This is a genomic window from Actinopolyspora xinjiangensis, assembly GCF_900104475.1.
GTDB lineage: Bacteria > Actinomycetota > Actinomycetes > Mycobacteriales > Pseudonocardiaceae > Actinopolyspora > Actinopolyspora xinjiangensis.
Map to the genome: position 1 here is coordinate 57672 of NZ_FNJR01000007.1, position 57275 is coordinate 114946.

Consider the following 57275-nt stretch of genomic DNA (forward strand, 5'->3'; position numbering starts at 1 on the left):
AGTCGTCCAACCCGGCCAGTTCCACCAGCGCCCGCACGGTGATCTTGCCGCCGAGCAGCGGTGAGGAACCGTCCTCGACCGACATGTAGGTGTCGGTGACCCGAACAGCGCTCCAGGCCTCGTCCAGCCGTTCCCGGTAGCTCGCTATCTCCTTGGCGCCCCGGTAGTCGTTCGCGGTGGCGGCCTGCACCGAACGAACCGCGGGTGAGTAGAAGTTGTCGACGTACTCGCGCACCATCCGGGAGGAGTGCACCTTCGGCCCCAGCGTCGCCAGGGTGTGCCGCACCATCGACATCCAGCGTCCCGGCAGCCCGTCGCTGTTGCGCTCGTAGAACATCGGGGCGACGTGCTCGGTGATCAACTCGTAGAGCGCGTTGGCCTCCAGGTCGTCCCGCCGTTCCGGGTCGCTGACCCCGTCGGCGTTGGGAATCGCCCAACCGTTGTGGCCGTCGTACATCTCGTCCCACCAGCCGTCACGGACCGAGAGGTTCAGGCCGCCGTTGAGGGCGGACTTCATGCCGGAGGTACCGCAGGCCTCCAGTGGGCGCACCGGGTTGTTCAGCCACACGTCGCAGCCGGCGTAGAGGTACCTGGCCAACGACATGTCGTAGTCCGGCAGGAAGACGATGCGGTGGCGCACCTCGGGGTCGTCGGCGAACCGCACGATCCGCTGGATCATGGCCTTGCCGCCCTCGTCGGCGGGATGCGACTTGCCCGCCACCACCACCTGCACCGGGCGTTCCGGGTCCAGCAACAGCGCGCGCAGCCGTTCGGGGTCCCGCAGCATGAGGGTCAGTCGTTTGTAGGTGGGCACCCTCCTGGCGAAGCCGATGGTCAGCACGTCGGGGTCGAAGACCGAGTCGCACCAACCGAGTTCCAGTTCGGAGGCACCGCGCCGCAGCCAGGCGTGCCGGAGCCTGCGCCGCACCTCCTCGACCAGCCTGCTGCGCAGCGAACTGCGCAACTCCCACAGCAGGGAGTCGCTGACCGGCTCGATACCGCGCAGCCCCGCTCCCTGGTCCATCTCCGACTCGCCGATCAGCTTGCCGAGTTCACGCGCCGACCAGGTGGGACCGTGCACGCCGTTGGTGACCGAGGAGATCGGGATCTCCTCGGTGTCGAATCCGGGCCACAGGCCGCTGAACATCCTGCGGCTGACACCACCGTGCAGTTCGGAGACACCGTTGGCGCGCTGCGCCAGCCGAAGCCCCATGTTGGCCATGTTGAAGGTCCCCGGTTTCTCCTCGACGCCGAGTTCCAGGACCTTGTCGGTGGGAACACCGGGCAGCAGGGACTGTGCGGAGCCGTCGCCGAAGTAGTGACGGACCAGGTGCGCGGGGAACCGGTCGATACCGGCCGGAACGGGGGTGTGGGTGGTGAACACGGTACCGGCGCGCACCGCGGCCACCGCCTCGTCGAAGCCGAGACCGGGATCGGCGAGCAGTTCCCTGATGCGCTCCAGCCCGAGGAAACCGGCGTGGCCCTCGTTGGTGTGAAACACCTCCGGGGCGGGCATCCCGGTCAGCTCGCAGTAGGCGCGAACCGCACGCACTCCCCCGATACCGGCGAGGATCTCCTGCCTGATCCGGTGACTGGCGTCGCCTCCGTAAAGGCGGTCGGTCACTCCCCGCAGGTCTTCCTCGTTGTCATCGACGTCGCTGTCCAGCAGCAACAGCGGAACACGCCCCACCTGGGCCTTCCAGATCCGGGCGCGCAGCAGCCTGCCCTCGGGAACGGCGACGTGCACCATCACCGGTTCTCCCGACGGACGGGTCAGCAGCTCCAGCGGCAGCCCCCTGGGGTCCAGCACCGGATACTGCTCCACCTGCCACCCCTCGGGGGAGAGCGACTGCCGGAAGTATCCGGAGCGGTAGAGCAAGCCCACTCCCACCAGCGGGAGCCCCAGATCGGAAGCGGACTTGAGGTGGTCCCCGGCCAGGACACCGAGCCCGCCGGAGTAGTTCGGCAACGCCTCGGTGAGGCCGAACTCCATGGAGAAGTAAGCGATCGAGGCCGGCAGCGGAGTTCCCTCGTCACGGCGCTGCTGGTACCAGCGCGGCACGGTGAGGTAGCGACGCAGGTCGTCGTCGACCGCACGGCACCGGGCCAGGAAGTTCTCGTCCGAGGCCAACCGGTCCAACCGCTCCGCGGGGACCTCTGCCAACAACCGCAGCGGATCGCCACCCACCTCCGCCCATACCTCGGGTTCGACGGAAGCGAACAGATCCTGGGTCGGTGGGTGCCAACTCCAGCGCAGGTTGATGGCCAACCGGCCGAGGGCCTGCAGCGAGTCGGGCAGGTGCGCGCTGACGGTGAAGCGACGAACGGCTCTCACGGACGCGCAGGGTATCGCGCGGTGGAACGTCTCCCGAGCGGCCCACGCGCGAAACGTGACATGCGAACCTGATGGACGTGCCCACGGGAGTCCCGCCCCACCGCGTTATCGGCGCCGGAAACACCGGGCCACCCCCGGACCGACCGTCGTCCCCGCGAGCGCGCGCGGCGGCGGTGCGACGCCGCGACCGACGGAGGTGTCGGCTCCGGCTGCTGGTGGCGCTGCTGCTCGTCCCGCTCGGTGGTTGCGGCCCGATCCGGGAGGGACCGACCACCGAAGGGGGCGTCGTCCGCCAGGGAGTCCCTTCCTCCTTCGTGTTCGGCACCGACTCCTCCGAGGTGGACGGGTTGGCGGCTACCGTGGTCACCGACGCCCAGGACTACTGGCGAGGCCAATTCCGGCGGTCGTTCGGGCGGAGTTGGCACGACCTGGACGGTGGCTTCCACTCGGTGGACACCACCGACGAGGACGCGCAGCCACCTCCGTGCGCCTCCGACATCACCGAACTGACGGGCAACGCCTACTACTGCGCGACGGTGGACGCGATCGCCTGGGACCGAGCCGCGCTGTTGCCGGTGCTGCGGGCCCACTACGGGGAGTCGGCGGTGGTGCTGGTGCTGGCCCACGAGATCGGACACGCGGTGGCGCACCGGCTCGGCTCCGACGACGCGGGGAGCCCGCCCCTGATGGTGGAGACCACGGCGGACTGCTACGCGGGCAGCTACGTCCGGTGGGTCGTCGACGGCGGCTCGGAACGGCTGCGCATGGACTCGGCCGGGCTGGACTCCGCACTGCGGGCGCTGATCAGCTTCGCTGATCCGGTCGAGCGGGAGGCCGACGCGCACGGCAGCGCCTACGACCGGGCGAGCGCGTTCCAGGACGGTTACACGAACGGTCCCCGGGTGTGCACCGAGGCGCGGGAGTTCAGTGGCGAGTGGGCGACCGGCGGCGGGCCGCGCGGAAACCGCGACGTGCCCACGCTGCTGGGCGAACGGGTGCCCGCCATACGCGGGTACTTCGGTGAACTGGTGCGGCAGCGCGGTGCCCGGTGGAATCCCCCGCGGGTGGTCGCCTCGGACACGGCGGGCTGCGACGGAGCGGGGATCATCACCCGCTGCGGCGGAAACGTGATCGCGGTGGACCGCGAGCGCCTGCGCCGTTCGACGTACGAGCTCGGTGACCAGGCCGCCGAGACACCGCTGATCGGCGCGTTCGCCACCACCGCGCTGGAGAGCATCGATCCCTCGACGCGGCGAGCACGGAGGTTCAGCGTCCCGTGCCTGACCGGCGCCTACACCGGTCATTTGGTGCGCGACACCGAGCGGGCCTCCGGTTCGGACCTGAACGAGGCAGTCCGGGCCGTACTGTCCGGCGACACCACCTCTCGGGAGCTGTTCGGCACGGACTCGGCGAGCGGGTTCGAGGAGTTCCGCGCGTTCCGGTCCGGAGTGGCCGGAACGGCCGAATCCTGCCTCTGAAACCGGTTCTCCCGTTCCCGCTCCCGCGCGGAGCCCGGTCGAGCCTGCCCACCCCGTGGGGCAGCCGTACGGATTCCCCGTGGAACCGGGGTGGGTTCGCCGGAGCCGGGCACGGTGCGGGGGCCGCGACAGCACACACCGGACGGGCGATCAACATCCGACCCCGATTCGTTACGCTGCGCGTGGCGCTCTGCCGAGCCGAGGTGGAGGAACCGGACCGAGCGACTTCGAGGATGGGGCACGTCAGTGGGACGAAGCTCGACGATGCGGCGCCTGCTGGCAGGCTCGGCCGCCGCCATGGCACTGTGCTTGGGGGTGACGGGGTGTTCTCGTCCGATCGACGGAATCCCCACGGCCAACGGCGCTCCGGAAGCCGACACGGTGGCCGGGCTTCCCGCCAGTGACGGTCCCAGCGGGCGCAAACCCGGTGCTCCGGAAACGGACCTGCGGGTGGTCGGTGGCACCGGCGGTGAGATCGACACCCTGGCCGCCGACACGGTCGCCGACGTGCGCGAGTACTGGAGCACGGCCTACCCGGAGACCTTCGACGGTTCCGCGTTCCGCCCGATCGGGCGGCTGGTCTCCTACGACTCCCGCGGCACCGCCAGGGAGGTCTGTGGACAGCGGCTGACCGGGATGGCGAACGCCTTCTACTGCCCGCGAAGCGACACGATCGCGTGGGACCGGGGCGAGCTGCTACCGAAGCTGCGGAACACCTTCGGTCTGATCGCGCCGGTCACGGTGCTGGCCCACGAGATCGGGCACGCGGTGCAGCACCGGGCGGGCCTCGTCGACACCGACACCTCGACGCTGGTCGCGGAACAGCAGGCGGACTGCTTCGCTGGCGCGTTCTTCCGGCACGCCGCCGAGGGATCGGCGCCGCACATCCGCGTGTCCACGGGCAACGGGCTCAACACGGTCCTGGGAGTGCTCAGCTACATCCGCGACACCCCCGGCCGAACCGGATTCAGCGATCCGCGGGCGCACGGCACCGCCTTCGACCGGGTCTCGGCGTTCCAGTACGGGTTCAGTGACGGTCCCGGGCGGTGTGCCGAGATGACCGAGGAGTCGGTGACACGACGCACCACCCAGTTCCACTTCTGGAAGAAAAAGCAGGAGTCCGATCTGCCGGTGGCGGCGGACAACATCCTCCTCGTCTCGCGGAGCCTCCGGGAGGTCTTCGCCGACACGGGGGTGGCACCACCGACCATCAGTATCGACTCACGTTCCTGCCCCGGCGCGGAGGGCACCGAGCCCGTCTCCTACTGCGCGGAGACCAACACCGTCTCGGTCGACATGGCCGGGCTGCGGAAACTGGCCGAACCGCCCACGCGCGGGGAGAACCCCTCGGGATACGGGGACTTCGCCGCCTACGCGCAGCTTGCCTCCCGTTATGTGCTGGCCGTGCAGCGGGCGGCCGGGTTGTCACTTCGCGGTGACGCGGCGGGCCTGCGTACGGCTTGCCTGGTGGGCGCGTGGAGCGGCCTGCTCGTGGAGGACCCGATCGGGCGGCGCAATCCGGTCGGCAAGCTGCGGATCGCCCCGGGCGACGTGGACGAAGGGGTGGCGGCCCTGCTCGGGGACGACAGCCTGATAGCCGCGGACGTGACGGGTGACCAGGTACCAGCGGGCTTCGCCCGGATCGAAGCGTTCCGCATCGGATTCCAGCAGGGCATGAGCCCGTGTGCGTCCGAGTACGGTGACTGATCGCACCCGCGAGCTCCCCCGCCCGCGCGTACCGGTCATCCGGTGGGGCGGCCGCCCCACCGGATGACCGGTACGAAGCGTCCGGTGCGGTGGTGCGGCCGGCTCAGAACAGTGCGCTGGCCAGTGCGCGCCGCGCCTTGGCGACCCGCTGGTCGCCTTCCGGGAACAGGCCGAACATCTCCAGCAGCTCCTCGCGGACGCGGTCGCGGTCCTGGCCCGAGGTGCGCCGGACCGTACCGATCAGCCGGTTGAAGGCGTCCTCCACGCGCTGCTGCGCCAGTTCGGCGTCGGCGGCGGCGAGCTGTGTGTCCACATCGTCGGGTGCCGACTCGGCCCGTTCGATCGCGCCGGGGTCCGCGTTCTCGGCCCGCGCGGTGAACCGGACCTGAGCCAACGCGGCCTTGGCCTGCTCATTGTCCGGTTCCTCATCGAGGATCCGCTGGTAGGCCTGTTCGGCCGCGGCGTACTCCCCGCGTTCCAGCGCCTGCTCGGCGGCGGTGAACCTGGGATCCTCCTGCTCACCTTCCGTCGCAGCCGCCCCCTGCTCGGCGGCGCGGATGCCGGGAAGCTGGTCGCGCTGGGAATCCAGGATCGAGTTGATCCACTGCCGGATCTGTTCCTCTGGCTGGGCGCCCTGGAACGCCTCGACCGGTTGTCCTCCCGCGATCGCGATCACGGTCGGAATCGACTGGACACCGAACAACTGCGCGATCCGCTGGTTCGAGTCCACGTCGATGGTGGCCAGTACCCAGGAGCCGCCGCCCTCGCGGGCCAACTTCTCCAGGACCGGGGAGAGCTGTTTGCACGGCTGGCACCAGGTCGCCCACAGATCGACCACGACCGGCACCTGCATCGACCGGTCGACCACCTCGGCCTGGAAATTGGCCTCGGTGACCTCGACGATCGCGGCACCGGCGTCACCGGTGCCCCCGGAGCCACCGGAGTCGGCGCCGGAGCCCGCTGACTTCGCCTGGGCGTCGGCCCGGTTCTTCAACGCCGAAAGGTCGACCGCCCCTGCCATCGGGACGGAGGACGCCGCGCGCTGCCCTGCATTGGAGTTCTGCCGTGGATCAGGCCGTGTCACACCCCCATCGTGCCACGTCGCCGACCGCGGGACGGTGTCCACCCCGTTACGGCGCCGTCGGCGGAACGTCACCACCGATATCGACCACGAAACGCATCCGGACGGCGGTTCCGATCGCTCTACCGAGCGAGCGTTGATCACTCGATCAGTGGGCTTTGACGAAAAGCCCTAATCTTCGAACGGCACCGGGTCGAAACCCACTCACGAGTCCGCGTCGCGGCGCCGCCGCACGGCGCCCGACGTAACTCCGTAGGGACTCGATCGGGATTCTTCCCTACCCACAAGTTCGACGAGAGGTACTGAATAGTGCGTATTGCAACCCGTGTTGCCGGTGCAGCAGGCGTCGCCGCGCTGGGCGCGATGACCATGGCCACGGCCGCGTCCGCCGACACCAAGGACAACGACGGCATCAACGCGGTGGACGACAACAACATCAGCGCGGTGCCGATCCAGGCCTGCGGCAACAACATCAGCGCCGTCATCGGTGTCACCCTCAACCTGCTGGCGGCCCAGAGCTCCGAGTGCGTCAACGCGCCGGTGGTGGACCACCCGAAGGCCAAGTGAGCTGACCGGCTCGACGGGCGGTGCCGGAAAGAGGTCCGGCACCGCCCTCCGGGGCCGCACTCCGGGGCCGTACTCCGGTGCTGTCGGACTCACATCTCCGTGCTCTCGCCGATTCCCGCCTCAGACGTCGCTTTCGAGCCGCTGTTCGACCCGCTCGACCTTCTTCCGGAGCTGATCGGTGTGACCGGGCCGGATGTCGGCCTTGAGTACCAGACTGGTGCGGGGTGCCCTCGCCGAGACCGCGTCGGTGGCACGCCGGACCACGTCCATCACCTCTTCCCACTCGCCTTCGACGGTGGTGAACATGGCGTTCGTCTCGTGCGGCAGTCCCGACTCGCGCACGATCCGCACCGCCTCCGCGACAGCGGCGCTCACACCGTCGGAGTCGCCTGCTCCGGAGGGGGCCACGCTGAATGCGACCAACATGTATCTCTCCTGACTACGAAGTCTCGTTCTCACCGGGCTTCGCGGACCGCCACCGCGGTGAGCCTATCGCCAGCGCGTCCCCCGAACGTTTCGACGCGCCGACCACGAACATCCCGAAGAAGCACCCCGCATCGCCCGTTCGCGCAACAGCACGCTGCTAGCGTCGAATGCCATGAGCCCCCGCCAACCGCTGCCATTCGATCCCATAGCTCGCGCGGCCGAGACCTGGTCGCAACGTGTCGGACCTTCGTCGACGATGGCCGCGGTGACCAGCATCATGCGGGTGCAGCAGATACTGCAGTCGGCGGTCGACTCGGCACTGCGGCCGCACAACCTCACCTTCGCCCGCTACGAAGCGCTCGTGCTGCTGACATTCTCCCGCCAGGGAAGCCTTCCGATGCGTGTCATGGGGGACCGACTGCAGCTACACCCCACCAGTGTCACCAACATCGTCGACAGGTTGGAAGCGGACGAACTGGTGCGTCGTGTCCCCCATCCGACCGATCGACGTACGACACTGGTGGAGATCACCGACCACGGTCGGACGGTGACGGACAAGGCGACGGAGTCGGTCACGGCCATCGATTTCGGCCTCTCCGGCATCACCGAACGGCAGACCCAGCAGCTCACCGAACTGCTGGGCAAGGTCAGGCAGGCATCCGGAGACTTCTGACACCGGACTCGTGAGACCTCGCCACGCCCCTTCCGCCCGCTCGGTGAGCGACGGGCGAACCGGCGCCGGGCGCGTCGCTTCAGTTCAACGCGCGCAGCGCCCCGACCAGCCTCGACCAGGAAGTGGGCCCCAACGGACTGGGGGTGGTGAGCAGTCCACGCCGCAGTGCCCACCGCTCGAACACCACCGAACCGAACGGCGGGACCGAAGCCAACAGGGCGAGCACCAGCACCCGGAAACTCCACCGCAACGGCCCGTACATCACCAGGGCGGCGAGCACGTAGGCGGTGAACACCAAACCGTGCACCCATCCCATGACGGTCACCGCCTCGGGAAACCCGAACCCGTACTTGAACACCATCGCGATCAACAGCCCGGCCCACGAGACCGCCTCGGCGACCGCGATCAGCCGGAACCAGCCGACACCAGTACTGAGCACGGACTCACCGTATCGTGGTGTCACCCGGTCCGGATGTCCGGTGTGCACGGGAACACCCGGAGGACAGCATCACCGGGCTGGCCGTTGTCGGTGGGGTCTCGTTCAATGGCGGTATGACTCGCTGGGTGCTGCACCTGGACATGGACGCCTTCTACGCGTCAGTGGAACAGCTCACCCGCCCCACCCTGCGCGACCGGCCCGTACTGGTCGGCGGAACCGGACCGCGCGGCACCGTCGCCGGCGCGAGCTACGCGGCCAGGAAGTACGGGGCGGCCTCGGCCATGCCCATGTCCGAAGCCCGACGCCGCTGTCGCAGCGCCGTGGTGCTGCCACCGCGTTTCCGGCTCTACCGCGAGGTCAGCGAGCGGGTCTTCACGATCGTCAGGCAGTTGTCCGAACGGTTCGAGCAGGTCTCGATCGACGAGGCGTTCCTGGAACCCGAGGAGCTGTTCGGGGCCGATCCGGGGACCGTGGCGGAGTTCGTGGAACGACTTCGCGGCCGAGTGGCAGGCGAGGTCGGTGTGCCCGCCTCCGTCGGGGCGGGGTCGGGCAAACAGCTGGCCAAGATCACCTCGGGCATGGCGAAGCCGAACGGCTCGGTGGTGGTCCGCCCGGAGGAGGAGAAATCCCTGCTCTCCGAACTGCCGGTGCGTCGCCTGTGGGGAATCGGCCCCATCGGCGAGGCGAAGCTGCGCCGCATCGGAGTGCAGACGATCGGCGAACTGGCCGCGCTGAAACTCGGCGACGTCACCTCGTTGCTGGGCCAGGCACACGGCACCGAGCTGCACGAGTTGGCACACGGCATCGACGAACGACCGGTGACCGAGCGAGCGGAGGCCAAGCAGGTCAGCGCCGAGACGACCTTCGACACCGACCGAACCGACCCCGCCGAGCTGACGTCGGAGATAGTCGGTATGGCCGAAGCGGCTCACCGGAGGCTGATCGCTTCCGAGCGCGCCGCGCGCACCATCACGCTGAAGGTCCGCGACTCCGACTTCAGCACGATCAGCCGCTCCGAGACGCTGTCCTCGGCCACCACCGAACGCGACGAGCTGGTGGCCGCGACCAGGCGGCTGGCCGCCACGGCCGTCAGTCCCGGAGTGCCCGTCCGGCTGGTCGGAGTCTCGTACTCCGGGCTTACCACCGCCGAGCAGGCCACGTTGTTCCAGATGCCGGGGAACGGGGAAGACGAGGGCGTCCCGCACTCCCCCGTCACGACTCGGGTCGCCGTGCTCACCACCAACTCCGGGCAGAGACGGTGGCGCCAGGGCGACGACGTGAGCCATCCCAGCTGGGGCCACGGCTGGGTGCAGGGGTGCGGTCACGGTCGCGTGAGCGTGCGGTTCGAAACCGCCGCCACCGGGCCGGGAAGAATGCGCACCTTCGACAGCGGGGATCACGAACTGGTGGCGGCGGACCCGCTCGACAGTCTCGGCACAGCGGGGGACTCGGACTGACCGACTGACCTCCGAGCGGCGCGGGCCGCTTACTGGTCCCGGATCATGGCATCGCCTCCGGTTTTCCGGGGAGTGCCCCTGAGGCGGTCGGAGACATCGTGCGGGCCGCTGCCCGGTGTACCCGGCACCCACCGCGAGCCCCGGCGGCACGCCGGCCGCCCCATCTCGCGCCCCGCGACCGCGAACCGCGCGGAGCGGGATCGCGATCAGGTCTCGGGAGCCGGCGGCCGCCTGCGGTAGTGCCCCACCCAGACTCGCGGGGCGGCGGCCTGGATCGCCTGTTCGAGCCGTTTGGGAAGCCTGCTCAGTGCCGGCAGGTAGAAGCGGTAGCGCACCGCTGGCAGTCCCCGCATCGGAGGTGGTTCCTCGATCCGCCAACGTTCCAGCTCGGGATGCCGCTCGGCGAACGCGGAGTCGGCGGGGAACAGCTCCAGGGCACGCCGCCGCTCGGGATGCACCAACCTGCGGTTCTCGACGGGACGCAGCGAACCGACCCCGACAGCGGTCACCTCCTCCCACGGCACCGCGAAGACCTCACCGCTGGTGCGAGGGCAGATGCCCCGATTGTCCACCAGGAAGCCACGGCCGCTCAACGAACCCTTGGCCGAGGCGATGGACCAGACGAAGCAGACACCGAAAACCAGCTGCCAGATCCACAGCCACACCCCACCTGGGGATTCGGCCAGCGCCGCCGCGCACAGCACGGTCAGGAAACCGCTGGCGCCACCACCCACCGCGAGGTTGCGGAAGGCGGCGGCGCTGACGTCGACGTCGCGGGCGTGTTCCCCGAGCAGCACGGCACCGCCGGAACGGGGCACGCCCGCGCTCTCCCGCGCACCGCCCGCGTGCTGCCGCACCCGGGTGGCCGGGTACGCGTCCTGCCGGGTGCTCCCCCGCCTCGGCGCGGTGGGCGGGGTGGAACCTCCCGGTGGGACGTTGCGACGCTCCACGACCGTCTCCTGCTGGGGGACCGTACGGCGCGGAGCCGTGGTTCCCTCCGGATCCACACGATCGGCACGTTGCCATCCCCCGGGTAGCCACTTCATGCCGACAGAATATCCGCACCGACGGTTGTCGGGTGTCACGGATCGCCACGAGAGGTTCGGGGTGGGAGCCCCGCGAGGTGCCCCGGGGCTCTACCCCGGTCAGCCGCGCGGCGCGTGCAACAGCAGGGCGTCGCCCTGCCCACCGCCGCCGCACAGCGCGGCGGCGCCGTCACCACCACCGCGCCTGTCGAGTTCGAGGGCCAGGTGCAGCGCGAGCCGGGCACCCGACATGCCGATCGGGTGTCCCAGCGCGATCGCGCCGCCGTTGACGTTGACCCTGTCCTCGTCGAGGCCGAGCGCTTCGGTGGAAACGATCCCCACGGCGGCGAACGCCTCGTTGATCTCGACCAGATCGAGGTCCGTCGCGGCCATCCCCGCCCGGTCGCAGGCCTTCCTGATCGCGTTGGAGGGCTGCTCGTGCAGGCTGGCGTCGGGACCGGAGACCACGCCGTGCCTGCCGATCTCGACGAGCCAGTCGAGCCCCAGTTCCTCGGCCTTGGACTTGCGCATCACCACCACGGCGGCCGCGCCGTCCGAGATCTGTGAAGCGGAACCGGCCGTGATGGTGCCCTCCGGGTCGAAGGCGGGGCGGAGCTTGCCGAGGCTTTCCGCCGTGGTGTCACCGCGTATTCCCTCGTCGCTGTCGACGATCAGCGGTTCGCCCTTGCGGCGCGGTACCGTCACCGGAGCGATCTCCTCGGCGAACACACCCCGCTCGGCCGCCGCGGCGGCTCGCTGGTGCGACCGCGCGGCGAACTCGTCCTGCCGTCGGCGGGTCAGCCCGTGGCGCTCGTTGTGCTTCTCGGTGGAGGCTCCCATGGCGACCTGGTCGAACGAGCAGAACAACCCGTCGTGGGCCATGTGGTCGAGCATCCGCACATCGCCGTACTTGAAGCCCTCCCGCGAGTTCCCCAGCAGGTGCGGGGCCTGCGTCATGGACTCCTGACCACCGGCGACGACGACGTCGAACTCACCGGCACGGATCTGCTGGTCGGCCAACGCGATCGCGTCCAGTCCGGAAAGGCACACCTTGTTGACGGTCAGCGCGGGAACGTCCATACCGATGCCCGCCGCCACGGCGGCCTGCCTGGCCGGGATCTGCCCCGCCCCCGCGGTGAGCACCTGACCCATGATCGTGTACTCGACCCGCTCGGGAGCGACCCCGGAGCGCCGCAGCGCCTCGGCTATGGCGATCCCGCCGAGTTGAGCACCGGAGAAGTCCTTCAGCGACCCCAACAGCCTGCCCATCGGGGTACGGGCCCCGGCTACGATCACGGAACTTTCCACGACTGCCTCCGATGCGGTAATGGAGCTGTTTCGGAACCCGGCGGGCGCCTCGGCGACGGTCGGCTCACCGCGCCTCGCCACCGGTCGGCCACCATGATGAACCGTGCCGACCCGGCGGAACCATACCGTCGGGAACCCGAAGACCTCGCTGTGACCCGACGCACACGGTGGTTACGTTTCCGCCGTCCCGCTACGGCGGGTTAGGCTGCGCGTCATGCGGGAGGAACTCGGCGGACTGGTTACCGCGGTCGACCACGTGGGGGTCGCCGTGGCCGACCTCGACGCGGCGATCGACTTCTACCGGCGGACCTTCGGTCTGGTGCCCACGCACCGGGAGACCAACCGGGAGCAAGGGGTGCACGAGGCGATGCTGGCCGCCCCGGACTCGGCCGAACCGGAGACGCGGGTCCAGTTGCTGGCCCCCGCCGACGAGGAGTCCACGATCGCGAAGTTCCTGGACAAAAACGGCCCGGGACTGCAGCAGCTCGCCTTCCGGGTGACCGACGTCGAGGCCGCGTGCGCGCGACTGCGCGACGGCGGCCTGCGGCTGCTGTTCGACTCCCCCAAGCGCGGGACCGCGGACAGCCGGGTGAACTTCGTCCACCCCAAGGACGCGGGTGGTGTGCTCGTGGAGCTGGTCCAGCCCGCCGAGTGATCGTGCCGCCCCACTTCTCCGGTGGCGGAGCACGTGAAACGGTGCCTCGGCATCGGCCCGCCGGGATTCAACCCTGCCCGAGGCGGGGACACCATCGTAGGCAACCGGGGAGTCAGGCGCCCCGCGGCCGGGGACGACCGTTCGATCCGGGATCCAGCGCACGGGCTATCAGGCCGATCTCGCCGTCCAGCCCCGAGCTGGTTCCCGGAAGTCTGGCCGTGGAGTGACTGTGGTTCACCGCCCTGGCCAGCAGCACGGCCGCGGTGTCGACGTCCTCACCGCGAACACGCGGCAGCACCGCTTCGATGACCCGGCGGATCTGCTCGACGATCGACTGGAAACGGCGGTGCAGCGCCCCTCTCACCACCTCGTGCGTATCGGCCTCCCGCCAGAGCAGGTGGCTGAGCACCAGTGAGGAGTGCAGTCGCCTGTCCAGTTCGCCCACGAGCCTGCGCAGGCTCTCGGCCAGGTCGTCACGTACCACCACTTCCTCGCAGGGCACGTTCTGCTCCGGCAACCGATCGACGAGAGCGACCAGGATGTCCTCCTTGCGGCGGAAGTAGTAGTGGATCAACCCCTTGGGCACTCCGGCTCGCTCGGCGATCCGGGACGTCGGTGTCGCGTCGTAGCCGGACTCCGCGAACAACGTGACGGCCGCGTCGAGGATGCGCTTCCGGGCCCCCGTCGAACCGGTGTCGTCGTTCTCCCCCTTCGGAGGGGATGGGTTACCGGCGGTCATCTCCGTGCTCTTTTCACCGCTGCTGGACGACCTCCGCGCCGTACTCGAACACTGGCGGGCGCAGCCGGCAGGTCCGGCCGCGCGAACTCCGGGAATCGGGTCGTCTCAGTGTTGTCCCGCCATCCCGGAACGGTGGACCGAGTTGGCCTCCGGCAGTGCCGCGACTCCCACGATCACCGCCAGCACGCCCACCACCCAGGAGGTCCAGGCCGCTCCGCCGAAGGCGGTGAAACCGAGCGCCCACGGCGAGATGACCAGCAGAATCCCGAGCAGCACATGTGCGTACTCGCTCGTGATCGATCCCGGCATCGCCAGCGACCACACTCCGGAGACACCGAGCAGCGCCCCGAGCACGATCATCGACGTCAGCGCCGCGGGACCGGTGAGGGTCCACAACGTGGCCAGGATCAGATAAACCCCCAACACCACGGCACCCCAGTCCTGCCAACGGGTCCAAGGTCGTGCCGTCGAGCCACCCGAGTCACGGGCCATCTCGATCACCTCCGCTCACGAGACCGCTCAGCACGTATCCTCCTACTTGGTTGGCCGACCGGTCAAGGTGTGAAACAGCTCGCACCAGGGGCCGGGTTCCCGGCGTGTTTCGGGCGCGGAGCGCGCACCGGACAACATCGACGACGGTTCAGAGGTAGCGTTGTGCCATGGGTCTTGCCGACGATCGTGATCTGCTACCGCTGGGATCGGGCTTCGACATCGTTCGTAAGGGTGGCTACGACAGAGCCCAGGTCGACGAGCATCTGGAACGTATCGACGCGGACCTACGTCTGCTCACCTCGGACCGCGACGCGGCCGTCTCGCAGTGCGGGGAACTGTCCAAGCAACTGGAGTCGGCACGCTCCGAGATCGAGAGCCTACGTGGACAGGTCGAGCGGCTGGGGCAGCCGCCGACCACGATGGAAGGACTCAGCGAACGCCTGCAGCGGATGCTGCGGCTCGCCCAGGAGGAAGCCGCTGAGATCCGTTCCAAAGCGGAGAGCGACGCCGCCGAGCGGCGGGAGCGCGCCGAGCAGGAGGCCTCCGACCTCCGCAAGCGTTACGAGCAGCTGATCTCCGATCTCGACTCGCGGCGCGAGGAGATGGAGGCGGAGCACCGTTCGGTCATGGAGACGGCCAGGGCCGAGGCGGAGCGCATCACGACCGAGGCCGAGGAGAACCGCAAGCGGGCCGACGAGGAGTCGGAAGCACGGCGTGCCCAAGTTGAGGAGGACTTCGAGATCGCGATGGCGGCTCGCCGCAGCGAGTCGATGCGGACCCTCGCCGACCAGGAAGCCAAGAGCAAGGCCGAGGCCGAACGTCGGGTCAGCGAGGCGGCCGAGGAGGCGGACCGCCGGTTGCGGGAAGCGACCAGCGAGGCCCAGCGGCGGGTTCTGGAAGCCACCGAGGAGGCCGAGCGCCTCACCAAGGAGAGCACCGAGGCCGCCGAGAAACGCGAGCGGGAGAGCAAGGAAGCCGCGGAGAAGCGCGAACGCGAAAGCGTCGAGGCCGCCGAGAAACGCGAGCGGGAGAGCAAGGAAGCGGCCGAGAAGCGCGAACGCGAAAGTATCGAGGCCGCCGAGAAACGCGAACGCGACAGCAAGCGGGAAGCCGAACGGCTGGTCGCGGAGGCGCGGGAACAGGCCCAGCTGAAAACGCAGCGTGCCACCGAGGAGGCGACCCGGATCCTGGAGGAGGCGACCACCGAGAGCAACCGGCTGCGCAGCAGGGCACGTGCGGACGCCGAGGAGCGGATCACAGCCACCACACGGGAGTGCGAACGGCGGCTGAGCACGGTGGACGAGCAGGTCGCCACTCTGACCGAGCTACGCGACACCGTGGCCGCGAAGCTGCGCGACGCTGCCGAGCTGATGGGGCGGACCACCCCACTGCTGGAGCGGCTCACCAGCGACGACGAAGCCGAGCAGCGACTCAGGGAATCGGCCGAGACCGCCCGCGAGACGGCCCGGTTGGAAACGATCGCCGCGCTGGACGAACCGGAGGAGGAGACCGGAGCGACCGCCGCTTCCGAGCGACGTCCGACGGGTGAGGGGGCCACCGAGACCGGACCGGCCCCTGCGGAGGACAGCGGCGACCCCGCGACGGTTCGGTTCGCCCTCGCCGACATCGGCACCGGCGCCGCGGCCCCGTCCGGAGGCGACGGCAACGGCCACTCCGACACGGCGACCAACGGCTCCGGTGCGAAGGGCGAAGCCCCTGCCGAGGGCACGGTGTCGTTGGACCCGGCGACGCGGAAGATCGACCGCGCGAGCCTGCCCCAGCCGGAAGCCGGTGCCACGGAGGGCGACGAGGCCCACGATCCGCCGACGAGGCGCATCCCCGTCCCCGGCCACGAGAACGGTGCCGCACGGACCGGCGGAAACGAATCCGACTCCGAACCGGGCCGGGATTCCGACCAACCCGCCCAGCAGCACTGAGCCGCCTCGGACTCCCGCACGGAAATTCGGTCCCGGCAGGGTCGCCCGGGGTCGGCCCAGCGGCACCGTCTCTCGGGGTGGGACCGAACTCAGCCCGATCCGTCCAGCCACCCCCGCACGGCGTCGGCGAAGGCTCGAGGGGTCTCCAGCGGCGAGAGGTGCCCGGCCTCCGGGAGGGTGACCAGTTCGCCGCGTGGCAGCAGCGCCGCCGTGCCACGAGCGGACTCCGGCGGCGAGAGGGCGTCCTCGTCCCCCACCACCACCAGAGCCGGTCCCTCGTAGGCGCGCAGCGTCCCGGAGCTGTCCGGGCGGGCCGCCATGGCGCGCTGCGCCCAGGCGACTCCGGCCGAGGGTTGTTGTTCGACGAGCGTCCGCGCCCGCTCGACCACGTTCTCCCGCCGGTGGCGCGTGGTCCTGCCGAGGAGTCCGGGGAGGGTGTCACCGGCCAACCAACCCGCCGTCCCCTCGCGCTCGGCGCGATCGGCGACCCGCAGCCGGTTGTCCCGCTGCTCGGCGGAGTCGGCCTCGGCCTTGGTGTCGGCGAGTATCAGACCCTCGATCCGCTCCGGCGCCCTGCGCGCCAGGGCCATGGCCACGTAGCCGCCCATGGAGCAGCCCGCCACGTACGCGCTCGGCAACCGGAGTTCGTCGAGCAGCGCCAGCACGTCCTCGGCCGCCGCGTCCGGGCTCGGTTCCCGCTCGGCCGGCCACGGCGACCCCTCGGAGGGGGATTCGGACACGGCGGACTCGTGCGGCGGGCTCTGCCCCATCCCTCGCTGGTCGGGGGCGAGGACTCTGAAGCGGTCCTCGAGTTCCGTCCGGACGCCTTCCCACATCCGCGCGTCCACCGGGAACGCGTGCAGCAGCACCAGCGGCGTCCCGGTTCCCGACTCGACGTAGTGCACACCTCCATGATGCCGCAACAGATCACTTCACGCGCGGTGCGGTGATCTTTCCCGACCGCGCACCCGCACCCCGGATGAGCGTCGGAAATCCGCTGGACGGCCCGCACCAAGCGGCAATAGGCTGCGCACCAGGAAGGCCGGGCGGTTCGTCCCTCGCACGGAGGTTTCGGACACTCGGCAGGACCCCCGTGGAGGAACGACGCGGACCGCATGGCGAACGAACGCACCACGGAACGACTCAGGCTGCGGCCCCCTCTCCTCTCCGACGAGGCCGCCGTGCTGGCACTGCACACCGACCCCAGAACCAACAGGCACCGCCCCGCCGGAGTTCCCACGCCGGAACGGGTGCGTTCCGACCTCACCGACTGGATACGGGACTGGAGCGACGCGGGAATCGGCTACTGGGTGGTGGAGTCGCTGACCGGCGGCGAACCGCTCGGGGTCGGTGGACTGCGGCGGACAGCTCTCGAGGACGAGCCGGTGCTCAATCTCTACTACCGGTTCCGCCCCGAGGCGTGGAACATGGGGTACGCCGCTGAAACGGCAACGGCCGCTCTGGAGTGGGCCGAGGAACACCGTCCGGGCCTGCCGGTCGTGATCCGGACCAGGCCGAGCAACGGGGCGGCGCTGCGCGTCGCCGGGAAGCTGGGATTCGAGTTCGCCGCCTCACGCGTCACCGAGGGCGCCGAGGAGTGGGTCTACCGCTGGTCCGGTCCGAGAACTTCCCGCTGAGGGCTCGCGCTCCCGCGAGGGCACACCGGAGACGTGGCGGTCCCCGCACGATACCGGTGGCCCCGCGAGAGCCCTGGGTTTCCATGACGCGGCCCCCGCCGAAACGGAGGGACGGTCAGGAGTCCACGATCGTCACCTGGTGGGTGTCGGTCTCCCCGTCCCAGTAGCGGGGCAGCGGTGTGGGGACATCCGGGGCGACCGCGCGAACGATCGCGTCGAGCGCCTGCTCCGCCTTGCCGACCCACAGGTGCTTGGTCTCGGGGAACCCGATCACCTCGGCCTGGGTCAACGGTGCGAACCGGCGGCGCGCCTCGTCGGGACGCAGGTAGTCGTCGAACTCCGGGACGAGCGCGTGCACCGGTTTGCCGGACTCGGCCCAGGCACGCAGGTGACGTTCCTCGCTCCAGCGCAGCGGCGGTGAGATGAGCACCGCGCCGGTCACGGACGGGTCCAGACCGTGCACCAGCGTCAGATCGGTGCCGAAGGACCATCCGAGCAACCAGACGTCGGGCAGGTCGTTGAACTCGGCGTACTCCAGCGCCGCGGCCACGTCGAAGCGTTCCGAGTCACCGTTGTCGAAGGCCCCCTCGCTGCGCCCCGCCTCGCTCGCGGTGCCGCGCGTGTTGAACCGCAGCACTGCCAGGTCGGCCAGCGCGGGCAACCGCCAGGCGGCCTTGCGCAGCAAGTGCGAGTCCATCATCCCGCCGTGGGTGGGCAACGGATGCAGGCACACCAGCGTGGCGCGGGGCGAACGGTCCTTCGGGAGGGCGAGCTCGCCCACCAGCTCCAGCCCGTCCGCGGTGTGCAGCGTGATCGGCTCACGGTGTCCCGGGAGCACGGTGTTGGCGCGGATTTCGGTGCTCATCGTCGTGATACTGCCACGAAAGGGTGAGTCCACGCCCTCGGCCCCGCCCAGGGGGTTCCCGGATCACTCATCGAGGTCGCGGGACGGTCACCTGCCCTCCCCGACGGCACTCGCCTGATCCCGGTCCGGGAGCGACGCCGGACGGCACGAACGCGGTCGGGCGCGGCGAGGTCGCCTTCTCAGCGGAGGCCGAACCCCTTGCCGCTGCGCTTGCGTCCGTTCCAGCAGCCGGTGTGCCAGTGGCGCCGATCCCGCACGGTGCCGTACTCGTCGGCGGGCCAGGCGACGACGTGGCTGACGCCCGCGCGTATCTCGTGGTCACAGCCCGGACAGCGGTACTCCTTCTGCGCCTGGGAAGCGGGCACGGTCCGCACCAACCAGTCGCCGTCCGGCGCCGTCTCGGTACGCGCGAAACCGAAACCGGAGCCGAGCGGACGTGGTGCGGCATCCGATCGACGAGGCCCCCTGGGGCGGTTGCGGCGAGGCACGTCCCAACGTTAACCGGCGGATTCGTGCCCGGAAAGCACCTCCCCTGCTCGCTCCCACCAACGGGGCCTCTCCGCACACTGTCCCGCTACCGGTGCCCAGCCCGGGTGGGCTCGCCGCGCCACCCGTACTCGGACGGCCCACCGGTGCCGCTGGCGCGAGGCGCCGGCTCACGTGCCGGCCGACCGGCCATCGGGGCGAGCAGTGTGGTGAATCCCGTGGTCACCTTCTCGGGAGTTCGGGCCAGGCCCGCTCGGCGAGCCCGCGTGCGAACTCACAGGCCCGCACCCCGTCGGCGTCCGGCAGGAAGACCACGAGCATCGCGACCTCGACCTCGCCGCCGTCGGAACCCCCGAACGGGATGTGAGCGGTTTCAGCGGAGCACAGCCCCACCTTCGGATCGTCACCGACGATGTCGACCACGGTGCGCCTACCGGCGATGCGCTCCACGACGGACGTGGCGTCCCGCCTGCTCGGCGGTTCGCCGGCGGTGAGCACGACCTCGACGCTCGGCACCCGGATGGTCTCACCGCCCCAGGTGCAGCGGTGCCCGGCGGGAGCGGCCCGTCGCCGAGCTCGCTCCAACCCGTCGATGCGGCGCACCACCCCGTCGGACAGCAGGGCGCACGGGTCCACCGTGGTCAACGAGTCCGGTGGGAAACGGCGGTGTTCGATCTCACCGGCGAGCACGCTCTCCGCGCTGCCCCGGGCTCCTCTCTCCGCCACGGCGCACAGTCCCACTTCCGGATCACCGGAGAGCAGATCGACGTCGACGTTCATGGCGAGCCCGTCGGAGAACAGCATCCGCCAGGTGCAGTGGTCCGGCACCGGTGGTTGCCGGACCAGCCTGATCCCGCCGACGTGGTGCACCGGATTGCTCGCGGTCAGCTTCGCGGCGTCCACGTCGTGCAGCCTCCCCACGGCCAGCTGCAGCAGCCCGCCCGACTCGGGCCTGACGTGGAACAGGCAGTAATCCAACGAGACCGTGGCGGCGCGCGCCACCTCACCGAACCGGTCGAGGCGCCGTGGGTCGAGCAACTCGCAGGGATCGAGCGTGGCCAGTTCCCCCAGCACATCGCTGGGGACACCACGCTCACCCCGGTGCCGCGAGGTGTCCGCCCCGGGAAGCACCGCGCAGCCCGCGAGCAGCACGAGCAGGAGCGGCAGGACGGACCACGGCGAACGGTGACGCGCGGGCACGCCCCCACCTCGGAGTATCGGACGGAACGGTTCGCGGGTGGAGCCGGACCGAGGTGTCGTGGAACTCACCCCTCGAAATCGCGCTCGGCCAGTTCGACGACCCGGCGCAACGCCTGCTCGGCGTCCGGACCGGCGGCGTACAGGTCGATCCGGTTACCCTTCCGCGCCCCCAGCCCCATGACCCCGAGCACGCTGCGGGCGTCGGCGGAGCTCTCCCCGGCTACCACGGTCACCTCGGCCTCCAGCCCCGTCAGCGCGCGGGCCAGCAGCGCGGCCGGTCTGGCGTGCAGTCCCACCTCGTTCTCCAGAACCAGTTCCCGGTGAACGCGGGGCGAGGTGACGGTGGACTCCCCGGAGTCCGCCACCGCGTCCTCGGTGGGGGGCTGTCCGACCTCCTCGACCGTGCCACCCGTCGCGCGTTCGGCCGCGTCGGCCACGGTCCTCAGGTCGTCACCGCCCTGGGCGGAAGCGGCGGCGGCGACGGCTCCCTCCACCAGCGGGGCCTCGGCCAGCACGGCGGTGTTGGGATCGGCCAGGGACTCGACGGCCAGTTCCGCCGTCATCCGCGCACTGCCCAGGTCGTACAGCAGTACCACCCCGGAACCGGTCTCGGCGTCGGCCAACGCGGCGGAGGTCGCTTCGAAGTCGGTTCCGAGTCCGCCTCCGGCCATTCCCCCGGCCGATTTCACCCTGACGTCGGGAGCGAGCTGTCCCAACAGTTCGACGACCCCTCGCGAGATGGCGTCGCTGTGCGAAACGATCACGAGTCCGACCGGCATCATTCGACTCCCGTCACGTCGGCGAAAGCGGCCAGCAGCAGGGCCACGGAGCGCGCGCCCGGATCGAGGTGTCCCGCACTGCGGTCCCCGAGGTAGGAGGCACGGCCCTTCCTCGCGATCAACGGTACGGTCGAGCGCGCCCCGGTGGTGGCGGCCTCGGCCGCCGCCGCCAGGACCTCCGCCGGATCAGCACCGCTGGTCGCCCTCTCCTCGGCGGCACGCACGGCCGGGAGCAGCGCGTCGATCATCGTCTTGTCCTCGGGTTCGGCCTTGCCCCGGGAGACGACCCCTTCCACGGCCGCCCGCAACGAGGCGGCGAGCGTCGCGCCGTCCAGCTCCTCGACCTCGCCCGCGCTGGAGGCCGCGCGCAGGAAGGCGGTGCCGAACAGCGGCCCGGAGGCGCCGCCCACCGAGGAGATCAGGCTGGTGGCCACGAGCTTGAGCACCGCCCCCGGCGTGGGCGGATCCGCGAGGTCCAGCTGGGCCACCACCGCGCGGAAACCCCGGTCCATGTTCTCGCCGTGGTCACCATCGCCGATGGCCCTGTCCAGTTCGACCAGTTCGTCCCGGTGCTCGGCCATCGCGTCGGCACCCCGACGCACCGCCGCCGCGGCATCTCGTGCCGTACAAGGCATGTGGCCCTCTTCCCTGTTCGTCAGGAGTCCTCACGCGAGACGCCCGAGGACTCACGCGGAAAACGGGCGGTGGCGAGCGGCGATCCGCACCGTGGGCACCGTCGCGGCTCGTCCTCCGACCGGATCACTTCCGGGCAGGCCGGTGCTCACCAGGTCAGCGCCGGAGTGCTCACGGGCGCGTCCCACAGCCGCCGCAGCTCGTCGTCCAGCTTGAGCAGTGTAAAGCTCAGGCCCCGCATCTCCAGACTCGTGATGTACGGCCCGACCAGTCTGCGGGTGACCCGAACGCCGCGTTCCGCGAGGAACCGTTCGGCGATGCCGTGAGCGAGGTACAGCTCCGTCTGCGGAGTGGCCCCCATCGAGTTGGTGAACAGCAACACCTCGTCGTCGCGCCGGAACGGCAGGTCGTCCAGCACCGGTTCGAGCAATCGCCACACGATCCCGTCGGCGGACTCCAGCTCGACCCGCTCCCTGCCCGGTTCGGCGTGAATGCCCACGCCGACCTCCATCTCGTAGTCGGCGAGCTCGAAACTCGGCTCGCCCACGTGGGGGACGGTGGGAGCGGTCAGGGCCATCCCCATCGAACGGACCCCGGCACTGACACGCTCCGCGATCTCGTGACAGCTCGCCAGGTCGTCGCCGCGCGCGGCGGCCGCGCCGACGATCTTCTCCAGCAGGACGGTACCTCCCACACCGCGGCGGCCCGCCGTGTTGGTGGAGTCCCGCACGGCCACGTCGTCCTGGACCACCACGGTTCGCACCCCGATGTTCTCCGCTTCGAGGAGTTCGGCGGCGGTCTCGAAATTGAGCACGTCGCCCGTGTAGTTCTTGACCACCAGCAGCGTCCCCGCGCCGCCGTCCACTTCCCCGACCGCGGCCCGCACGGCATCGGGGGTGGGAGAGGTGAACACCGCTCCGGGCACGGCCGCGTCGAGCATGCCGGAGCCCACGAAACCGACGTGCAGGGGTTCGTGGCCCGATCCTCCACCGGAGACGACGGCGACCTTGTCGGCCACCGGAGCATCGGCGCGAGCGACGAACGCCGGGTCGAACCGGACCCGCAGCCGCTCGGGGTGGGCGGCGGCCATGCCGCGCAGCGCGTCGGTCACGACATCGGTGGGAGCGTTGATGATCTTCTTCACTGGCGACCTCCTGGCAGACCGTGGCGCGCCCGGCCGAGCGACACCGCTGGATTCCGCGCACCGGACCGGGGACGGTTCCGCACCGACCGTGTCCCCGGAACGGGGCAGGGCGGTCGTGCGCGGGTCCGCTCCCCCAGGATCCTTCCGCCGCCCACAGTCCGACAACAGTCGAATACCGGCCAGTCGAAACCGGGAGGTGAACTCTCTTCGTCGTTGACGGCGCACCGGACTCGGAGGGCGAAGGCGTGCACGTGCGCCACGCCAGAAGCCGGGCCGCCGGGAACGGCGCCACCATGGGCTGGTCCCGCCGAGCCGGCCAGGCCGGTGGGACCGTGCGGCCACACCGGTGGCCGAACCGACCGGGTTTCGAAAGGCTACCGGCGTCCGCGAACCAGTCGCATCAACCGGACCAGGTTCCGGACGGCGCCCTTGGGGCGGCCGAAGCTCATCGGCTCGATCGGCATGCGGAACCGGGACCGGGTGATCGCCTGCGGCCTGGCGAACTCACGCAACCCGTCGGCACCGTGGATCCGACCGAAACCGGAGTCGCCGACCCCGCCGAACGGCAGGGCGGGCACCGCGGCGAACGCGATCACCGAGTTCACCGCGACCATCCCGCTGCGCAGCCGACGTGCCAGTTCCACTCCCTTGGAGCGCGAGAACACCGTGCCGCCGAGGCCGTACCGACCGGCGTTGGCGCGCTCGACACCCTCCTCGGCGGTGCGCACCCGATTGATCACCAGGGTGGGGCCGAAGGTCTCCTCCGTGACGGCGGCGGAGTCCTCCGGCACGTCCGTGAGCACGACCGGATCGACGTAGGGCGGACGAACCGAGTCCTCGCCACCGAGCAGGCTCCTCCCGCCGGAGCGGGTGGCGTCGGCGATGTGCTCGCGGATCACCTCGACCTGCGAGCCCATCGTGATGGGACCGAAGTCGGCTGTGGACTGTCCACCCGCTCGCAGTTTCTCCGCCCGCCCGAGAACCAGCTCGATGAACCGGTCGGCCACGGACTCGACCACGTAGACGCGCTCCACACCTATGCAGGTCTGTCCGGCGTTGGAGACCGCTCCCCACGCCGCCGCCTCGGCGGCGGCGCTCAGATCCGCGTCCGAGTCCACGATCAGCGCGTCCTTGCCGCCGCATTCCACCAACACCGGTGTCAGCGACTCGGAACACGTGGCCATCACCCGCTTACCGGTCTCGGTGGACCCGGTGAAGGCCACCTTGTCCGCGCCCGCGCGGCACAGCGCCGCCCCCGTGTCCCCGAATCCGGTGACCACCCGCAGCACAGGGTGTTCGGGAACGACTTCGGCGAGAGTTCGACACAACCACTCCCCGACTCCCGGGGTGAGCTCGCTGGGCTTGAACACCACCGAGTTGCCCGCGGCCAGTGCGTAGGCGATGGACCCCATGGGGGTGAAGGCGGGATAGTTCCACGGGCCGATGACCCCGACGACACCGAACGGGCGGTACTCCACGGTGGCCGCCTGATTCGCCATGAGGAGACCGGGGGAGACCCCGCGCCTGCCGAGAACCTTGCGGGCCTTGGCGGCCGCCCAGTGCAGGTGATCCACGACGAGCACCATCTCGAGCCGGGCGTCGTCCATCGGCTTGCCGGTCTCCGCGGCGATCAGCTCGGCGGCTTCGTCGAGCCGGGACACCAGCAACTCGCGCCAGGCGTCCAGCCTGCGCTTGCGCTGCTCGAACCCCAGCTCCTCCCACCAGCGCTGCGCGTCACGAGCGGTGCGGACGGCCTCGGAGACGTGCTCCTGGTCGTGGATCGGGTGTGTTCCGACCACTTCACCGGTACGTGGGTCGATCGATTCGAAGATCGGTTCGGACGAAGTCCCCGCCGTCCTGTCGACGGACGCTTCGACGCTGCCGCGCGCGGTCTGGGTCATGCTCGGCCTCCCCACCGGTTCGTGTTCACCGGCCGCGATGTCGCCGGTCCGCCTCGGTCCGCGGAACTCTACCCGGCGGCGACGCACGCGACCTCCGCGCGGGCACGTACGTGCCCGCGCGGAGGTTCAACGAGCCATCGGCTCGCGAGTTGCGCCGAGTCGCGGGAAAGCGGCTCCCGCTCAGGAGGACTCGGTGTCCGACTCCGTCGGAACGATGATCGGACGCAACCAGCCCCACAGGATGAAGGCCCCGGCGAACACCAGCATGCCGATACCGCTCCAGAGGTTGATATTGACGCCCGCGGCCTGCTCGATCTCCCGCGAACTGGTTCCGAACAGCCCCATCAGGGTGCAGACCAGGCCGTAGAGCACGAACAGCGCCGCGATCACCTGGCGGACGTCGAACACCCCGGCTCGTTGCCCGCCGCGGGAGCCGTTCTCGTTGGATGCGCTCATGCTTGCCTCCCGGTGTGGCAAACGCGGTTACCCGAAGATGATGTTGAGGACGACGACTATCACCAGCGCGATGCCCGCGAGCAGTGCGGGCCTGCGGTACCAGCCCGCGTCCTCTCCCGTGTTGGAGGCGGTGCGGTCCTCCTTCGGGGTGAGTCCGTAAACCAGTCCGACCAGCTCCGCGGCGGGCTTCGGCCTGGTGGCGAGGCTGACCACGACGCTGACGACGATGTCGACCACGAAGGCAGCACCGGCGCCGACGAAGCTGGCTCCCTGCCCCGGCAGCTCCAATACGCCCGTCTCTGCCATCAGGAAGACGCTCAACGAGGCGGCGGTGCCGAACACGAGGCCGGACCAGCCCGCGGCCGGGGTCATTCGCTTCCAGAACATACCGAGGATGAACGTCGCGAACAACGGCGCGTTGAACAGCGAGAACAGCTGCTGCAGGTAGTCCATCAGGTTCGAGTAGCCCGAAGCGATGAAGGCGGTACCGATCGCCACGACGGTGGAACCGACGGTGACCCAGCGCCCCATGCTGAGGTAGTAGCTGTCCGGACGGTTCCGGACGATGTAGGCCTGCCAGATGTCGTAGGTGAACACCGTGTTGAACGAGCTCAGGTTCGCGGCCATGCCGGCCATGAACGAGGCCAGCAGTCCGGCGAGCGCGATCCCCAGGATGCCGTTGGGCAGCAGGTCGCGCATAAGCAGCAGGAGGGCGTCGTTGTACTCGACGTTACTCTCACCCGTCTGCTTGAGCGCCATCATCTCCTGCACCGAGGCACCGGCGATCATACCCGGGATGATCACCAGGAACGGGATGAGCATCTTCGGGAAGGCACCGATGATCGGGGTACGCTGCGCGGCGGACATGCTCTTGGAGGCCATCGCGCGCTGGACCTCCACGAAGTTGGTGGTCCAGTAGCCGAAGGCCAGCACGAAGCCGAGGCCGAACACGATTCCCAGCACGGACAGGAAGTTGCTGCCGAACCCGGTCAGCTCGTTGCCGGGCCAGGCCGAGAGCTCGTTGGCGCCGTACTGAGCGCTGATCTTGTCGACCAGTCCCGACCAGCCACCGACCTTGATCATGCCGACGACGGTCAGCGGCAGCAGCGCGGCGACGATGACGAAGAACTGCAGCACCTCGTTGTAGATCGCCGCGGAGAGACCACCGAGGCCGGTGTAGCTGAGCACGATCAGGGCGGCGATGATCACCGAGACCCACAGCGGCCAGCCCAGCAGCACGTTGACGATGCTGGCCAGCAGGAACAGGTTCACACCGGCGATGAGCAACTGCGCTACCGCGAAGCTGATGGCGTTGACCAGGTGCGCTGCCTTGCCGAACCGGCGCAGCATGAACTCGGGGACGCTGCGCACCTTGGAGCCGTAGTAGAACGGCATCATCACGACACCGAGGAACAGCATCGCCGGGATCGCACCGACCCAGAAGTAGTGCATCGTCGGCATGCCGTACTGGGCGCCGTTCGCGGACATTCCGATGATCTCGACGGCACCGAGGTTGGCCGCTATGAAGGCCAGTCCGGTCACCCAGGCGGGCAGCGACCGCCCGGAGAGGAAGAAGTCGAGGCTGCTCGACACCGAGCGACGCGCCAGGAGCCCGATTCCGAGCACGAACGCGAAGTAGAGCGCGAGCAGCAGGTAATCGACCGGCCCGGCGTCCAGCCGAAGCTGCTCCTGGGCTAGCACATGCACGCTACCCCACCTCCAGAGTAAACAAGTTCAAACGGTAATCACCATTCACCAAAGCAGGTGAACAATACCCCACAGTGCGCCGAGTCACAGAGGGCCGATACCAATTCGTTGACCACTGAGGCTAAATCGATCAGGCGAGCCCCGCCAAGCACCTGATCGAAGAGAGCACCCGGGCCACACGGAGCAACACCGGCCGGAACACCAGGCCCGATTCCGTCACCACGACTCCCCCACCGAGAAACGGGAGCGGACAGCCGGGGAACGGAAACCAACAGGATCGCGACAGCGACGACACCCCCGAAAAACGGAGTCGGCGCGAACGAACCGCCGACACGAAGTGTCACCAGAAAGACGAAACCCTCTCGAACCACTGGAAAGGGCTCATCTTCGAACCGAGCGATCAGTCACGCAAAGTAAGAACGAGTCGCACGCAACCGCTGGACGGGCCACTTCCAGGGGCAGATGTTAACCCGACCAGTGCAGTGAGCTTCGAACCTCTACCACACGAAGACGGTCACGCATAGCATCAATACGACTACAGGAGGTGATTGAATGAGCATCGCCGCCGTACTGGCGCTGATGGCCGCGACGCTGGTGGTGGGGCCGTGGCTGCTGCTGCGCTGGCTGTCCGACACCCCACGACGAGGAACACCCCACGGATGACCCCGCCCCGTGGCGGAACGAGAAGTCCATCCGAATTGTCAACCGAGGAGGGTCTCCCGTGAGCGGGCGGAACTCACAGCCGGCCGTGTCGCTGACACGATGCCGGTGGATACTGGAAGAAGTGGCCCACTCTCTCGCGGCCGACCGGATGACAGCCACGGAGTGCCGGAACCCGGCCGAAGCGGTGGAGGCGCTGGCCAGCCCTCTCCGGGAACACGGCGACCACGCACCGGGCGGAAAAGCTCCCCTGACGAACGCCCATTCGGTGGGTTCATCGACACGAGAAGGGGAGATCGAACGGTGACGGCACCGGCCATTCCCGAAGCATCGCCGACCACCTCGCCGCGACGGTCCCCCCTGGCAGCGCGCCCGTGCCGCACCCACCGCTACGTGACCGCGTTCCGGGGCGAACTCTTTCGGCAACCCGCGGCGCGCACTGTCACCACCCCACCCTGTCAACCCCCGCAATTCCCCACACACGGCTGGCCCCCACCGGAAGTGAGCTCGCCCGACATGGACCTGCTGGCACGAGTGCTGGACGGGCTGCGACAGCTCTGAACGGATGAGCACGGCCCGGTTCGGGTGGTATCCAACGGCGTACCGTGCGGCGCCTCACCTCTGCGTGGGGTGCCCCGAGCAATGACTCGCGGGCTCGCGGGCACACCCCTGCCTCGCGAGAAAGTTCCACCCGAGGCCCCGCGGTGGGACCGCCGGTCAGAAGAGTCGGTACTCGTCCGGTGTGATCCCCCGCAGCCGCTCGTAGTCCAGGGTCACGCAGCGGATGCCCCGATCCTCGGCGAGCGTGCGAGCCTGGGGCTTGATCTGCTGGGCGGCGAAGACACCGTTGACGGGCGCCAACACGGGATCACGGTTGAGCAGGTCGAGGTACCGGGTCAACTGCTCGACCCCGTCGATCTCGCCACGCCGCTTGATCTCCACCGCGACGTTGCCGCCCTCGGCGTCCCGGCACATCAGATCGACCGGCCCTATCGGCGTCGGGTACTCCCGGCGAACCAACGTCCACCCGTCACCGAGCGTACTCACGTGTTCGGCCAACAGCTGCTGCAGGTGGGACTCGACACCGTCCTTGACCAGCCCCGGTTCCGCCCCCAACTCGTAGTTGGAGTCCTGCAGGATCTCCTTGATGTCGATGACGAGCTTCTCCCCGGCCTTGTTCTGCACGGTCCACACGTCGGGGTCCTCGATCAGCCAACACGGCGGACTCATCCAGTTCAACGGCTTGTAGGCTCGATCGTCGGAGTGCACCGAGACCGAACCATCGGCCTTGATCAACAACAGCCGTGTCGCCAACGGCAGGTGGGCGTTGAGCCTGCCGATGTAGTCGACCTTGCAGGAAGCGATTACCAAACGCACTCGACAGAGCGTAAAGGCAAGACCTCCAGCGACCGACGACCACCTACCGGTACCACTTCCACAAAGGACCGAGCGGATGAGAACCGAGAGCAGCAGACAAGTCTACGCCAACCCTTGGATGACCGTCCGCGAGGACGCCATCCGTCGGGCGGACGGTTCGAACGGGATCTACGGCGTGGTGGACAAACCGGACTACGCTCTGATCATCCCGCTGGAAACGGGCGAGATCAGCGGCGCCGACGGGGCGGGACGGGTGCAGCTGGTCGAGCAGTACCGCTATCCGCTCGGGACACGACGTTGGGAGTTTCCGCAGGGCACCGCCCCTGACCTCGCCGAACTGGACGGGCCGGAACTCGCCACTCGTGAACTGCGTGAGGAGACCGGGCTGCGTGCCGAACGTCTCGTCGAACTCGGTTCGTTGGACGTGGCTCCCGGACTGTCCAGTCAGCGGGGCCGCGCGTTCCTGGCCACCGGGCTCACCCTCGGCGAACACGAACGAGAGCACGAGGAGCAGGACATGCGCTCGGCCTGGTTCAGCCGGGAGGAGATCGAACGGATGATCCGCCGGGGCGAGATCGCCGACGCGCAGTCCGTCGCGGCCTACACGCTGTTGCTGCTGCACGAGCGGGCCGAGACGGAGGCGGATGATATCGGGGGCGAGTGAGCAGCGGAAGCGTTCCCCCGGAATCCGGCGACCAGCCGGTCGCGTGACTCGTAGGTTGGCGACGTGCCCGACCGACTGCTGCCCTTCCTGCTGCTCTCGACGCTGATCACGGTGACCGCTGGCCCGAACGGACACCGCGCCGACTCCCACCGGTGGTGACCAGGGCCGCGGCCGATCGGGCGACGAACGTCCGTCAGCCCCGCCGGAGGCGTCCCCTCAGCCCCGGGCTCCCAACACCAGCAGCGGGAGGGCCGCCAGTACCACCACGGCCTCCGCCACCCCGGCCAACAGCTGCGGAACGCCCGTGGCCACCTCCTCGGAACCGAACAGACCGATGGTGACGGCGACGAAGAACGCGGCCAGTGTGAGAACCCCGAACGCGACAGCCCCCAGCACGGGCAGCCAGTGCTTCCACCCCAGCAGCACCATCGCCAACACCAGTCCCGCAACCGCGTTGAGTAGGAAGAGCGGCCCTATCACCGCCACCTCGCGCACTCCTTGCGCCCACAGCTCGAGGTGAACCACGGCGGACAGGAGCAGTCCCGTCGCCACCAGTACCCGCAGCACCTCGGCGGTCACGCGTCCGGCTCGGTTCGAAGGGTTCATGGTAGTTCCCGCTCCGCCATCGCAGTGTCCGTCAACGACCTCGGCCGATGCGAGGCGGGCCCCTCCCGGAGCTCCGCCCCGCACTCGGCGACCGTGTCACTATGCCGGTATTGTGCGGCTCGACGCGAGTGACTGCTCGGAGGCGAGATGAGTTCCGAACGAGCGACCTCCCGGCGCCGACTGCTGGCCACCGGCGGAGCCTGCGCGGGCGCCGTGGCGCTGAGCGGCTGTGCGGACGGTTCCTACAGTGGTTCCTCGCTGACCGAGGAGGAGAGCGCCGCTCCCTCGGCGAGCGGGAAGCCCGGCGAGGGCACAGTGCTGGCCCGTGTGGACGAGGTTCCGGTGGGTGGTGCACTTGTCACCGAGGGCCCCGACGACGAGCGGATCGCTCTCGCCCAGCCGAGCGAGGGTGAGTTCACCGCGCACAGCGCCGTGTGCACCCACATGGGCTGCACCGTGCGCGCCGACGGGAACCGGCTGCGCTGTCCGTGCCACAACTCGGTGTTCGAGTCCGCCACCGGAGAAGTGGTCAGTGGTCCGGCGCGAACCCCGCTTCCCGGCATCGCGGTCCACGTGGCGGAGGAACGGATCGTCACCGGCGAGGGCTGAGCCCTCCGAACGCCCCCTCACGCCTCGGCGCGGGTGTCCCGGCGGCGAGCCCGGTGCCACAGCCAGGCGGGGATGGAACACTCGTGGGGCACGCCCCGAGCCGCCGAGACCTGTTCGTGACGAGTGATCGATCACGATCGTGGTCAGCTCGCAGGCGGTCCCGCATAGTCTGGCGTTCGGTGACGGTGCGCACGGTCGTCTCGTCCCCTACCGGAGAGCGGCACCGTGCCGACAGGGCAGTCGAACGCGAGGGGTGCCAATGTCGTCTCCCGCGACTCCGGTGTTCCTGGCCGGTTTCGGCAACTCCGAACCTGAACACTGGCAATCCAGGTGGTACGCGCGGACGGGCAACGGCGTGTGGGTGACGCACGAGTCCTGGACGAGTCCGGTTCGCGACGACTGGGTGGCCGACCTCGAAGCCACGCTCGTCGGTATCGCGGGCCCCAAGTTCCTCGTCGCGCACAGTCTGGGATGCACATTGGTGGCCGAGTGGGCCACCGAGCACCGGAACCCCGACATCACGGGAGCCTTTCTGGTGGCACCCCCGGACGTGCGAGGCGAGAACTTCCCCACCGAGGCCGTGGGGTTCGATGGCTCGGAAGACGTTCGCCTGCCCTTCCCAGCGCTGCTGGTCGCTTCCGAGAACGATCCCTACTCCTCGCTGGAACGTTCCCGGGAGCTCGCCGGGCGGTGGGGAGCGCGGCTGGCCAATGTGGGACGTCGCGGACACATCAACACGGCCTCCGGACTGGGTGACTGGGAGGAGGGCCGGTCCCTGCTCGACGAGTCGTTCACCCGCTGAATCGGCACTCGTCGAAGCCGAACGACCGCCTCGGGAGCTCGGCCCCCGTCGCACGACGCGGCTCGGACACGCCCGGATACGCGATCCGGGGAACCATTCGTGTGTCCCGGCCGGGCACCGGGACACCACATCAGTCGCCGGAGCCCGAACGAGTGGCGGGACCGGCATCGCGGAGTGTCAGACGCCGAACTCCCCGTTGCGAACGCCGGAGGCGAAGGCGACCATCTCGGCCCTGGTGAACTCGAGCACCGGACCGTCGGGCTCCCGGGAGTTCCTTATGCCGAAAGTGTCACCCGACCGGGCGACCTCTACGCACTCCGTTCCCTCGATGCTGGATGCCTCCGCCTTGTGGAAGGTCATCCGTGACCAGTCGACGCTCATACCAGCTCCTCTCGGATCGGCGACCCGGTACCCGGCACGTTCGGGGACGTGGCCGGCAGCGGGCCGCTCCTTCTAGTCGATCGGGAACTTCACAGCACCCATGGTCCTGAGGTCGCGCAGGATCTCCGAGGTGTGCGCGGTGACGGCGGCCGCCGCCCTGGTCTCGTCCGGTACCGGACCGATCCGCGAGTACAGTTTGTTGAACCTGCCCTCGTCCAGCATCTGGGTCACCTGCTCCCAGGGAGCGTTTCGATCCCGGGAGTCGTGGTCCCACGAACCACCACACCTCAGACAGTCGATCTGGAACACCCACTGGTCGAACGGGCCGGTGAAATCCCCGAGCCAGCGCACCCGCTCACGCGGGTGCGAGCACTCCGAGGGAGTCAGCCGGACGGTGTTCGCCTGGCCGAGATCGTACTGCGGACACTGCACTCCCTGTTCCATAGCTGTGCGAACTCCCCTGCGACGCTGCCGACAATCACGTCAAGATCATCGACAGCACACCCAAGGTAACTGATGAAATACCGAAAGTAACCACACATAAGTGTGTAGTTCCTCAGGCCCACGCCGGTCGGAGAAACCGCCTCTGCGGGGACACGGCCCGCCTCAGTCCGAGACGCGCTCGATGTCGGCTCCCAAGCCGCGCAACTGCTTCACGAAATCCGGGTAGCCGCGGTCGATGTGGAAGACATCCCACACCTCGGTGACCCCGTCGGCGCACAGTCCCGCCAGGACGAGCCCCACCCCAGCACGGATGTCGGAAGCCCAGACAGGAGCGCTGGAGAGCCGTTCCTGTCCCCGCACCACGGCGTGGTGCCCGTCGGTGCGAGCATCGGCGCCCATCCGGACCAGTTCCTCGATGAACCGGAACCTGGACTCGAACAGGTTCTCGGTGATCATCGAGGTGCCATCGGCGACAGCGGATAGCGCCAGCGCCATGGGCTGCAGATCGGTGGGAAAACCGGGGAACGGCAGCGTGACGTAGTCCACCGCACTGGGGCGCCGCTCCATCGCCACCCGGAAGCTCTCCTCCCCCGCCGAGATCTCGGCCCCGGCACCGCGCAGCTTCTCCAGCACGAGGTTGACGTTGTTCGGATCCACCCCGTGCACGGTCACGTCACCACGTGTGGCAGCGGCGGCGAAAGCCCACGTCGCGGCCACGATACGGTCCCCTATGACCTGGTGTCGGACCGGTTCGAGCCGGGCCACCCCGTGCACGGTCAACGTGGAGGTGCCCGCACCCTCGATCTTGGCGCCCATCTGCTGCAGCATCACGCAGAGATCCACGATCTCCGGTTCACGAGCGGCGTTGTCGATCACGGTGGTGCCGTCCGCGAGAACCGAGGCCATCAGGATGTTCTCGGTCGCCCCCACACTGGGGAAGTCGAGCCATACCTGCGCCCCGTGCAGGTTCTCCGCCTGGGCCACCACCGCGCCGTGCTCGATGTGGCTGGAGGCCCCCAGCTGGCGCAGGCCGTTCTGGTGCATGTCCAGCGGACGGGAACCGATCGCGTCACCCCCCGGCAGGGTGACCACCGCACGCCTGCAGCGGGCCACGAGCGGACCGAGCACGCACACCGAGGCGCGCAACCTGCTCATGTGCACCGAGACGGCTTCGTGACTGATCTCGGGAGGAGTTTCGATGGTGGTGGTGGAACCCTCGATCTCAACCGAACACCCCAGGCTGCGCAGCACGTCCGCCATGAGCGGGACGTCGAGGATCTCCGGGCAGTTCGTGATCGTCGTCGTCCCCTCGGCGAGCAGGGAGGCGGCCATCAGTTTCAGCACGCTGTTCTTCGCGCCGACCACGCCGACGTCACCGACGAGACGGGCGCCGCCGTGTACCCGGAAATGCTCACTCACGGACAGCCAGGTTACGGCGGCGGTACGGTCGGTACCCGAGTGGGTGGTACAACGATCGGCCGAACACCCCCCGGTCGCCGGGAACTCCTCCGAACCGACACGGCACGGGCGACGAAGCATAGGCTTGCACGCATGAGCGTGCACCTGACCAAGATCTACACTCGTACCGGTGATTCGGGGACCACTCGCCTCTCGGACAACTCGGTGGTCTCGAAGACCGATCCGCGTCTGGAGGCCTACGCGGACGTGGACGAGACGAACTCCGTGCTCGGAGTGGCGCTCGCGACGGCCGAGTTCGACGCCGACGTGCACGATGTGCTGCGCTCGGTGCAGAACGACCTGTTCGACGTGGGGGCGGATCTCGCCACCCCGGTGATGGAGGAACCGAAGTACCCGCCGCTTCGGGTCCGGGAGGGCTACGTGGAGCGGCTGGAGAACTGGTGCGACGAGTACAACGAGCGCCTGGGCAAGCTGGAGTCGTTCATACTCCCCGGCGGAACCCCGGGCGGTGCGCTGCTGCACCAGGCCCGCTGTGTGTCCCGGCGCGCCGAGCGTTCGGCCTGGCGGCTGCTCGACGCCGATCCGACCAACACCAACGAGACCCCGGCCAAGTACCTCAACAGGCTCTCCGACCTGCTGTTCATCCTCGCCCGGGTCGCCAACCCTTACGGGGACGTGCTCTGGCGTCCTGGTGGCAACGCGGAGCAGGAGTCGTGAGCCGAATCCGGATCGACTTCCCGCCGTCGGTATCGCGGTGAAGGCGGATCTATCGATCGGCGCAGCAGCGCCGAAGTCCCACCAACCCCGCGGCTCGCACCGCCGCGGGTTCTGCCGTGCGGCTCTCGCGAGGAAGGCCCGACGTTGTGTAGTGACTACCCGATGTCGGGCCTCCCGGAGCGAGAGCCGTGCGAGAGGTTCCGCCACGGACGCACCCACCAACCGAACCGTGGAATCCTCATCATTCAGTCGCGCGACGTGAGCAGGGTGCGGGACCCCGGTGCGTGAGTCGGATGCATTGCGAGGCCGGGCCGCTCGTCGCGTAGGACGCTACTCACCAGCCGGCCCAACGTCGCAAGGCGCCGACTCACGTGACGGCTACCCGACCACCGCGCCAGAGCACCTTTCCGAGGCCTAGTTGAGTTCTTTGGCGAAGCACCGGCTCTCGGGCTCCTCGCGGTACACTCCGAACCTGGGTATCTCGTGATAGCCGGACGACTGGTAGAGGCCGATCGCCTCGGGCTGCTGCAACCCGGTCTCGAGGACCATGCGCTTGCGGCCCGCCCGCACGGCGGTGTCCTCCAGCTCGGCGAGGATCTCCCGTGCGAGTCCGTAACCTCGCGCCTTTGGCACCACGTACATCCGCTTCATCTCGGCATCGCCGTCCCTGAACTCCGGGTCGTCGGAGTCCTGGGCGCGCCAGCCCCCGATCGCCACCGGCAGCCGCGCACTGTAGCCCACCAGGAACAGCCCTCGAGGCGGCAGGAAGTCCTCGGGCAGCAGCGGCGTGCTGTCCGGACCGCCATAGCGGTGGACGTACTCCTGCTGCACCTGGCGGATCAGCTCCGCCGCATCGGGATGATCATAACGACAGACCTCGATCAGCACTTCGCCATGCTAAGCAATGCGTACTGAAGTCCACCACGGAATTCCCCGGCAATCGCCGCGTCGGTGGAGCTACACGGCGGGGCGGACGCCAGTATCTCGCGGAAGCGTCGAATCATCGACGCGGGTAAACTCCCACCACTACCACAGGACGAACCTCGACCACGCCCGCAATCAGCACCGCCGCGGGTTCTCGCGTGCGGCTCTCGCGAGGACGCCGGAGACGTTGTGTGTCGCTACCCGATATCGCCGACCCCGCGACGAGAGCCGTGCGAGAGGTTCCGCCACAGCGACACCCCGGCAACCCGGAAGGAAAACCTCAATGCCCGGCCCAGGGGGCGACGCTGCTGGGGGGCGCCGACTCCATCCAGGACAGGAAACCGGTCAGCGCGTCGTTTCCCATCGCGATCTCGATGTCCTGCTGGGGGCGCCTCAGGTGGACCACCAACGACCCCGCCGGCATGGTGTAGGTCTCGGCGGTGCTCGGACTCCGCCTCGCGGAGATCTCCATGTCGCCCCGGTTGAGCACCCAGTCGGGGCCGGAACGCAGACTCAGCGCGCGATACCAGGCGAACTCCTCGCCCCGGTAGTGCGCCACCCCCAGGTGCCAACCCCGACCGGGTTCGCCGCGATGAACCCGCAGCGCGACCTCGATACCTCCGGCCCTGAGCTTGCCCAGTCGGCGACGCGCCAGCAGCAGGCCGCCGAGCACGGCCAGCACGACGACGACCGCCGAGCCGAGCGCTAGGGCCAGCAGCAGGATCGAGGCGCTCATTCGTCGCGGCCGTCAGACGGAGTAGCCCGCCACTCGCAGCCGTGACCTGGCCCGTATCCTGGTCTGCTCGTCCTCTCCCTCGGCATCGCGCCGGGCGGCGGCGACGTCGATCTCCTGAGCCAGCTCCGCCGACTCCGCGAGAACGCTGACGACGCCGTTGGAGGTCGAGAGGAAGCCACCGTGCACCGCGGCGGTGACGGTCTCGTGATCGGGGGTCGCGATCTTGACGACGCCGCCCTCGACCAGCTGACCGAGCATCGGCTCGTGTCCGGGCAGGATGCCGATTACACCTTCGGTCGTCTGGGCTACCACGCTGGTCGCCTTACCGGACCAGAGTCGGCGCTCCACGGCGACCAGCTCGACGGACATCTCGGCCACGCGTGTCTCCTTCGTCGGTGTGTCGTCGTAGTCTATCCGATGGATCGGACGGGTCCGAACGGCGGCATGGCCGGCATCCGGACCGCCGCGAACGCGGAGCGGGTGCCGGACTCCCCGGCACCCGCCGTCCGTCGAGGCAACGGGCGACTACCCGATCACTCCTGGTTGTACTTCTCGTAGGCCTGCTGCAGGTCCTCGAGCCCACCGATGGACAGGAACGCCTGCTCCGGGTAGTGGTCGAACTCGCCGTTGCAGAGCTTGTCGAACGCCTCGATGGTCTCCTTCAGCGGAACGAAGGAGCCCTCCTGGCCGGTGAACTGCTTCGCGACGAAGAAGTTCTGCGACAGGTAGCGCTCGATCCGGCGCGCCCGGTTGACGGTGACCTTGTCCTCCTCGGAGAGCTCGTCCATACCGAGGATCGCGATGATGTCCTGCAGCTCCTTGTACTTCTGCAGGATCTGCTTGACCTGCTGGGCCACCCGGTAGTGGTCGTCCCCGACGATGCCGGGGTCGAGGATGCTGGAGGTGGAGGTCAGCGGGTCCACCGCCGGGTAGATCCCCTTCTGGGTGATCGACCGGGACAGCTCGGTGGTCGCGTCCAGGTGGGCGAAGGTGGTCGCCGGCGCCGGGTCGGTGTAGTCGTCGGCGGGCACGTAGATCGCCTGCATGGAGGTGATGGAACGCCCCTGCGTGGAGGTGATCCGCTCCTGCAGCGCACCCATCTCGTCGGCCAGCGTGGGCTGGTAACCGACCGCCGAGGGCATCCGGCCCAGCAGGGTGGAGACCTCCTGCCCCGCCTGGGTGAACCGGAAGATGTTGTCGATGAACAGCAGCACGTCCTGGTTCTGCACGTCGCGGAAGTACTCCGCCATGGTCAGACCGGACAGCGCCACCCGCATACGGGTGCCCGGCGGCTCGTCCATCTGGCCGAACACGAGCGCGGTGTCGGCCAGCACGCCGGACTCCGACATCTCCACCCAGAGGTCGTTGCCCTCACGGGTGCGCTCACCGACACCGGCGAAGACCGAGGTACCGCCGAAGTTCTTGGCGACACGACGGATCATCTCCTGGATGAGCACCGTCTTGCCGACACCGGCACCGCCGAACAGACCGATCTTGCCGCCCTGCACGTAGGGGGTCAGCAGATCGATGACCTTGATGCCGGTCTCCAGCATCTGGGTCTTGCCCTCGAGCTTGTCGAAGGTCGGCGGATTGCGGTGGATGCTCCAGCGCTCGGCGTCGGAGGCATAACCGGGCTCGTCCAGGCAGCGGCCGAGGGCGTTGAACACGTGGCCCTTGACCACGTCACCGACCGGCACGGAGATCGGTGCTCCGCTGTCGGTGACCGGCGCACCACGCACGAGGCCCTGGGTGGGCTGCATCGAGATGGTGCGTACCACGTTGTCACCGAGGTGCTGGGCGACCTCGAGGGTGACGTCGTTCGACATGCCCGCCGCCGTGATCTCCACGGACAGCGCGTTGTTCAAGTCCGGCACGTGGTCGCGGGGGAACTCGACGTCCACCACCGGGCCGAGGACCCGGACGACGCGACCGGTGCCAGTAGCAGTGCTAGTGGCAGTTGCAGTCATGTCACTCACTTCCTGCAGACGAGAGCGCCTCGACACCACCGACGATCTCGCTGATTTCCTGGGTGATCTGGGCCTGGCGCGCCTGGTTTGCCTCACGGCTCAGGTTGCGCACGATCTCGTCCGCGTTGTCCGTGGCCGACTTCATGGCGGTACGGCGGGCGGCGTGCTCGGAGGCAGCCGAATCCAGCAACCCGGCGAACAGGCGGGTGTTGATGTACTTCGGAAGCAGCGCCCGGAACAGAGTCGAGGCGTCCGGCTCGAAGTCGTAGGCCGGCCGCAGCCCCTGCGACTCGGTGTACTCCACTTCCAGCGGAGCGACGCGCCGGATGATCGGCTTCTGCGTGAGCATCGAGACGAACTCGGTGTGCACCAGGTGGATCTCGTCCACCCCGAGCACGTCCTCGGAGGTCTCGTGGTGCTTGGCGTCCTCCGTGCCCTGCATGAAGGCACGCACCAACGTCTCACCGACGTCCGCGGCGTTGGCGTAGTCCGGCCGATCGGTGAAACCGCTCCAGCTCTTGGTGATCTCCCGGTTGCGGAACCGGTAGTACGCCTCGCCCTTGCGTCCGATCACGTACAACAGCGGGGTCTTGCCCTGCTGCCGCAGCGTGTTCTGCAGCTCCTCCGCGGCACGGATGACGTTGGCGTTGTAGGCGCCGCAGAATCCGCGATCACTGGTGACGACCAGCACGGCGGAGCGCCTGGAATTGTCCCGTTCGACCAACAGCGGGTGGTCGAGCGGGCTTGCATCGGCCAGCGCGGTCAGTACCCTGGTGATCTCCTCGGCGTAGGGCCTGGAGGCCTCGACCCGCGCCTGCGCACGCGTGATGCGCGAGGTCGCGATGAGCTCCTGCGCCTTGGTGATCTTCCGGGTCGACTGCACCGACCGGATGCGGTCTCGTAGTTCGCGAAGCTGAGCCATGGCTACCCGGTCACTTCTCGCTCTCCCCGGCTGGGCGGTTGACCTTCACCGTCTCCTGGGCGACCTCGTCGGCCTCCACGGTGCCGGTCTCCTCGTGCTGCGGAAGCGCAGCACCGCCTTCCGAGGTGGTGAACTGCTTCTTGAATTCCGTGACGGAGTCCTCGATGGCCCGGATGCCGTCGTCGGAGAGCTTCTTGCTCTCGACGATGTCCTTGAGCACGGTGTCCTGGTTGCGCCGCAGGTGCGCCAGGAACTCCGTCTCGAACCGGGACACGTCGGCGATCGGGACGTCGTCCAGGTGACCCTTGGTCCCCAGGTAGAGCGAGACGACCTCCTCTTCCACCGGGAACGGCGAGCCCTCGCCCTGCTTGAGGACCTCCATCAGGCGAGCACCGCGGTCGAGCTGCGCCTTGGAGGCGGCGTCCAGGTCCGAGGCGAACGCGGAGAACGCCTCGAGTTCACGGTACTGCGCCAGCTCGATCTTCAGCGAACCGGTGACCGTCTTCATCGCCTTGAGCTGCGCGGAACCACCGACACGCGACACCGAGATGCCGACGTCGATCGCGGGGCGCTGCCCGGAGTTGAACAGGTCCGACTGCAGGAAGCACTGCCCGTCGGTGATGGAGATGACGTTGGTCGGGATGTAGGCCGAGACGTCGTTGGCCTTGGTCTCGATGATCGGCAACCCCGTCATCGAGCCGCCGCCCAGATCGTCGTGCAGCTTGGCGCAACGCTCCAGCAGCCGGGAGTGCAGGTAGAACACGTCACCGGGGTAGGCCTCACGCCCCGGCGGACGCCGCAGCAGCAGCGAGATCGCGCGGTAGGCCTCCGCCTGCTTGGAGAGGTCGTCGAACACGATCAGGACGTGCTTGCCCTGGTACATCCAGTGCTGGCCGATGGCCGAACCCGCGTAGGGGGCCAGCCACTTCAGCCCCGGGGAGTCAGACGCGGGGGCGGCGACGATGGTGGTGTACTCCATCGCGCCCGCTTCCTCCAGCGAACGCTTGGCCGCGGCGATGGTCGAGCCCTTCTGGCCGATCGCCACGTACACGCAGCGGACCTGCTTCTCCGCGTCGCCGCTCTCCCAGTTGCTCTTCTGGTTGATGATGGTGTCGAGCGCGACCGTGGTCTTGCCGGTCTTGCGGTCACCGATGATCAGCTGGCGCTGGCCGCGGCCGATCGGGGTCATGGAGTCGATGGCCTTGATGCCGGTCTGCATCGGCTCGTTGACCTCTTGGCGCTGGACAACCGAGGCTGCCTGCAGCTCCAGGTCGCGGTTCTGCTCGGCCTCGATGTCACCGAGCCCGTCCATGGGCTCGCCGACCGCGTTGACCACGCGGCCGAGGAAGTTGTCGCCGACCGGGACCGACATCACCTTGCCGGTGCGCCTGACTTCCTGGCCCTCCTCGATCTGGTCGGCTTGACCCAGGATGACCGCACCGATCGACTGCGCCTCGAGGTTCATCGCGACGCCGTAGATGCCGCCGGGGAACTCCAGCAGTTCCTCGGTCATGACCGAAGGCAGACCCTCGACATGGGCGATGCCGTCACCGGTGTCCGTGACGACCCCGACCTCCTCGCGGCTGACCTCGGGTGAGTAGCTGGAGACGTACTTCTCGATCGCACTGCGGATCTCGTCCGACGAGATCGTCAGCTCCGCCATGTCTCGTTCCTGCTCTCGCTTCGTTCTGTGGAAAGGGGGTCCGGCCCCTTCCGACAGCGGACGCGGGAGTGCGCCCGTCAGTCGGAGAGGTCGCGCCGCAGTGCCTGCAGCCGTCCGGACGTGCTGCCGTCGATGATCTCCTCACCGACCCGGATGACCAGCCCACCTCCGATTTGCGGGTCCACCTCCAGGTGTACCGCAATCGGTCGCGCGTATATGCGCTGCAGCGTACTGGCCAACCGCTGCTGCTGCTCGTCGCTGAGCGGAATCGCCGAGCGAACGTGGGCGACCGAACGCTCCCGCCGCTTGGCGGACAGTTCGGCCAGCTCCTCGAGTCCTTCACTGAGGTGCTGCCCCGGCGACTGCTCGACCAACTGCCGAACCAGCCGCTCGGTCACGTCCTCGACCCTGCCGCCGACCAGCTGTTGGATGACGGCTCCCTTACCGGTGGCATCGGCCGTGGGATCCGACAGCAGCCGCTCCAGCTCGGATTGGCCGCCGATGATGCGGCCCAGCCGGAACAGCTCGTCCTCCACCGCGTCGAGCCTGCCCGCGCGCTCGGCCTGTACCAGCAGCGCGATACGGGCGAGCCGTTCGAGACCGTGCACCAGATCACTCGGGTACGACCAGCGAACTCCCACCGCCTCGGTGACCACCGGCAACGCCCGTGCCCCGAGGTGCTCGGTCAGCAGTTCGCGGACCAAACCTTGCCTGGACTCAGCGGGGGTGGCGGCATCGGCAAGAGCACGCCGCAGGGTGGACTCGCCGCGCAGCAGCGCGGCGACTCCGAACAACTCCTCGGCGAGCCCGGTGATCTCCGCGGGTCCTGCCCCGTCAGTGGCCTGCAACAGCTGCAGCTCGCTGGCTGCCAGGGCATCGCGACTCGCGGCGTTCACGAGGGTGCTCAACTCTGCACGCCTTTCTCTCCTGGGCCCATCACTCAAGTCCCTTCGACCTTCGACCGATCGGTCGGAACCGCTTCAGCTGTTGGCCGATGTCGACGGGGCGGAAGCGGCGTCCAGCTCGTCCAGGAACCGGTCCACCGTGCCGCGCCGCCGGGCCTCGTCCTCCAGGGACTCGCCGACGACCTTGCTCGCGAGATCCACGGCCTGCCTGCCGAGGTCCTCGCGCAGCTCCGCGATGACCTGCGAACGCTGCGCCGCGAGCTGTGCCTGCCCCTGGCTGATGATGCGGTCGCTCTCCTCCTGAGCCTGCGAACGCATCTCATCCAGGATCTGCTGCCCCTCGGCACGGGCGTCGTCGCGGATCCTGGCCGCCTCCGCACGCGCCTCGGCGAGCTGTGCCTTGTACTGCTCCAGGGTGCGCTGGGCCTCGGCCTGGGCCTCCTCGGCACGTGCGATGCCGCCCTCGATTCGATCGCTGCGCTCCTTGTAGAGCTTCTCGAAGCGCGGAACGGCGTACCTGTAGAGCACGAACAGCAGGGCGGCGAACGCGACGAAACCGACGATTATCTCGGCCGGGGCGGGCAGGATCGGGTTGTGGCCACCCTCAGCTGCCAGCACCATCTGGTTCTCCATCAGGACTTCTCCCTACCCGTCAAGCTGTCGGACTCAGGCGGCGGAAGCGATGAAGTAGACGACCAGACCGATCAGCGCCAGCACCTCGACGAGGACGAAGGAGATCCAGGCGATACCCATCAGCTGGCCCTGCGCCTCGGGCTGGCGAGCGGTGCCGTTGATGACGGAGGCCCAGATCAGACCGACGCCGATACCGGGGCCGATCGCGCCGACACCGTAGCCGATGGCGGCCAGACCGGGGTTGATGTTGCTGGCGGTCTCCGCAGCCTGTGCAAGAACGATGTTGCTCACTGTTACTACCTTTCAACTCGGTCCGCATGACACGCGGATCGGAGGTCTCGATCTGTCCTTCAGTGTTCCTGCGCGAGTGCGGCGCCGATGAAGTTGGCGCTGAGCACCGCGAAAATGTACGCCTGCAAGACCTGAATCAAGGCCTCGGCGAAGGTCAGAAGGATCGCGAAGGCGAAGCTGACGATGGAAACCGGCTTGAGCAGCGCACTCGCCTCGAGCAGCAGGTACTGCCCACCGAGGGTGAACACCAGCAGAATGAGGTGTCCGGCGAACATGGCCGCGAAGACTCGGATGGCCAGCGCCACCGGCTGGAACAAGAACTTCTGCAGGAACTCGATGGGAGCAAGCAGGATGTAGACCGGTTTGGGGACCCCGGGGGGGAACATCACGTGCTTGAAGTACCCCAGGAAGCCGTGACGTCGAAATCCGACGGTGTGGATGACGACGTAGACCATGATGAACAGCGCGATCGGGAAGCCGATCTTGGCCATCGTGGGGAACTGGATCAGCGGAATGATGCCGAACAGGTTGTTCACCAGGATGAAGGTGAACAGCCCGAAGATCAGCCCGATGAAGGGACGGAAGTGCTGCGCCCCGATCTGATCCCTGGCGATCGTGTTCCTGCTGAAGTCGTAGATGTACTCCGCCACGAACTGACCCTTGCCAGGCACCAACTTGAGGTTGCGGGTGGCAATCAAGAAGTACGCACCGACGATGACAGCCGAGAGCACTACGAGCACGATCGGCTTGGTGACTCCACCAAAGATCGGCGGGAGGAAAAAGCTATCGACACCGGGCGGCTCGAAAGTTCCGCCCTGGCTCAACACCAGCGCGCCCAACTGGGCTCCTTCCGGTTCTCCCGGCTGGAAGTAACTCCACCGGGGGAATCGTCACGATTTGCACTCAACGTACCTGATACACGATCGAGGACTTAGGGGCCCTCCCTTGGGCAGGTCCCGCCGGGGCAGGCCCCACGGGGTGAACCACGACTTCCGGAGGCGGACGACACGCTCGCACGCCGAACCGAGTTACCTGCTCAGCGGACCCTACCATTCAGTAACAAAACGGACGAAGAGGTGGTGGCCGATGAGCCGGAACTCCTCTTCAGGAACGGCCGGGGAGCACGATCGTGGGGGTCCTGGTCCTGCGGAAACCGTGCACTTCGGCGGCCGTCCACACCAGGACCGTGGCCAGTATCGTCAGCGCCACGGACCGGACGTCGACGAAGTCGAGCCCGCGCAGCAGGGTCACCACCACGAACAGCACGACCATCTTGCCGATGTAGCCGCCCAACGCGGCGACCATTACGAACATCGGATGAAAATCGGCCGTACTTCGCATCAACCACAGCGTTAGCAGCGAGGAGCCGAAAGCCACCGCACCACCGACCAGACCACCCACCAGCCCCGGTGTTCCGACCAGGAAAGCGGCGACGACCGTGCACAGCAGCACGGCCAGGGCACCAGGCAGGAGGGCGGCGCGAAGCATCGCCGCGGCCAACCTGCGAACCGTCCGGGCGTGCGGATTCGTCTCCTCGACCCCGGGCCGATCGGTGCTGTCGGGTGTTCCGGTGGCTTCCGTCATCACTCTCCCGCCGGGAAGTGCTACTTGGTCCTCATTCGGGGTATCGCGGACACGGTACCCGCCAGGAGCACGGCGAGGCCGACAGCCCATGCCACCAGGACCATGTCGTCGAACAGCGTGAGCGAGACGGCACCGAACGCGACGACCCCGGCCCAGAGATATATGAGCAGCACGGCACGCCGCTGTGAGTGCCCCAGTTCCAGCAGGCGGTGGTGCAAATGCATCTTGTCGGCGTGAAACGGGCTCTTGCCCGCCCTGGTTCTGCGCACCACGGCCAGGATCAGGTCGAGCAGCGGCACGAACAGCACGGCGGCCACCACCAGCAATGGTGCGAACAGCCCGAAGGCGTCGAGGCTGGTCGGGTCCATCTTGCCCGCGGCCGTGGTGCTCGCCGACGCCAGCATCAGGCCGATCAGCATGGAGCCGGAGTCGCCCATGAAGATGCGGGCGGGCTGGAAGTTGTGCGGCAGGAATCCCAGGCAGGCCCCGGCTATGGTCGCCGCGATGAGCGCGGGCGGGTAAGCGGTGACGTCACCCCCCTGGTCGCTGAGAAGCCCCAGACAGAACGCACAGGTGGCACTGGCGGCTATCAGACCTATGCCGGAGGCGAGACCGTCCAGCCCGTCCACGAAGTTCATCGCGTTGACCATGGCCACGGTCAACAGCACCGTCAGCAACTGTCCCTGATTGCCGCTGAGCACCAGCACCGAACCGGACTCGCCACCCTGCCCACCGGGCAGCATGTACCACTGCACTCCCATCAGGACCAGAATCCCGGCGGCGGTCACCTGCCCGGCCAGCTTGGTCCACGAGTCGAGCTCGAAGCGGTCGTCCAACGCCCCGACGAACGTGATCAGTCCTCCGGCGAAGATCACCGCGAGCGCGTCGTTGGAGTAGTCGAACCCGCGGGAGAGCGCGGGGAGGTTCCCGGCCAGGAACATGCCGCCGAGCACCCCGGCGTACATGGCGACCCCGCCCATCCTCGGGATCGGGGTCGAGTGCACGTCCCGGCGCCTGGGGTGCGCCACGGCTCGGCCTCGGATGGCGAACACCCGCACCAATCCGGTGAGCAGGAACGTCACGGCAGCGGAAGTGAGGCAGACCAGCAGGTACTCGCGTGCGGGCACTCCGACCGGTGCCCAGGAGGGGACGGTATCCATCACCACCGCCTCAGCCGCGCGTGGGAACGTGGCGCACGACACCGCTTCGGTCCCACGACAGCACAGTCACTGTTGGTTGCTCCTCGTCACTTCCGGGGCGAACACGAATAGCCGGGCGAACCGCGCCGACACGACGTCGCCGGCGACCGCGCGGCTTCTCGGGGCCGAGGACGGCATCCACGGGCCGCGCTCACTCGTTCACGCTACCGAGAAGCGGTGCGGCACTCCGCGCGGGTCCACACCGGTGATCCCCGGATGACATCGACACGTCGTTTCGGCAGGGCAAGAGGCCACACGGATCAGTTGCCCATCGCTCCCGGAGCGGTCGCCCCTCCCCCGGACGGGGGAGGGGTGAGTCGAGCGGAGAGAGCAGGGCGAATCCCGAAACGTTACTCCGCGGGCAGCTCGACTCCCAGCTCGGCAGCCAGCTCCTCGCGGCCGACCGCGCCCTCACGCAGAATCCGGGGCTGGTCACCGGTGAGATCCACGATGGTGGAAGCGACCGCCTCACCGGACGGACCACCGTCCAGGTATACCGGCACCGCCTCGCCGAGTTGTTCACGTGCCTGCTCGGCGGTGGTGGCGGGCGGGTTGCCGGTGGTGTTGGCGCTGGAAACCGCCATGGGCCCGACCTCACGCAACAGGTCCAGGGCCACGGGGTGCAGCGGCATCCTGAGGTTGACGGTGCCGCGGGTCTCCCCCAGGTCCCAGGAGAGCGAAGGTGCCTGCGGCAGGACCAACGACAGCCCACCCGGCCAGAAGGCCTCGATCAGTGCCCTCGCCTGTCTCGGCACGGAGAGGACCAGCCCGTCCACGGTGTTCCAGGAACCCACCAGCACCGGAACGGGCATGTCGGGGCCCCGCCCCTTCGCCGAGAGCAACGCGCGAACCGCCTCCGGGTCGAACGCGTCCGCACCGATTCCGTAAACCGTGTCGGTCGGCAGGACGACCAACCCACCGCCACGCAGCGAACTCGCAGCCCTGGCCAGACCGGTACTGCGACCGTCCGGGCTGCCGCAATCATAGACCGTGCTCACGGTGTCAAATCCTGGCACGCCCCCACAGCTCGGGGACGAGTGGTACCTCCCCCGAGGATCGGGCAACATGTTCACGGTGATCACCCACCGGGCGAGGTGCGCGAGCGGCAGGTCACGGATGCGCGCCGCCGTGTTGACGAACGGCGCGGTGCACCCGATACCGCCACCCCCGGACCACTCGCGCGATCGGCCGACGGGGCTTCGGGCCGGCGCTCCCGTCGGCCGGGCCCGGTACGGCGCGGTGACCTCTCGGCGCCGTGCTCCGCACCGGTACCGAGAAGTCCCTACTGAACGCACCTCCCGAGGGGGAGGACGGACAACCTCGATGAACTTCCCGACGCCCTTCCAGGAGGCCCCCATGACCACCCCGCCGGGTGTGGTGACCGAGCACGTGGAGTTCCCGGCCGGAACGATCCGCTACCACCGGGCCGGTTCGGCGGGACCTCCCGTCGTGCTGCTGCACGGTGGCGGCATCGACAACGCGATGATCAGCTGGCGGCACGCGATTCCCGCGCTGGCCGTGGACCACCGGGTCTTCCTTCCGGATCTGCCCCGCCACGGCGGGAGCGGGAACTGGAGGGGCAACGCCGGGCAACGGACCTTGGAAGAGGTGCTGCGCTGGCTGCTGGACCTGTGGGGGCTCGACAGAGCGGTGTTGGTGGGCCTGTCCACGGGAGGCAGTGTCGTGACGGGATTCACCCTCCGCCACCCGCAACGGGTCAACGGCCTCGTGCTCGTCGCTTCCGCTGGACTGCGGCACCGGATCGAGGGCCAGTCGGCGACCCACCTCATGCTGCGATCCCGTTTCAGCGGTCCCGCCATCGCCGCGCTCGCGGGCATGTCCCGTGGACTGTGCCGGCAGTACCTGAAGCGCGGTGTGCTGCACGATCCCGCGCGGATGGCCGACACCGAACAGCTACTCGACGAGGTCCTCACGGAGGCGCGCGAAAGTGGTTCGGTCTTCTCCGACTGGCAGTTCGAGGCGGTGGGTAGCAGGAGCATGCGGGTCAACCACCTGCCCTGTTTGGACCGTGTCCGCTGTCCGACCGTGTTCGTCCACGGCGAGTCCGACCGCCAGGTCCCGGTCGAGGCCTCCCGGACGGCGGCCCGTGCCGTCGCGGGTTCGGAACTGCGGGTGCTCACCGAAGCGGGCCACTGGTGCCAGCGTGAGAAACCCGACGAGTTCAACGCCGTGCTGCGGCAGTTCCTCAACGGCGACGGCCTCGGCTGATCCGCCGGAACCACCCTGCGGAACGGTCAACGCCCCGAGGCGCGAACGCTCCGCGTGGACGTGTCCGGCCCCGTCAATCGGCCCAGTCGTCGCGGCGGACCCGTGCGGCTGTCGCGAAGCGGGGACGTCCGGCCAGATCCCTGTGGTCACGCACCTCGGTCAACTCCCCGAAACCGCGCATGAGCGCGGGCAGCGCCTCGCCGTGCGTGTCATCGTGCTCGATCGCCACCATCCCTTCGGAACGCAGCAACCGGGTGGCACACCTGAGCACGTGCGGCATCAACTCCAGCCCGTCCCGGCCCGCGAACACGGCGGCGTGCGGATCGTACTCCCACACTTCCGGGGGCACCGGCGTGCCCTCCGGGACGTAGGGCGGATTGCAGACGAGCAGATCGACGAGCCCGTCGAACCCGGACAGCAGGGTCGGATCGGTGACGTCACCCGCCGAGACCTCCACCGGAGCACTCCGCGCACCACGGCACGATCCGGCGTTGTGGCGCGCCCACTCCAACGCCGCGGAATCGTTGTCCACGGCCAGTACCCGGGCGTCCGGCCGACGCTGGGCCACGGCCAGCGCGAGAGCCCCCGAGCCGCTGCACAGATCCACGACCAGGGGGGCGGGCACCTCTCGGACGCGCGTCAACGCCCATTCCAGCAGCTGCTCGGTCTCCGGACGCGGCACGAACACGCCGGGGCCGACCGACAGCGTCGTGTTCCCCAGCACGGCCGTGCCGGTCAGATGCTGCAGCGGCACACGTTCCGCGCGTCGCCGCACCAACTCGTGCAGCGAGTCGAGCACGGACTGGTCCACCCGTGAGACCGTGACGAGCCTGGTGCGCTCGACACCGAGCAGGTGCGCGGCCAGCGACTCGACGTCGACCCGCGGGCTCGGAATCCCGGCGGCCGCCAGCACGCGCTCGCCTTCCAGGATGGCCAACCGCAGCGGCTTTCGGTCCACGGAAGCAACGATCCTTTCACCATGACTCGCCGGGCCGAGACCTCGCGGCGGCCTCCGATGTCCGCGGGAGCACCGAACGGTTCCGAGAACGACTCGCACTGTCGAGCCGCGGCATTCCCGTGCGGAACGGGAGCGGGTCGGGTCGCCCCGGCGCACGCCAGCGCGCGGCTGCGCGGTACACCAGCCGGATCAGACCCCGGCCTCCATCCGTTCCCTGCGGTCGGCCTCGCGCAACGCGCCGAGGACGGAATCCAGCTCCCCCTCCAGCACGTGGTCGAGGTTGTAGGCCTTGAAGTTGATGCGGTGGTCGGAGATCCGGTTCTCCGGGAAGTTGTAGGTGCGCACCCGCTCCGAGCGGTCCACGGTACGGACCTGGCTTCGCCGCGTCTCGGCCACTTCCCGTTCCGCTTCCTCCTCGGCCATGGCCTGCAGTCGGGCACGCAGCACCTGAATGGCGCGCAGCTTGTTCTGCAGCTGCGACTTCTCGTTCTGGCAGGCGACCACGACGCCCGAGGGCAGATGGGTGATCCGTACCGCCGAGTCCGTGGTGTTCACGCTCTGTCCACCGGGCCCGGAGGAACGGTAGACGTCGACGCGCAGATCCTTCTCGTCGACCTCGACCTCGACCTCCTCCGGCTCCGGATAAACCAGCACACCTGCGGCGGAGGTGTGTACCCGTCCCTGCGACTCGGTGACGGGGACGCGCTGCACGCGGTGGACGCCGCCCTCGAACTTGAGCTTGGACCAAACTCCCTCGAGACCGGGTTCTCCCCGGGACTTGACCGTGGCGATGACGTCCTTGTAGCCGCCCAGCTCGGACTCGGTGGCTCCGAGCACCTCGGCCTGCCACCCCTGCCGCTCGGCGAACCGCAGGTACATCCGAAGCAGGTCACCCGCGAACAACGCCGACTCCTCGCCGCCCTCACCGGACTTGATCTCCAGCACGACGTCGGAGCCGTCCCGTTGGTCACGCGGTGCCAGCAGTTCGGCGAGCCTGTCCTCCAACTCCGGAACGCGCAGTTCGAGCTGCTCCGCCTCACTGGCCAGTCCCGGGTCCTCCTCGGCCAGCTCCCGCGCGGTGGACAGGTCGGAACGGACCTGTTCGAGCTCCCGTGCCGTCCGAACGATCGGGGTCAGCTCGGCGTGCCGCTTGCCGAGCTTGCGCGCCCGTGCCTGATCGGCGTGCACCTCCGGATCCGCGAGCCGCCCTTCGAGCTCGGTGTACTCGGCGAGCAACTCCTCGAGCCTCGACGTCTCCACGGTGCTCCCCACTTTCGCTACGAGTCCGACACGAGAACGGCGCCCGCCACGTCGACGAACCGGCGGGCGCCACGGACTCGGCTACTTCTTGGTACGAGCGTTCTGCGGACGACGACCGTAGCGAGCCTCGAACTTGGCCACGCGACCACCGGTGTCCAGGATCTTCTGCTTGCCCGTGTAGAACGGGTGACAGTTGGAGCAGACCTCGACGTTGATGTGGCCGTCGGTCCGGGTGCTGCGCGTGGTGAACGTGTTGCCGCAGTCGCAGGTGACCTGCGTCTCGACGTACTCGGGGTGGATGTCACTCTTCATGTCTCGTCCTCTCCTCGTGGCACCGGGTCCTCGCGGCGTCAACCGGAGGTGAACCGGCACCGGAACGGGTTCCGATTCTGCCAGACCGGGGGCCACTGCTCCGCAACGCCCGACCGGGGACGGGTATTCCGGCGGAGGTGCAGCCGGCCCACTGCCGCGCGCCGGGAACCGCGCGGTACTCCTGACGGCGGCTCACCGGTACCGGGTACTCGGCCGAGGTGTTCCGACGGCCTGCGTGACGGTTCGGCGCGTCACGCGGCAGCGGGGCACGTGGCGTAGTACCCGCCAGTGTGCCCCGCGGCGCTGTCCGAATCCCGATCACGCGGGCGGTGCCCGCTCAGGCAGCGGTCCTCGCAGCGGTCGCCTACTCGTCCTCCTTGCCCGGCGTGGTCTTGGCCACCTGGGTGAGGAACTCGATGTTGGTACGGGTCTTGCGCAACCGGTCCTGTACCAGTTCGAGCGCCTGCTGCGTGTCCAGCGCGGCCAGCACCCGACGCAGCTTGTGATGCACGGCCAGTTCGTCGGACGACATCAGCAGCTCGTCCTTGCGGGTGCTGGAGGCATCGACATCCACAGCCGGGAACAGCTGTTTGTTGGCGAGCTTGCGGTCGAGCTTGAGCTCGGCGTTGCCGGTCCCCTTGAACTCCTCGAAGATCACGGTGTCCATGGCGGAACCGGTCTCGACCAGCGCCGTGGCGAAGATGGTCAGCGACCCACCGTTCTCGATGTTGCGCGCCGCGCCCAGGAAGCGCTTGGGCGGGTACAGCGCCGTGGAGTCGACACCACCGGACAGAATCCGGCCGGATGCCGGGGCCGAGAGGTTGTAGGCACGGCCGAGGCGCGTGATCGAGTCCAACAGCACGACGACGTCGTGTCCCATCTCGACCAGCCGCTTGGCGCGCTCGATGGACAGCTCGGCGACGGTGGTGTGGTCCGACGGCGGACGGTCGAATGTGGAGGCGATCACCTCGCCCTTGACCGAACGCTGCATGTCGGTGACCTCTTCCGGCCGCTCGTCGGCGAGCACGACCATCAGATGGCACTCGGGGTTGTTCGTGGTGATGGAGTTGGCGATCGACTGCAGGACCATCGTCTTGCCCGCCTTCGGCGGGGAGACGATCAGCGCACGCTGCCCCTTGCCCACGGGCATGACCAGGTCGATGACCCGGCTGGTCATTCCCTGCGGGTCGGTTTCCAGCCGCAGCCGTTCGTTCGGGTAGAGCGGCGTGAGCTTGTGGAACTCCGAGCGCTTCTTGGCCGCCTCGGGCTCCAGGCCGTTGATGGCGTCGACGCGCACCAGCGGGTTGAACTTCTGCCGCTGCTGCTCACCCTCGCGCGGCTGCCGGACCACGCCCTTGATGGCGTCGCCGCGACGCAGCCCGTACTTGCGGACCAGCGAAAGCGAGACGTAGACGTCGTTGGGTCCGGCGAGATACCCGGAGGTGCGGACGAACGCGTAGTTCTCCAGCACGTCGAGGATGCCCGCCACCGGCAGCAGCACATCGTCGTCGCGCACCTCGGGCTCGTTGTCGCCGCGTCCGCGTCCGCGTCTGCGGTCCCGGAAACGACGGCTGCGCCTGTTGCCGCGCTCGTCGTCGTCCTGCCGGTTGTTGTCGTTGCGATTGTCCGGACGACCGTCCCTGCGGCCTTCCTGCCTGTCGCCGTTACCGCCGTCCTGACGGTCCTGTCGACTGTCGGTGCGCTCCGCGCGGCCGCTGTTGTCGGAGCCGCTGCCGCGTTCGTCGGAGCTCTGGTCCTGGTTGCCGGACTGGCGCTGCGAGGAGCGGCGGCGACGGTTGTTGCGACGTCCCTCGTCCCCGGAGCCGTCACCGCCGGAGCGGCGTGAACCGCCCCGGTTCGGCGCGGAACCGTTCGACCGCTTCTCGGTTCCCGTCGCGGTCTCGGCGGCCGAGTCGGTGGCATCGTCCTTATCGGAGGGCGAGGCGGTCGCCGTCGCGCCGGACGTCCTTCCGTCCGACCGGTTCTTGGCTCCCCGTCCCTTGCTCTCCTGGCTCTTGGTCTCCTGACCGCTGTCCTCAGGGGCCGCCTGCTGGTCGAGAGTCGGCTGCCGAGTGCCGGAGTCCGCCTGACGCGGCGCGGCGGCACCCCCCTGACGCTCCTTGATCGCGGCGATCAGGTCGCCCTTGCGCAGGCCCGTGGTGTCGATCCCCAATTCGCCGGCGAGCTGCCGCAATTCGGCGAGCACCATGCCCGAAAGGCCACCGCGGCGACGTGCGCCGCCGTTGGCCCCTGCTCCGGAGGCTGCCTGCTGCGACGACTCGGACTCCTGCCGGCCGGACGGAGAGACGCCGTTGGTCGTCTCGCTGCTCAACAGATCGGTGTTGCTCACGAATGTCCTTCCTGACCGGATCCGCGCCTCCTACGCGGCCCAGCGGATTCCCCGCCCGCTGCGAACGCGGGCGGCCTTGTAGTGCTACCGGCCCCTGTATCGAATGAACTCGACGAGGACACCCGGCGCGCGTGGTGTCGGCACCCACTCGAAATCCGGCAGCGCCGGGCAGCGGAGGCGCCCGACTCGCGCACCCATGGTGATATCACTCGTCCACAGCGGTACCACCACCTGCCGGAACAACCGTGACCGTGTTCGCTCACCATTCGCGGATGCATGCCTTGCTGCCCACTAGTTCCCGGACTCACCGAATCGACCGACGTCGACGGGGTCGGCGCTGTTCGCCCGGAGCGTGACCCGGCGCGGTTACCGAATACGGCGACCGAAGGCGGTGAAGCCTCCACTGTGGTCACCGAGCTGTTCGTGACTGCCGTGCGGAACCACAATCCGTAACGCCAGAGCTCCCAGTCCGACACCGGCTACTGCGTGAAGTTGGACTCGACGACGCGAACCCCATTGAGTTGACAACTCCTGCCTCGGCCACCGCGATCGGCCACTCGCCATCTTGAGCTTCACCCGGAAGGTGGAGTCGATTCACAGCGAGGGATGCGTCCCGGAACGAATCTTCCGGATAAGGCACCGGCGCCGATGCGCCCGGTGACTGATTGACCTTGAGGGTATACGCCGAGTCACTCCGGTGCAACAACCAAGAGCATGACACGCCCCCGCTGGAGCGCCCCTACTCGGTCACGATTCCGCCGGTCTCACCCGTCGAACCTCGAACCCGGCGCCAAAGCACGGGGTTCCACCAGCTCGGCCCTCGTGACCCCGGTTGTTCGCCGGACCGATGGTTCGACGACGGCGATGCCGACACCCCCTTTATACCACTCGCGGTGTCGAGCTCCGCCACCCCCGCCGGACGGAGCCGGAAGCCCCGGAAGCCACCGCTCGGGGAGGAGTGGCCGAGCGGCGACCGCCCCGACGGTACTCCGGTCGGTCAGTGGCTCTCCTCGATCCGCACACCCGCTCGGTCGACATCCAGCCGCACGAGCTCGAACCCCTCCGGCAGCCCGTCACGGGAAAGCTCTCCGCCGGGAGGCAGGGCGAGTACCGTGGGGCCCGCCCCCGAAACAGCGGCGGGCACACCGCCGTCCCGCAACCACCGGACGAGCTCCAGGGTCTCCGGCATGGCCGGCCTCCGGTACTCCTGGTGCAGCCGGTCCTCGGTGGCTTCGAGCAGCAGCTCCGGATCGGTGGTGAGGGCGTGCACGGCCAGCGCCGTGCGTCCCGCGGCGAAGGCCGCGTCAGCGTGCGGCACCTCCGACGGCAACAGCCCCCTCATCGTATGAGTGGCGGACTCGACACGGGGGATCAGGACCACCGGGGCCAGTTCCGAATGAGGTTCCAGACGAACGGATCGATAACGATTTTCCACACTCCACGCCACGACCAGCCCACCGAACAGGGTGGCCGCGACGTTGTCGGCGTGTCCCTCGTAGGAAGCGGCCAGCTGCAACGCCTCCGGACGGACCCGCTCGGAACGCACATCGAAACCCGCCAGCCGGTAACCGGCGGCCACACCGGCGACTATGGCGGCCGCGGACGATCCCAGTCCTCGCGCGTGCGGCACCGCGTTCGTGCAACGCAGCCGCAACGCCGGTGGTGACACGCCGAGCCGGTCCATGGTGGCGTGCAGCACCCGGACCACCAGGTGACTCTCGTCCTCGGGAACCTCCCCCGCCCCCGAACCGGTGATTTCGACCCGAGCGGTACCGGCAGCGGCCTCGACCGGGGTGACCTCCACGACGTCGTGCAGCGACAGCGCCATGGCCAACGCGTCGAAGCCGGAACCGAGATTCGCGGTGGAGGCGGGCACTGTCACCCGGAACGCGCCACTCGGCCGACCGCCGACCGCACCGGCCCCGTCAGCGGCGGCGGCATCCGGACTCAAGACAACTCCAGGGCCGTGGCGACGGCCTCCGGATCCACGGGCAGGGGCTCCACCTCCACCATGTCGGCCAACGCCGTGTCCGGGTCCTTGAGCCCGTGACCGGTGACCGTGCACACCACGGTGGAACCGGCGGGTAACCTGCCGTCCTCGGAAGTGGCCAGCAGGCCCGCGATGCTCGACGCCGAGGCCGGTTCCACGAACACACCCTCCCGGGAGGCCAACAGCCGGTAGGCGTCCAGAATCCGTTCGTCGGTCACCGCCTCGAACAGCCCGTTCGAGGCGTCCCTCGCGGCCACGGCGCCGGTCCAGGAAGCCGGGCTGCCCACGCGGATCGCGGTGGCCAGGGTCTCCGGGGAGGAGACCGGCTCACCGGAGACCAACGGCGCGGCCCCCGCCGCCTGGAAACCGAACATCGCGGGAGAGCGGTCGCTGCGACCGTCGGTGGCGTACTCGGTGTAACCGGCCCAGTAGGCGGTGATGTTGCCCGCGTTGCCGACCGGCAGGCAGTGGACGTCCGGAGCGGTGCCGAGCGCGTCGCAGATCTCGAAGGCCGCCGTCTTCTGCCCGGCCAACCGAACCGGGTTGACGGAGTTGACCAGCGTCACCGGGTAGGTCGCGGCCGTTTTGCGCGCCAGCTCCAGGCAGTCGTCGAAGCTGCCCCGCACCTGCAGGATGCGAGCACCGTGGACCACGGCCTGGGCCAGTTTGCCCATGGCGATCTTGCCCTCCGGCACGAGCACGGCCGAGGTCATCCCGGCCCGCGTCGCGTAAGCGGCCGCCGAGGCGGAGGTGTTGCCGGTGGAGGCGCAGATCACGGCGCGCATCCCCGCCGCCTTGGCGTGCGTCATCGCCACCGTCATCCCGCGGTCCTTGAACGAGCCCGTGGGGTTGGCCCCCTCGACCTTGACGAAGACCCGGCAACCGGTCAGTTCGGACAGGTAGGGGGCGGGCAGCAGCGGGGTGTTGCCCTCGTGCAGGGTCACCACCTCGGCACCGTCCGGAACACCGATCCGGTCACCGTAGGCTTCGATCACTCCCCGCCACACGGTGTCGGTCCCGGCCGCGAGTCTCGTTTCCGAGGTCAAGACGGTTCCCCCTCCACTCGCATAACACTGACGACCTCGTTGACCGAGGGCAACCGAGCTATCTGATCCACCGTGGCGCGCAGCGCCGAGTCCACGGCGGTGTGGGTCACCACCACGAGGCTGGCGTCGGCACCCCGCCCCTGCTGCCGAACCACCGAGATACTGACGTCGTGCTCGTTGAACGTGGCCGCCACCTGGGAGAGCACACCCGGCTTGTCGGCCACGTCCAGGCTGATGTGATACCTGGTGGGCGTCCAGTCCATGGAACGCGCCGGTAGTTGCGCGTGGGCGGACTCGCGTGGCCCCTTGCCGGAGACCACCACGTTGCGGGCGGCGGCGACGAGGTCGCCCAGCACGGCGCTGGCCGTGGGAGCGCCCCCCGCCCCCTGCCCGTAGAACATGAGTTGCCCGGCGGACTCCGCCTCGACGAAGACGGCGTTGAAAGCACCGCCCACCCCGGCCAGCGGGTGATCACGCGGGATCATGGCGGGGTGGACCCGCGCGGAGACAGACTCGGTGCCGTCCTCGTCGACCACCCGTTCGCAGATGGCCAGCAGTTTGACGGTGCGGTTGAGCGCCCGGGCCGCCTCGATGTCACCGGCGCCGACGGCGGAGATCCCCTCGCGGTGCACGTCTCCCGCCCCCACCCGAGTGTGGAAGGCGAGCGAGGCCAGGATCGCGGCCTTGGAGGCAGCGTCGAATCCGTCGACGTCGGCCGTCGGATCGGCCTCCGCGTAACCGAGCTGTCCGGCCTCCTCCAGGGTCTCCTCGTAACCCGCGCCGGTGGAGTCCATGGCGGACAGGATGTAGTTGCTGGTGCCGTTGACGATCCCCATCACCCGGGTGATGCGATCGCCCGCCAACGACTCGCGCAGCGGGCGCAGCAGCGGGATGGCACCGGCCACGGCCGCCTCGAAGTAGATGTCCACCCCGTTGGCATCGGCGGCCGCGTACAGCTCCGAACCGTGTTCGGCCAGCAGTGCCTTGTTGGCGGTGACCACCGACTTGCCGGCGCGCAGCGCCGACAGCAGCAGCGAACGCGCCGGTTCGATACCGCCGATCAGCTCCACCACCACGTCGGCCCCGCCCTCGACGAGAACGGTGGCGTCGGTGGTCAACAGCTGTTCGGGCACTTGGGGGTGTTTGTGCGGGCGGCGCACCGCCACTCCGGTGACGTGAACCGGCGCACCGGTTCGAGCGGCGTACTCGGTGGGGTACTCCCGAAGCAGACGCACCACCTCGGTGCCGACGGTGCCGCAGCCCAGCAGCGCCACCCTGATCGGTTCCCGATCCTCGATCACTCACACCTCCAGCCGGAGCAGGTCGTCCTCGGTCTCCCTGCGCAGCAACAATCGCGACCGGCCGTCGCGTACCGCGACGACGGCGGGTTTGGGGAGCCGGTTGTAATTGCTGGCCATCACGTAGCAGTACGCCCCGGTGGCGGCCACGGCCACCAGGTCCCCCGGTGCCACATCCTCGGGCATCCAGCTGTCGCGCACC

Annotated in this window: 57 protein-coding genes (2 of these 57 cut by a window edge); 13 read left to right on the forward strand and 44 right to left on the reverse strand. The window is 68.8% G+C overall.

All coding sequences use genetic code 11. From position 1 onward, the window contains the following. Positions 1-2335 carry the 5' portion of an alpha-glucan family phosphorylase gene (gene glgP / locus BLQ75_RS12025; protein WP_092601703.1) on the reverse strand. Its footprint begins 227 nt before the window's first position, so 2335 of the gene's 2562 nt are visible here — the first part of the coding sequence; it begins with the start codon at positions 2333-2335; the stop codon falls past the left edge of the window. 215 nt (positions 2336-2550) lie between these two features. On the opposite strand from glgP, the gene BLQ75_RS12030 reads away from it, so the two are divergent. Continuing rightward, positions 2551-3813: a neutral zinc metallopeptidase gene (locus BLQ75_RS12030; RefSeq protein WP_092601705.1), complete on the forward strand. Its 1263-nt coding sequence runs from the start codon at positions 2551-2553 to the stop codon at positions 3811-3813. Positions 3814-4059: 246 nt separating this feature from the next. Next, the gene (locus tag BLQ75_RS12035) at positions 4060-5520 is read left to right on the forward strand and encodes a neutral zinc metallopeptidase (protein ID WP_170837449.1); all 1461 of its coding nucleotides are present in this window, start codon (positions 4060-4062) and stop codon (positions 5518-5520) included. 103 nt (positions 5521-5623) lie between these two features. Here the strand turns inward: BLQ75_RS12035 and BLQ75_RS12040 are convergent, their stop codons facing one another. Continuing rightward, on the reverse strand, positions 5624-6604 hold the full coding sequence (locus BLQ75_RS12040; protein WP_244515474.1) for a tetratricopeptide repeat protein: 981 nt from the start codon (positions 6602-6604) through the stop codon (positions 5624-5626). Positions 6605-6910: 306 nt separating this feature from the next. Here BLQ75_RS12040 and BLQ75_RS12045 point away from each other — a divergent pair, with 306 nt between their 5' ends. Further along, the gene (locus tag BLQ75_RS12045; RefSeq protein ID WP_342028301.1) at positions 6911-7168 is read left to right on the forward strand and encodes a hypothetical protein; all 258 of its coding nucleotides are present in this window, start codon (positions 6911-6913) and stop codon (positions 7166-7168) included. 120 nt (positions 7169-7288) lie between these two features. Here BLQ75_RS12045 and BLQ75_RS12050 read toward each other — a convergent pair whose 3' ends face one another. Then, positions 7289-7594, reverse strand: coding sequence for an MTH1187 family thiamine-binding protein (locus tag BLQ75_RS12050; RefSeq protein ID WP_092601711.1), 306 nt, complete (start codon positions 7592-7594; stop codon positions 7289-7291). Positions 7595-7766: 172 nt separating this feature from the next. On the opposite strand from BLQ75_RS12050, the gene BLQ75_RS12055 reads away from it, so the two are divergent. Further along, on the forward strand, positions 7767-8267 hold the full coding sequence (locus tag BLQ75_RS12055) for a MarR family winged helix-turn-helix transcriptional regulator (protein WP_043577078.1): 501 nt from the start codon (positions 7767-7769) through the stop codon (positions 8265-8267). A gap of 79 nt (positions 8268-8346) precedes the next feature. Here BLQ75_RS12055 and BLQ75_RS12060 read toward each other — a convergent pair whose 3' ends face one another. After that, positions 8347-8706 carry a DUF3817 domain-containing protein gene (locus tag BLQ75_RS12060; RefSeq protein ID WP_170837450.1) on the reverse strand — a complete coding sequence of 120 codons (360 nt, stop codon included), beginning with the start codon at positions 8704-8706 and terminating at the stop codon, positions 8347-8349. Between the two features lie 113 nt (positions 8707-8819). Between BLQ75_RS12060 and BLQ75_RS12065 the strand changes: the two genes are divergently transcribed. Continuing rightward, positions 8820-10163, forward strand: coding sequence for a DNA polymerase IV (locus BLQ75_RS12065; RefSeq protein WP_092602003.1), 1344 nt, complete (start codon positions 8820-8822; stop codon positions 10161-10163). 206 nt (positions 10164-10369) lie between these two features. Here the strand turns inward: BLQ75_RS12065 and BLQ75_RS12070 are convergent, their stop codons facing one another. Together BLQ75_RS12070 and BLQ75_RS12075 are read right to left on the reverse strand one after the other, a co-directional pair. Beyond that, a complete protein-coding gene (locus BLQ75_RS12070; RefSeq protein ID WP_092601713.1) occupies positions 10370-11209 on the reverse strand; it encodes a hypothetical protein in 840 nt (279 codons plus the stop codon). A gap of 99 nt (positions 11210-11308) precedes the next feature. Next, complete coding sequence (locus BLQ75_RS12075) at positions 11309-12496, reverse strand: acetyl-CoA C-acetyltransferase (RefSeq protein WP_092601715.1); 1188 nt, start codon at positions 12494-12496, stop codon at positions 11309-11311. A gap of 214 nt (positions 12497-12710) precedes the next feature. Here BLQ75_RS12075 and mce point away from each other — a divergent pair, with 214 nt between their 5' ends. After that, a complete protein-coding gene (gene mce / locus BLQ75_RS12080; protein WP_092601717.1) occupies positions 12711-13151 on the forward strand; it encodes a methylmalonyl-CoA epimerase in 441 nt (146 codons plus the stop codon). 112 nt (positions 13152-13263) lie between these two features. Here the strand turns inward: mce and BLQ75_RS12085 are convergent, their stop codons facing one another. Then, complete coding sequence (locus BLQ75_RS12085) at positions 13264-13890, reverse strand: TetR/AcrR family transcriptional regulator (protein ID WP_092601719.1); 627 nt, start codon at positions 13888-13890, stop codon at positions 13264-13266. 105 nt (positions 13891-13995) lie between these two features. Beyond that, positions 13996-14382 carry an SPW repeat protein gene (locus BLQ75_RS12090; RefSeq protein ID WP_170837451.1) on the reverse strand — a complete coding sequence of 129 codons (387 nt, stop codon included), beginning with the start codon at positions 14380-14382 and terminating at the stop codon, positions 13996-13998. Positions 14383-14549: 167 nt separating this feature from the next. Here BLQ75_RS12090 and BLQ75_RS12095 point away from each other — a divergent pair, with 167 nt between their 5' ends. Further along, positions 14550-16319, forward strand: coding sequence for a coiled-coil domain-containing protein (locus tag BLQ75_RS12095; RefSeq protein ID WP_092601723.1), 1770 nt, complete (start codon positions 14550-14552; stop codon positions 16317-16319). 89 nt (positions 16320-16408) lie between these two features. On the opposite strand, the gene BLQ75_RS12100 is transcribed toward BLQ75_RS12095, so the two are convergent. Then, positions 16409-17224, reverse strand: a complete 816-nt coding sequence (locus BLQ75_RS12100; RefSeq protein WP_092601725.1) for an alpha/beta fold hydrolase — start codon at positions 17222-17224, stop codon at positions 16409-16411. 210 nt (positions 17225-17434) lie between these two features. On the opposite strand from BLQ75_RS12100, the gene BLQ75_RS12105 reads away from it, so the two are divergent. Beyond that, a complete protein-coding gene (locus BLQ75_RS12105) occupies positions 17435-17956 on the forward strand; it encodes a GNAT family N-acetyltransferase (protein WP_092601727.1) in 522 nt (173 codons plus the stop codon). A gap of 115 nt (positions 17957-18071) precedes the next feature. Here BLQ75_RS12105 and BLQ75_RS12110 read toward each other — a convergent pair whose 3' ends face one another. From BLQ75_RS12110 to nucS, 10 genes are all read right to left on the reverse strand, one after another. Then, the gene (locus BLQ75_RS12110) at positions 18072-18821 is read right to left on the reverse strand and encodes an alpha/beta hydrolase (protein ID WP_092601729.1); all 750 of its coding nucleotides are present in this window, start codon (positions 18819-18821) and stop codon (positions 18072-18074) included. A 179-nt stretch (positions 18822-19000) separates the two neighbouring features. Then, positions 19001-19309: a hypothetical protein gene (locus BLQ75_RS12115; RefSeq protein WP_092601731.1), complete on the reverse strand. Its 309-nt coding sequence runs from the start codon at positions 19307-19309 to the stop codon at positions 19001-19003. A gap of 220 nt (positions 19310-19529) precedes the next feature. After that, positions 19530-20507 carry a DUF3558 domain-containing protein gene (locus BLQ75_RS12120; protein WP_244515476.1) on the reverse strand — a complete coding sequence of 326 codons (978 nt, stop codon included), beginning with the start codon at positions 20505-20507 and terminating at the stop codon, positions 19530-19532. Positions 20508-20572: 65 nt separating this feature from the next. Then, complete coding sequence (dhaM, locus tag BLQ75_RS12125; RefSeq protein ID WP_092601733.1) at positions 20573-21286, reverse strand: dihydroxyacetone kinase phosphoryl donor subunit DhaM; 714 nt, start codon at positions 21284-21286, stop codon at positions 20573-20575. Further along, complete coding sequence (gene dhaL, locus BLQ75_RS12130) at positions 21286-21921, reverse strand: dihydroxyacetone kinase subunit DhaL (RefSeq protein WP_092601735.1); 636 nt, start codon at positions 21919-21921, stop codon at positions 21286-21288. The genes dhaM and dhaL overlap by 1 nt, the downstream gene beginning before the upstream one ends. A 146-nt stretch (positions 21922-22067) precedes the next feature. After that, positions 22068-23063, reverse strand: a complete 996-nt coding sequence (gene dhaK, locus BLQ75_RS12135) for a dihydroxyacetone kinase subunit DhaK (RefSeq protein WP_092601737.1) — start codon at positions 23061-23063, stop codon at positions 22068-22070. A gap of 374 nt (positions 23064-23437) precedes the next feature. Continuing rightward, complete coding sequence (locus BLQ75_RS12140) at positions 23438-24964, reverse strand: aldehyde dehydrogenase family protein (RefSeq protein WP_092602007.1); 1527 nt, start codon at positions 24962-24964, stop codon at positions 23438-23440. A gap of 180 nt (positions 24965-25144) precedes the next feature. Continuing rightward, the gene (locus BLQ75_RS12145; RefSeq protein WP_092601739.1) at positions 25145-25420 is read right to left on the reverse strand and encodes a hypothetical protein; all 276 of its coding nucleotides are present in this window, start codon (positions 25418-25420) and stop codon (positions 25145-25147) included. A 27-nt stretch (positions 25421-25447) separates the two neighbouring features. Next, positions 25448-27127, reverse strand: coding sequence for a sodium:solute symporter family protein (locus tag BLQ75_RS12150; RefSeq protein WP_092601741.1), 1680 nt, complete (start codon positions 27125-27127; stop codon positions 25448-25450). Between the two features lie 1377 nt (positions 27128-28504). Further along, on the reverse strand, positions 28505-29164 hold the full coding sequence (gene nucS / locus BLQ75_RS12160; protein WP_092601745.1) for an endonuclease NucS: 660 nt from the start codon (positions 29162-29164) through the stop codon (positions 28505-28507). A 76-nt stretch (positions 29165-29240) separates the two neighbouring features. Here nucS and BLQ75_RS12165 point away from each other — a divergent pair, with 76 nt between their 5' ends. Further along, positions 29241-29828, forward strand: a complete 588-nt coding sequence (locus BLQ75_RS12165) for an NUDIX domain-containing protein (RefSeq protein WP_092601747.1) — start codon at positions 29241-29243, stop codon at positions 29826-29828. Positions 29829-30044: 216 nt separating this feature from the next. Here BLQ75_RS12165 and BLQ75_RS12170 read toward each other — a convergent pair whose 3' ends face one another. Next, entirely contained in the window at positions 30045-30434 is a 390-nt protein-coding gene (locus tag BLQ75_RS12170; protein ID WP_092601749.1) for a hypothetical protein, read from the reverse strand. A 147-nt stretch (positions 30435-30581) separates the two neighbouring features. On the opposite strand from BLQ75_RS12170, the gene BLQ75_RS12175 reads away from it, so the two are divergent. Both BLQ75_RS12175 and BLQ75_RS12180 read left to right on the forward strand, forming a co-directional pair. Continuing rightward, positions 30582-31043, forward strand: coding sequence for a QcrA and Rieske domain-containing protein (locus BLQ75_RS12175; protein ID WP_092601751.1), 462 nt, complete (start codon positions 30582-30584; stop codon positions 31041-31043). 259 nt (positions 31044-31302) lie between these two features. Further along, positions 31303-31845, forward strand: coding sequence for an RBBP9/YdeN family alpha/beta hydrolase (locus BLQ75_RS12180; RefSeq protein WP_092601753.1), 543 nt, complete (start codon positions 31303-31305; stop codon positions 31843-31845). 177 nt (positions 31846-32022) lie between these two features. Here the strand turns inward: BLQ75_RS12180 and BLQ75_RS12185 are convergent, their stop codons facing one another. The 3 genes from BLQ75_RS12185 to murA all read right to left on the reverse strand — a co-directional run bounded on the left by BLQ75_RS12185 (position 32023) and on the right by murA (position 34089). Then, entirely contained in the window at positions 32023-32226 is a 204-nt protein-coding gene (locus BLQ75_RS12185; protein WP_092601755.1) for a DUF397 domain-containing protein, read from the reverse strand. Between the two features lie 72 nt (positions 32227-32298). Beyond that, positions 32299-32658, reverse strand: a complete 360-nt coding sequence (locus BLQ75_RS12190) for a hypothetical protein (RefSeq protein WP_139182966.1) — start codon at positions 32656-32658, stop codon at positions 32299-32301. A 174-nt stretch (positions 32659-32832) separates the two neighbouring features. Beyond that, entirely contained in the window at positions 32833-34089 is a 1257-nt protein-coding gene (gene murA, locus BLQ75_RS12195; RefSeq protein WP_092602009.1) for a UDP-N-acetylglucosamine 1-carboxyvinyltransferase, read from the reverse strand. Between the two features lie 132 nt (positions 34090-34221). Between murA and BLQ75_RS12200 the strand changes: the two genes are divergently transcribed. Next, positions 34222-34806, forward strand: coding sequence for a cob(I)yrinic acid a,c-diamide adenosyltransferase (locus BLQ75_RS12200; RefSeq protein ID WP_092601758.1), 585 nt, complete (start codon positions 34222-34224; stop codon positions 34804-34806). A 414-nt stretch (positions 34807-35220) separates the two neighbouring features. On the opposite strand, the gene BLQ75_RS12205 is transcribed toward BLQ75_RS12200, so the two are convergent. The 13 genes from BLQ75_RS12205 to BLQ75_RS12265 all read right to left on the reverse strand — a co-directional run bounded on the left by BLQ75_RS12205 (position 35221) and on the right by BLQ75_RS12265 (position 46628). After that, complete coding sequence (locus tag BLQ75_RS12205) at positions 35221-35694, reverse strand: GNAT family N-acetyltransferase (RefSeq protein ID WP_092601760.1); 474 nt, start codon at positions 35692-35694, stop codon at positions 35221-35223. A gap of 316 nt (positions 35695-36010) precedes the next feature. Continuing rightward, positions 36011-36466: a DUF2550 domain-containing protein gene (locus BLQ75_RS12210; RefSeq protein WP_092601762.1), complete on the reverse strand. Its 456-nt coding sequence runs from the start codon at positions 36464-36466 to the stop codon at positions 36011-36013. A gap of 12 nt (positions 36467-36478) precedes the next feature. Next, entirely contained in the window at positions 36479-36844 is a 366-nt protein-coding gene (locus tag BLQ75_RS12215) for a F0F1 ATP synthase subunit epsilon (protein ID WP_043577012.1), read from the reverse strand. A 155-nt stretch (positions 36845-36999) separates the two neighbouring features. Then, on the reverse strand, positions 37000-38433 hold the full coding sequence (gene atpD / locus BLQ75_RS12220; protein WP_092601764.1) for a F0F1 ATP synthase subunit beta: 1434 nt from the start codon (positions 38431-38433) through the stop codon (positions 37000-37002). A 1-nt stretch (position 38434) separates the two neighbouring features. Further along, entirely contained in the window at positions 38435-39355 is a 921-nt protein-coding gene (locus BLQ75_RS12225) for a F0F1 ATP synthase subunit gamma (protein WP_043577006.1), read from the reverse strand. A 10-nt stretch (positions 39356-39365) separates the two neighbouring features. Next, entirely contained in the window at positions 39366-41018 is a 1653-nt protein-coding gene (atpA, locus tag BLQ75_RS12230; protein ID WP_092601766.1) for a F0F1 ATP synthase subunit alpha, read from the reverse strand. Positions 41019-41095: 77 nt separating this feature from the next. Beyond that, positions 41096-41926, reverse strand: a complete 831-nt coding sequence (locus BLQ75_RS12235) for a F0F1 ATP synthase subunit delta (protein WP_092601768.1) — start codon at positions 41924-41926, stop codon at positions 41096-41098. Between the two features lie 72 nt (positions 41927-41998). Beyond that, the gene (locus BLQ75_RS12240) at positions 41999-42556 is read right to left on the reverse strand and encodes a F0F1 ATP synthase subunit B (RefSeq protein WP_092601770.1); all 558 of its coding nucleotides are present in this window, start codon (positions 42554-42556) and stop codon (positions 41999-42001) included. Positions 42557-42589: 33 nt separating this feature from the next. Continuing rightward, a complete protein-coding gene (locus tag BLQ75_RS12245; protein ID WP_043576998.1) occupies positions 42590-42847 on the reverse strand; it encodes an ATP synthase subunit c family protein in 258 nt (85 codons plus the stop codon). Positions 42848-42906: 59 nt separating this feature from the next. Further along, positions 42907-43686: a F0F1 ATP synthase subunit A gene (atpB, locus tag BLQ75_RS12250; protein ID WP_092601772.1), complete on the reverse strand. Its 780-nt coding sequence runs from the start codon at positions 43684-43686 to the stop codon at positions 42907-42909. Between the two features lie 265 nt (positions 43687-43951). Beyond that, positions 43952-44431 (reverse strand): Cg1360 family ATP-synthase-associated protein, encoded by a 480-nt coding sequence (locus BLQ75_RS12255; protein ID WP_092601774.1) that lies wholly within the window; start codon positions 44429-44431, stop codon positions 43952-43954. Between the two features lie 20 nt (positions 44432-44451). Then, the gene (locus tag BLQ75_RS12260) at positions 44452-45591 is read right to left on the reverse strand and encodes an MraY family glycosyltransferase (RefSeq protein WP_092602011.1); all 1140 of its coding nucleotides are present in this window, start codon (positions 45589-45591) and stop codon (positions 44452-44454) included. Positions 45592-45980: 389 nt separating this feature from the next. After that, the gene (locus BLQ75_RS12265) at positions 45981-46628 is read right to left on the reverse strand and encodes an L-threonylcarbamoyladenylate synthase (RefSeq protein ID WP_092601776.1); all 648 of its coding nucleotides are present in this window, start codon (positions 46626-46628) and stop codon (positions 45981-45983) included. Between the two features lie 358 nt (positions 46629-46986). On the opposite strand from BLQ75_RS12265, the gene BLQ75_RS12270 reads away from it, so the two are divergent. After that, a complete protein-coding gene (locus BLQ75_RS12270) occupies positions 46987-47859 on the forward strand; it encodes an alpha/beta fold hydrolase (RefSeq protein WP_092602013.1) in 873 nt (290 codons plus the stop codon). A gap of 73 nt (positions 47860-47932) precedes the next feature. Here BLQ75_RS12270 and prmC read toward each other — a convergent pair whose 3' ends face one another. The 8 genes from prmC to lysA form a co-directional block, all read right to left on the reverse strand. After that, positions 47933-48817, reverse strand: coding sequence for a peptide chain release factor N(5)-glutamine methyltransferase (gene prmC / locus BLQ75_RS12275; protein ID WP_092601778.1), 885 nt, complete (start codon positions 48815-48817; stop codon positions 47933-47935). A 189-nt stretch (positions 48818-49006) separates the two neighbouring features. After that, positions 49007-50077, reverse strand: coding sequence for a peptide chain release factor 1 (gene prfA, locus BLQ75_RS12280; RefSeq protein ID WP_092601780.1), 1071 nt, complete (start codon positions 50075-50077; stop codon positions 49007-49009). 81 nt (positions 50078-50158) lie between these two features. Continuing rightward, the gene (gene rpmE / locus BLQ75_RS12285) at positions 50159-50389 is read right to left on the reverse strand and encodes a 50S ribosomal protein L31 (protein WP_043576984.1); all 231 of its coding nucleotides are present in this window, start codon (positions 50387-50389) and stop codon (positions 50159-50161) included. A gap of 364 nt (positions 50390-50753) precedes the next feature. Continuing rightward, positions 50754-52739, reverse strand: coding sequence for a transcription termination factor Rho (gene rho / locus BLQ75_RS12290; protein ID WP_092601782.1), 1986 nt, complete (start codon positions 52737-52739; stop codon positions 50754-50756). A 997-nt stretch (positions 52740-53736) separates the two neighbouring features. Beyond that, positions 53737-54621, reverse strand: coding sequence for a homoserine kinase (gene thrB, locus BLQ75_RS12295; RefSeq protein WP_425286452.1), 885 nt, complete (start codon positions 54619-54621; stop codon positions 53737-53739). A gap of 65 nt (positions 54622-54686) precedes the next feature. Next, complete coding sequence (gene thrC / locus BLQ75_RS12300; RefSeq protein ID WP_170837452.1) at positions 54687-55775, reverse strand: threonine synthase; 1089 nt, start codon at positions 55773-55775, stop codon at positions 54687-54689. Beyond that, positions 55772-57076 (reverse strand): homoserine dehydrogenase, encoded by a 1305-nt coding sequence (locus BLQ75_RS12305; RefSeq protein WP_092601786.1) that lies wholly within the window; start codon positions 57074-57076, stop codon positions 55772-55774. Before BLQ75_RS12305 ends, thrC begins: the two co-directional genes overlap by 4 nt. After that, on the reverse strand, positions 57077-57275 hold the end of the coding sequence (gene lysA, locus BLQ75_RS12310; protein WP_092602017.1) for a diaminopimelate decarboxylase. It continues 1220 nt past the right edge of the window; 199 of the gene's 1419 nt are visible here — the last part of the coding sequence; its start codon lies beyond the right edge, outside the window — the gene reads right to left on this strand; it ends in the stop codon at positions 57077-57079. It abuts the gene before it with no gap.

Excerpts from the sequence above, each read along its gene's own strand:
- BLQ75_RS12050 (WP_092601711.1), bottom strand. The coding sequence starts at position 7,594 with ATGTTGGTCGCATTCAGCGTGGCCCCCTCCGGAGCAGGCGACTCCGAC.
- BLQ75_RS12055 (WP_043577078.1), top strand. The coding sequence starts at position 7,767 with ATGAGCCCCCGCCAACCGCTGCCATTCGATCCCATAGCTCGCGCGGCC.
- BLQ75_RS12065 (WP_092602003.1), top strand. The coding sequence starts at position 8,820 with ATGACTCGCTGGGTGCTGCACCTGGACATGGACGCCTTCTACGCGTCA.
- BLQ75_RS12070 (WP_092601713.1), bottom strand. The coding sequence starts at position 11,209 with ATGAAGTGGCTACCCGGGGGATGGCAACGTGCCGATCGTGTGGATCCG.
- mce (WP_092601717.1), top strand. The coding sequence starts at position 12,711 with ATGCGGGAGGAACTCGGCGGACTGGTTACCGCGGTCGACCACGTGGGG.
- BLQ75_RS12085 (WP_092601719.1), bottom strand. The coding sequence starts at position 13,890 with ATGACCGCCGGTAACCCATCCCCTCCGAAGGGGGAGAACGACGACACC.
- BLQ75_RS12090 (WP_170837451.1), bottom strand. The coding sequence starts at position 14,382 with ATGGCCCGTGACTCGGGTGGCTCGACGGCACGACCTTGGACCCGTTGG.
- BLQ75_RS12095 (WP_092601723.1), top strand. The coding sequence starts at position 14,550 with ATGGGTCTTGCCGACGATCGTGATCTGCTACCGCTGGGATCGGGCTTC.
- BLQ75_RS12105 (WP_092601727.1), top strand. The coding sequence starts at position 17,435 with ATGGCGAACGAACGCACCACGGAACGACTCAGGCTGCGGCCCCCTCTC.
- BLQ75_RS12110 (WP_092601729.1), bottom strand. The coding sequence starts at position 18,821 with ATGAGCACCGAAATCCGCGCCAACACCGTGCTCCCGGGACACCGTGAG.
- dhaM (WP_092601733.1), bottom strand. The coding sequence starts at position 21,286 with ATGCCGGTCGGACTCGTGATCGTTTCGCACAGCGACGCCATCTCGCGA.
- dhaL (WP_092601735.1), bottom strand. The coding sequence starts at position 21,921 with ATGCCTTGTACGGCACGAGATGCCGCGGCGGCGGTGCGTCGGGGTGCC.
- BLQ75_RS12140 (WP_092602007.1), bottom strand. The coding sequence starts at position 24,964 with ATGACCCAGACCGCGCGCGGCAGCGTCGAAGCGTCCGTCGACAGGACG.
- BLQ75_RS12145 (WP_092601739.1), bottom strand. The coding sequence starts at position 25,420 with ATGAGCGCATCCAACGAGAACGGCTCCCGCGGCGGGCAACGAGCCGGG.
- BLQ75_RS12165 (WP_092601747.1), top strand. The coding sequence starts at position 29,241 with ATGAGAACCGAGAGCAGCAGACAAGTCTACGCCAACCCTTGGATGACC.
- BLQ75_RS12170 (WP_092601749.1), bottom strand. The coding sequence starts at position 30,434 with ATGAACCCTTCGAACCGAGCCGGACGCGTGACCGCCGAGGTGCTGCGG.
- BLQ75_RS12175 (WP_092601751.1), top strand. The coding sequence starts at position 30,582 with ATGAGTTCCGAACGAGCGACCTCCCGGCGCCGACTGCTGGCCACCGGC.
- BLQ75_RS12180 (WP_092601753.1), top strand. The coding sequence starts at position 31,303 with ATGTCGTCTCCCGCGACTCCGGTGTTCCTGGCCGGTTTCGGCAACTCC.
- BLQ75_RS12185 (WP_092601755.1), bottom strand. The coding sequence starts at position 32,226 with ATGAGCGTCGACTGGTCACGGATGACCTTCCACAAGGCGGAGGCATCC.
- BLQ75_RS12200 (WP_092601758.1), top strand. The coding sequence starts at position 34,222 with ATGAGCGTGCACCTGACCAAGATCTACACTCGTACCGGTGATTCGGGG.
- BLQ75_RS12210 (WP_092601762.1), bottom strand. The coding sequence starts at position 36,466 with ATGAGCGCCTCGATCCTGCTGCTGGCCCTAGCGCTCGGCTCGGCGGTC.
- atpD (WP_092601764.1), bottom strand. The coding sequence starts at position 38,433 with ATGACTGCAACTGCCACTAGCACTGCTACTGGCACCGGTCGCGTCGTC.
- BLQ75_RS12225 (WP_043577006.1), bottom strand. The coding sequence starts at position 39,355 with ATGGCTCAGCTTCGCGAACTACGAGACCGCATCCGGTCGGTGCAGTCG.
- atpA (WP_092601766.1), bottom strand. The coding sequence starts at position 41,018 with ATGGCGGAGCTGACGATCTCGTCGGACGAGATCCGCAGTGCGATCGAG.
- BLQ75_RS12240 (WP_092601770.1), bottom strand. The coding sequence starts at position 42,556 with ATGGAGAACCAGATGGTGCTGGCAGCTGAGGGTGGCCACAACCCGATC.
- BLQ75_RS12255 (WP_092601774.1), bottom strand. The coding sequence starts at position 44,431 with ATGACGGAAGCCACCGGAACACCCGACAGCACCGATCGGCCCGGGGTC.
- BLQ75_RS12260 (WP_092602011.1), bottom strand. The coding sequence starts at position 45,591 with ATGGATACCGTCCCCTCCTGGGCACCGGTCGGAGTGCCCGCACGCGAG.
- BLQ75_RS12270 (WP_092602013.1), top strand. The coding sequence starts at position 46,987 with ATGACCACCCCGCCGGGTGTGGTGACCGAGCACGTGGAGTTCCCGGCC.
- rpmE (WP_043576984.1), bottom strand. The coding sequence starts at position 50,389 with ATGAAGAGTGACATCCACCCCGAGTACGTCGAGACGCAGGTCACCTGC.